The following is a 54,866-nucleotide window of genomic DNA, read 5'->3' on the forward strand; positions in this document are numbered from 1 at the left end:
ACCTCGGCGCGGGAGACGGCGGCCGGCCCGCCCCCACGGGCGCGCTGGCCACGGCCGACGTCGAACGCGCGGCCGCGGAACTGGGCCTGACGCACGGCCAGATCCGGGTCGGCTGGGACCGCGCCCGGCTCGCCGGACTCGTCGAGGTGCACGGCGGCCACGCCCGGCCCGGCTGGCGCCTGCGCGCCTGGGACCGCGACGACACCGCGGTGCTGCGCGGCTGGGTCGCCCTCTTCGACGCCTGGTCACTGGTCCACCCCGCCCCCGCGGACATCGCCCCCTCGGCCGTCGCCGAGGTCGTCGAGGCCATGCCCCAACTCCTCTCCCTGCTCCAGCTGTCGGCCGGCCCGGTGACCGTCCCCGACCTGCTGGACCTGCTCGGGCAGCGCGTCACCGAGCTGCGCGACGAGCGGTGCGAGATCCCCTACGAGACCGGGCCCGCGGTGGCGCTCACGTCCGCCGCCGGCTCCGCGGAGGCCCGCCCGGTCCCGCTCGCCCGGCTGCTGCGCTGGGCGCTCGGCGGACTCGCCGCCGTGGACGCCGTCACCCTCGGCCCCGCCCGGGCCACGCTCACCCCGCTCGGCAGCTGGGCCGTCTGGGTCAAGCTGGAGCAGATCTGCGTCGCGGCGCAGAGTCCCGCCGGGAACATCGAGCAGTCCGCCGCCGCCATGCTGCACGGCTGCGCGCGGCTCACCCCCGGCCCGGCCCGCGCCGAGTACCAGGCCTGGCTCGCCGCCCGGCCCGTCGGCCACGCCGTGGCCGAGCTGCTGCAGGCCGCCCGCGGGGAGGACGCCCTGCTGCGCGGCCTCGCCTTCGAGGCGCTGCGCGTGGTCGGCGCCCCCGCCGAGCCCGAGGTGCGTGCCGCCGTGCGCGAGCCCGCCCTGCGCCCCTACGCGCTGCTCTGGCTCGCCGTGCACGACGGGGTGGACCCCGACGAGGCGCAGGACGTCCTCACCGCCGAGGAGTCGACCTGGCTCTGGGTGGACACCGCGGCCGCCATCGCCGACCACGGCGAGGCCGAGCTGCTGGCCCGCCACCTGGACTCGGCCGTGCGGACCACCGTCCCCCGGCTGCTGGACGAGGTCCGTGCGGTGGGTCATCCGCGCACCGTGCAGGTGCTGGTCGCGCTGGCCGCGGCCCACCCCGACCCGACGCTGGCGAAGGCGGTCCGCCGGGCCGCCTTCCAGGTCCACACCGGCGGCGAGTGACTCCGTGGGAAGCGGGCGGGCGCGCCGCGGGCTTCAGACCTGCGGCGCGTACGTCCCGAAGCTCCAGACGTTGCCCTCGGCGTCGCGCGCCATGTAGTCGCGGGATCCGTAGTCCTGGTCGGTGGGTTCCATCACGATCTCCGCGCCGTGCTCGACCGCCCGCCGGTGGTGCGCGTCCACGTCGTCGACCACGACATAGACGCCCGAAGGGCCCGCGCCCTCCATGGCCTTGTCGAAGGCCCCGCCCCTCCCCGAGCTGCCCAGCATCACCATGCCGTTGCCGTACGACAGCTCGGCGTGCATCACCGAGCCGTCCTCACCCTCGTAGACGGCGACCTGGCTGAACCCGAAGGCCTCGGTCAGCAGCCGGATGGCCGCCTTCGCGTCGCGGTAGATCAGGGTGGGACAGATGGACGGAACGCCTGCCATGACGATCACTCCCTCTCGTGACGGTGACCCGCGTCACACCAGCATGGCAGGCGGCGCCGACACTCAGCGGAAGGTGTTGCACTGGGCCATGTCGCCGGTGCGGTAGCCCTGGTGGAACCACTGCTGCCGCTGCTCGGCCGAGCCGTGCGTCCAGGACTCCGGGTTCACCCGGCCCTGGAACTTCTCCTGGATCCGGTCGTCGCCGACCGCGGCCGCCGCGTCCAGCCCGTCCCTGATGTCGTCCTCGGTCAGGACCTTGATCAGCGGCCGCCCGGTGGACGGGTCGGCGACGTTCGTGGCGTTGCGGGCCCACACCCCGGCGTAGCAGTCGGCTTGCAGCTCGACCTTGACCGCGTTGCTGTTCGCGCCCTGCCGCCCGTCCTGGGCCCGCTGGAGCGTTCCGGTCAGGTTCTGGACGTGGTGCCCGTACTCGTGGGCGATGACGTACGCCTGCGCGAAGGGGCCGCCGGTCGCCCCGAACTTCGTCCGCAGGTCCTCGAAGAAGTCGAGGTCCAGATAGACCTTCCGGTCCGCGGGGCAATAGAAGGGGCCCACCGCCTCGGTGGCCATCCCGCACCCGGTGTTCGTCCGGTTCTCGAAGAACACCGTCGTCGACGGGCTGTACCGGCCGCCGCGCCTGGCGAACTCCTGGTTCCAGAAGGTCTGGGTGCTCCTGGTGACCGCCGCCAGCCGGCAGTCCTCCCGGGTGTTCGCGTCCCGCCCCGAGGTGCAGGCCTGCTGCATCTGTTCGACCGACGAGGAGGCCGGCGCCGGTTCCTCCCCGGGCGCCAGCCCCAGCTGATCCGGTCCCACCCCGAACAGCAGCCCCACGATCAGGGCGATGAGGCCGACGATGCCGCCGCCGACGGTGGCCTTCCCGCCCGGGATGCGGCTGCCGCCGCGCCTGTCCTCGACTTCGGAGCCGTCGAGTCTGGCGTCGTCGTCGAACTGCATCCCGCACCGCCCTCCACTCGTGAAACTGCCGCGGTCGCGTCTCCGCCCATGCGGCGAGTATCAACCCATTCATACTGGTACGCGCCTTGGCCGCCCCAAGGGGCCACTGGGCCGAACGGGGGGCGCGGGGCAGCGGCTCCGGACCGCCGCCCGGCCTGCCCCGTGCCCGGAAACCAGTTGCACACCCCCGGTAGAATGTCTCTCATGGCAAATCTCCTCGCGGATTAGCGGCGTCGAAGCTTCGCGTCCTGCCCCCCTTCCGCCGTCCCCACCCGCCCTGGAGTATTTCCGTGATCACCGCCACCGGCATCGAGCTGCGCGCCGGCGCCCGCGTCCTCATCGAGTCCGCCTCTTTCCGTGTCGCCAAGGGCGACCGCATCGGCCTGGTCGGCCGCAACGGAGCGGGCAAGACCACCCTCACCAAGTGCCTCGCGGGCGAGGGCCAGCCCGCCGCCGGCTCCATCACCCGCTCGGGCGAGGTCGGCTACCTCCCGCAGGACCCGCGCACCGGTGACCTCGACGTACTGGCCCGCGACCGGATCCTGTCCGCGCGCGGCCTCGACGTCCTGATCAAGAAGATGCGCGCCAACGAGGAGCGCATCGCCTCCGGCAGCGGGGGCACCCGCGACAAGGCGATGAAGCAGTACGAGCGCCAGGAGACGGAGTTCCTGACCAAGGGCGGGTACGCCGCCGAGGCGGAGGCCGCGACCATCTCGGCCGCCCTGGGCCTGCCGGACCGGGTGCTCGGCCAGCCGCTGCACACCCTCTCCGGTGGTCAGCGCCGACGCGTCGAGCTGGCCCGGATCCTCTTCTCGGACGCCGACACCCTGCTCCTCGACGAGCCCACCAACCACCTCGACGCCGACTCGATCGTCTGGCTGCGCGACTACCTGAAGACCTACCGCGGTGGCTTCATCGTGATCTCCCACGACGTCGACCTGGTCGAGACCGTCGTCAACAAGGTCTTCTACCTGGACGCCAACCGCTCCCAGATCGACGTCTACAACATGGGCTGGAAGCTCTACCAGCAGCAGCGCGAGGCCGACGAGAAGCGCCGCAAGCGCGAGCGCCAGAACGCCGAGAAGAAGGCCGCGGCCCTGAACTCGCAGGCCGACAAGATGCGCGCCAAGGCCACCAAGACCGTTGCCGCGCAGAACATGGCCAAGCGCGCCGACCGGCTGCTGGCCGGCCTGGAGGCCGTCCGCGTCTCCGACAAGGTCGCCAAGCTCCGCTTCCCGGACCCGGCGCCCTGCGGCAAGACCCCGCTGACCGCCGAGGGCCTGTCGAAGTCGTACGGCTCGCTGGAGATCTTCACCGACGTCGACCTGGCCATCGACAAGGGCTCCCGCGTCGTCATCCTCGGCCTCAACGGCGCCGGCAAGACCACCCTGCTGCGCCTGCTCTCGGGCACCGAGAAGCCGGACACCGGCACGGTCGTCCCGGGCCACGGCCTCAAGCTCGGCTACTACGCCCAGGAGCACGAGACCCTGGACCCGGAGCGCACGGTCCTGGAGAACATGCGCTCGTCCGCGCCCGACCTGGACCTGGTCGCCGTACGCAAGACGCTCGGCTCCTTCCTCTTCTCCGGCGACGACGTCGACAAGCCCGCCGGGGTGCTCTCCGGTGGCGAGAAGACCCGTCTGGCCCTGGCCACGCTGGTCGTCTCCTCGGCGAACGTGCTGCTCCTCGACGAGCCCACGAACAACCTCGACCCGGCCAGCCGCGAGGAGATCCTGGGCGCGCTGCGCACGTACAAGGGCGCGGTCATCCTCGTCACGCACGACGAGGGCGCCGTCGAGGCACTGGAGCCGGAGCGCATCATCCTGCTCCCGGACGGCGTCGAGGACCTGTGGGGACCGGACTACCGGGACCTGGTGGCCCTCGCCTGATCGGGTTCCGGTTCCCGTTCCGCTTCTGATCCAGTTCCTTATGGATCATTCGGCTCACGGGTGATCCATCATCTGAGTGAGACGGTCTCGTACCGTTGCGCGTCGTACGACGGCCCCGGCCGCACCCGCGAAGGTGCGCGACCGGGGCTCTTCGTTTTCCGCTTCCGCGCCCCTGACCTGGCGATTCCCGGCGCGGACAGCGGAGTGTGACGGAAGTCATGCGACGGAAGAGGAGATTCCGTTCTGCTCGGGTGTCCAGCCCTCGAGAAATGCCGTCGTACCGACCTTGCTGAATGGGTGGCCAGGAAGCCTGGGAGGGGTGATCATGAGAAGTCCAGAGCGCACTTCCCATGAGGAGGCACGGGTGGCCGAGACTCTGAAGAAGGGCAGCCGGGTAACCGGCGCCGCGCGCGACAAGCTCGCGGCAGACCTGAAGAAGAAGTACGACTCCGGTGCGAGTATCCGGGCGCTGGCCGAAGAGACCGGCCGGTCCTACGGATTCGTCCACCGGATGCTCAGTGAGTCCGGGGTCTCGCTACGTGGTCGCGGTGGCGCGACGCGCGGCAAGAAGGCAGCTACTGCCTGACCCTGGTCCCATCGGTTCCAAACGCTCCAACGGCTTCAAGGTTCATCATGATCCGACGAATCCTCCGGTGACCCCCCGGTCGGCCTTCCGGTCGACCGGGTGGTTACTGTGCAGTCACTTAGGCCGAGCTTGCGGCCGACTGCACACCGGAGGCATGAAAGATGGCTCTGCTCGACAAGGACGGCGTACGACTCACCGTCGACGACACGGTCGCCACGGTGACACTGACCAATCCGGCCAAGCGAAATGCCCAATCCCCCGCGCTCTGGCGGGCTTTGGCCGAGGCCGGGAGGTCGTTGCCGGGCACCGTCCGGGTCGTCGTGCTGCGCGGTGAGGGCAAGTCCTTCTCCGCCGGGCTCGACCGGCAGGCGTTCACCCCCGAAGGATTCGAGGGCGAGCCGTCCTTCCTCGATCTGGCACGCGGTTCGGACGAACTGCTCGACTCCACGATCGCCGAGTACCAGGAGGCATTCACCTGGTGGAGGCGTCACGACATCATCTCCGTCGCCGCCGTGCAGGGGCACGCGATCGGCGCCGGCTTCCAGCTCGCGCTCGCGTGCGACCTGCGCGTGGTCGCGGACGACGTGCAGTTCGCCATGCGCGAGACCAGCCTGGGCCTGGTCCCCGACCTGGCCGGTACCCAGCCCCTGACCTCCCTGGTCGGCTACGCCCGCGCGCTCGAGATCTGCGCGACGGGCCGCTTCGTGCATGCCGAGGAGGCGGAGCGGGTCGGCCTCGCCAACCTCGTGGTCCCCGTGGACGAGCTCGACGCAGCCGTCCAGGACCTCACCACGGCCCTGCTCGCCCCGGCGCGCGACGCCGTGATCGAGACGAAGGCGCTGTTGCGCGCCGCGCCGTCCCGCCCGTACGACGACCAGCGCGCCGCCGAGCGCGCCGCCCAGGCCCGCCGCCTGCGCGACCTGGCGGGTCTCTCCGACTGACGGCCGCGGCACGGCCGGAGTCCCGGGTGGGTCGGCCAGCCGACCGGCCTACTCCCGGGGCGCCGACGCCGCCGGGCGCCTAACGTGGTGCGGAGTGAGTCCGCTAGCCACGCGAAGGGACACGCGATGACCGAAACCGCATCAGGGGGCCACGCCAAGGACCCCGGGGAACGGGGACGCACGACCATCGCCGACGGGGTGGTCGAGAAGATCGCCGGCCTGGCCGCCCGCGAGGTGGTCGGCGTGCACGCCATGGGCAGTGGCAGCGGCCTCTCCCGCACCTTCGGCGCCGTCCGCGACCGGGTACCCGGCGGTCAGAAGGCCGGCGTCAGCCGCGGGGTCAAGGCCGAGGTCGGCGAGGTCCAGACGGCCCTCGACCTGGAGATCGTCGTGGACTACGGCGTGTCGATCCGCGCCGTGGCGCGTGCCGTCCGCGAGAACGTCATTTCGGCGGTCGAGCGGATGACGGGCCTGGAGGTCGTCGAGGTCAACATCGCGGTCAGCGACGTCAAGCTGCCCGATGAGCCCGACGAGGAGCCGGAATCCCGTCTCCAGTAGCCGAGAGGAGCCCGTATGAGCATGGCGATCGCCGGACTGTTCGCCGGCATGGCCCTGGCGTTCGCCGGTTACTTCGGCGGGTTCGGAGCCTTCCTGCTGGTGGCCGCCCTCGGCGCCGTCGGCTTCGTCGCGGGGCGTTTCCTCGACGGGGACCTGGACCCCGGGGATCTGTTCCGCCGCCGTGACGACCGGCGCGGGTGAGGCGCCGATGACCAGCCCACCCCGTTCCGCCCCGCCCCGGGCGGCCCCCGCCGACCGCGGTGCCACCCGGATCGCCGACCGGGTCGTCGCCAAGATCGCGGCCCAGGCCGCCCGGGAGGCGCTCACCGCGCCCTCCGGCGCGCCCCCGCACGCCACCGTCACCGTGCACCACGACATCGCACGGGTCCGGGTCAGCCTGGAGCTGGCCTACCCCGCCGACCTGGCCGCCCAGTGCGCGGCCGTACGCCGCCAGGTCGCCCAGCGCATCGAGGAGTGTGCGTCGATGTCCGTACCCGAGGTGGACATCGACATCGAGCACCTGCACTCCACCCACACCCGGACCGGCGCCGGGCGGGAACGGGGGCTGCGGTGACGGCCCCCGGCTCCGGCCCGGCCCGCCGGTTCCGCTCCGCCCGGCGGGTACCCGCCGGGCTCACCGCCCTGGTCGTGCTCGGGGTGGCCGTCCTGTTCCTGTACGACCTGGCCGCCGTACGGGCCGGCCGGCCCGCGATGAGCTGGCGCCGCGACCTCACCGAGCTGCTGGAGACGCACACCCCCGCCGACCTGGGCGTCCAGCTGGCCGCCGGGGCCGCGGCCCTGATCGGCCTGCTGCTCCTGCTGCTGGCCCTCGCGCCCGGGCTCCGCGGGATCCTGACGATGCGCACTCCGGACCCGGACCCGGGGGCGGCGGGCGTACGGGCCGGGCTCGGCCGCAAGGCCGCCGCGCAGATCCTGCGGGACCGGGCCATGGAGGTGTCCGGGGTGCGGGCGGTCCGGGTCAAGGTGGGCCGGTCCCGCGTCGGGGTGCGGGCCACCTCGCACTTCCGCGAGCTGGACGACGTACGGGCCGACCTGGACGAGGTCCTCGCCGTCGGCATCGACGAACTGGGCCTCGCGCACCCGCCGCAGCCGCGCGTACGGGTCAGGAGGTGAACGGCATGCTCGGGACGGTGAACCGGATCCTGCTGGCGGTGGCCGGAGCGCTCCTGCTGGCGGTCGGGGCGGTGGTGCTGACGGGCGCGTGGCCGCTGCACGGCCGCCACGCGCCGCTGCTGAGCGAGGCGACCAGGAGCCGGTACTGGCACGACGAGGGCTGGTGGTGGTGGGCGGTGCTCGGCGGGCTCGCGGTGGTCGTGCTGCTCGCGCTGTGGTGGCTGTTGTCCCAGCTGCGGAGCGCACGGCTGCAGGCGATGGTCGTGGACACCGGGGACGGGGCGTTCGCGATGCTGCGCGGGCGCGCGCTGGAGGAGGCGGTGGCCGCGGAGGCCGGAGCCCTGGACGGGGTCGCCGGCTGCCGGGTCTCCCTGCGCGGGCGGCGCGGGTCGCCGGCGCTGCGGGTCGCGCTGGAACTGGAACCCCACGCGGTCCCCGCCGACGCCCTGGCTGCGGTGGCCGGTCCGGTCATGACCCACGCCCGGACCTCGGCGGGCCTCCCGGAACTCCCGGCGGAGGCCCGCCTCAAGGTGACGTCCCACCGCGCCCAGCGGGTGACGTAGCCCCGGGGGTACGGCGGGTCAGAAGCCGTGCCGGGAGCCGCCGTCGACCGGGAGCATGACGCCCGTCAGGTACGACGCCGCCGGGGAGAGCAGGAAGGCCGCCGTGCGGCCGAACTCCTCCGGGGCGCCGTACCGCCGCAGCGGGATGCGGGACTCGTGCCCCGCCCGGGTGGCCTCGGCGTCGCCGGACAGTGCGTCGAGCTCGCGCACGCGGTCGGTGTCGATGCGCGCCGGAAGCAGGCCGACGACGCGGATCCCGCGCGGGCCGAGCTCCAGGGAAAGGGACTTGGCGAAGCCCGCCAGGCCCGGACGCAGACCGTTGGAGATGGTCAGGCCGGGGATCGGCTCGTGGACCGAGCCCGACAGGACGAAGCCGATGACCCCGCCCTCGCCCAGCTCGGCGGCCGCCGCCCGGGCGAGGCGGACCGCGCCCAGGAACACCGACTCGAAGGCCGCCGCCCACTGGGCGTCGGTGTTGTCCGCCGCGAAGCCCGGTGCCGGGCCGCCGACGCTGATGAGGATGCCGTCGAGGCGGCCGAAGCGCTCGCGCGCGGTGGCGACGAGCCGCGCGGCCACCTCCGGGTCGGAGTTGTCGGCCGCGACACCGGCCGCGTTCGGGCCGAGCTCGGCGGCGGCGTCGGACGCCCGCTTCTCGTCTCGGCCCGTCAGGAGGACCTTCGCGCCGTCGGCGGTCAGTTCCCGGGCGGAGGCGAAGCCGAGGCCGCGCGTGGCCCCGGTGACGATGTAGACACGGTCTTTCAGTCCAAGATCCATGCCGACACGCTACGCCGCCGCCGGCTCCTGAAGGGAGGCCTCGGCCCGGGCCGCCTCGGCCTCGCGCTCGCGCCTCTCCCGCCGTACGAGGATCACCCAGCCCACCGGAACCGCGCCGGCGAACAGCCACCACTGGACGGCGTACGCCATGTGCGGGCCGATCGAGTCGTGGTCGGGATCGGCGACCGTCTCCGGACTGCCGTCCGCCGGGGCCGGAGCGGTGAGTTCCAGGTATCCGCCGAGGACCGGCCGGCCCAGGTACTCCGCCTGCTGCGCGCTGTTGATCAGCATCACCTGGCGGTCCGGCAGGCCCTTGCGGTCCTTGATGCCGCTGCCGCCGCTCGTCTCGTCGGCCTTCAGCCGGCCGGTGACGGTGACCTCGCCCGCGGGCGCGGCCGGCACCGGCGGGTAGGCGCGGGGGTCGTCGCCCCCGGGCACCCAGCCCCGGTTGACCAGGACCACCCGTCCGTCGGGCAGGACCAGCGGGGTCACGACGTGGAAGCCGACCTTGTCGTCGTTGTCGGTGCGCATCCGTACGACGACCTCGTGCGCGGTGTCGTAGGTGCCGGTCGCGGTGACGGCACGCCAGAAGTCGGCGCGGGGAACCCGGTGACCGGGAGAGGTGACCTCGGTCACCGGGACCGGCTTCGCCCGCAGGTTCGCATCGATCAGCTGGTTCTGTGCGACGCGGTGCTCATGACGGTGGTACTGCCAGAACCCCAGCTTGATCATCGCGGGGATGAGGGCGAGGGCGATCAGGGTGAGGCACACCCACTGCCGGGTCAGCACAAAGCGGTACACGCCCACGACGGTACCCGCAGCGCGCACGACCCCGGCGGCCGGGTGGCCGTCCGGGGTCGTGGCGTACGGGAGGGGAGCCGGGACGGGATCCGGGACACGGGCCCCGGGCGGGGGAGTCAGACGCGGTCGACGATGCCCACCTTCCCCTCCGCGCGGGCGCAGTGGGCCCCGCAGAACCACTGGCCCTCGACCTCGACGCCCTGGCCGATGATCGAGACCCGGCAGTGCTCGCAGACGGGCGCCATGCGGTGGATGGCGCAGGAGAAGCAGTCGAAGACGTGCACGGCGCCCTGCGCGTGCACCTCGAAGGACATGCCGTAATCGTTTCCGCAGACCTCACAACGTGCCATGGGCGGAATGCTGCGCACGGGGACGGGGCGGAACAAGATCCAGCGGGGTGAGTCGCCGCGCCTGCACCCGCCCGGCGCAACGGCCCGCAGTCCGGGATGCGGGCGTCAGGACTCGGCCGGCGCCACGTCCCGCAGCAGCTGGGTGAAGGCCGCCTCGTCGACGACCGGGGTGCCGAAGCTCTTCGCCTTGACCGTCTTGGAGGTCGCCGAGTCGGGGTCGTTCGTCACCAGGAGGCTGGTGAGCCGCGACACACTCGTCGCGATGTGCAGGCCCGCCTCGACCGCACGGTCCTCCAGCAGCTCCCGCTCCACCGAGGTGTCACCGGAGAAGGCGATCCGCATGCCCTGCTTCAGCGGCTTGCCGTCCTCGAAGCGCCCCGGATTCGGGTGCGGGCACGGCGGCCGCTTGCGCGAGGGCCGCCAGCTGCCGCCCCGGTAGGAGGACTGGTACCCCACCCGCGGGGTGACGGCGGAGTCCGACCACTCCGTCAGCGGGCGGCATTCCAGCAGGGGCAGCCGTACGCCGCCCTGCGCGGCCGCGTGCAGCGAGGGGCGGAACGCCTCCGCGAGCACCCGGGCGTCGTCGAGCGCGTGGTGGGCGCGCTGCTGGACCACGCCGAAGTGCGCGGCCAGCGACTCCAGCTTGTGGTTGGGCAGCGGCAGGTTCAGTTCCTTCGACAGGGCGATGGTGCACAGCCGCTGACGGACCGGCGCGGTCGTGGCGGCCCGCGCGTACTCCCGGGCGATCATCTGCCAGTCGAAGATGGCGTTGTGCGCGACCAGTACCCGGTCCGACAGCCGGTCGGCGAACTCCTCGGCGATGTCCTCAAAGAGCGGTGCGTCGGAGAGCATCGCGCTCGTCAGCCCGTGGATCCACACCGGTCCCGGATCCCGCCGCGGATTGACCAGTGTGTACCAGTGGTCCTCCACATTGCCCTGGGCGTCGAGCCGGTAGACGGCGGCGGAGACTATCCGGTCGTCGCGAGCGAGCCCGGTGGTCTCCACGTCGACGACCGCGTACCCCTGTGGGTATGCGGTCGGCCACATCGTCTCTGCGGTCGTACGGTCGTCGAGCATGGTCACAGAGGATATCGGCCCCGACTGACAGCCGTGGCCGCCCCGGTGGTTCCGGGCCCCTCAGCCCAGGGCGGCGACGAGGTCGCCCGCCGCGAGCTGTTCGAGGCCGCAGCCGTCAACCCGCCCCGGCAGCAGCCGGTATACGGAGCCGCTCGCACCGGCGGGCGCGACCTCACCGTCCACCAGCGCGAGGAAGGCCGACCGCCCGGAGGCGGCGGTGCCCGCGAGGGCGTCGACCTCCGTCGAGCGCAGCACGTCGTCCGGATCGCGCAGGCCGAGGAGCCGGGCGGCGAAGGCCGCGGTGTCCTCGCCGGCGCCCCTGCGGTAGGTCCACAGTTCGTCGGGGTCGCTCGGCCGGGGCGTACGGCGCAGCACGGCCACCTCGCGGCAGCGCGCGGCCGCGTGCCAGCCGGCCAGCTCCCACAGGGTGGTGCGGCCCGTCGAAAAGTACTGGAACAGGTCGCGGCCGATCCGGGCCAGGTCCTCCTGGTGCGCCCACACGCTGTGGTAGCCCTCGTCGTCCGGCAGGTGGACGTCGGTCCACAGGAAGCCGCGCCGCTCCAGGTCGACGAGGAGCGGCACGTGGATCCGTGAGTTGCCGACCAGGTCGTAGCGTTGGCGCACGGTCCGCGGGTCGTAGCGGGCGGTACGTCCGGAGCGGGTGGGCAGGGCCATGAACCCGGCGAAGGCGTCGGGCAGCAGCTCGAAGGGGATGTTGTTGTAGCTGAAGACGACCGGCATGGCGAAGCGCACACCGGTGTCGGCGAGGGCGTCCAGGTCGATGTCCACGTACTCGCTCGCCCCGTGGGGCGCGGGTGCCGAGACGAGGTCCCCGGAGTGGACGACGGCCCGCCTGCCGTGGACGAGGTTCGTGAAGTCGCACAGGCCCGCGTAGTTCCAGTCGGCGTCGAACAGCACCACCGACAGGTCCAGGTCCACGCGCTTCCTCGGCGGCTCCATCCAGTGCAGGAACATGCGCAGCACCTCGCCGTCCGGCAGTGCCTGGAAGCTGCCCTTGGGGACGGTGACCAGGGCCTTGGCCGCCGCCCGCTCGGTGGACGGGACGTGCAGGTGGGCGAGGCGGGAGTCGAGGACGGCCACGTCGTACGGGTCTGCGGAGGCCAGTCGGCGCAGCACCTCGGCCTCGAACAGCTCGCACACCGAACGGGTCACCGCCGCAGCCAGCGGAGCCCGGTCGTCCGCCACGGTGAAGGAGTGCGCGACCTGCCCGCGGGGGAAGAACACCCGCCGGCTGCCGGGCAGATGACGGATCCGGAGCCGTCCGAGCGCGGACAGCACGGCCCCCGGGCCAGCCTTCGGCAGCCGCTCCGTCAGCACCTCGGCGACCTGCGGCGGGAGGGCGTCGGCCGCGTACAGCCGCAGCAGGTGGTCCAGACGGCGGACGAGTTCACCTGGCCGTTCGGCCAGTACGGCGAGGGCCCGGTCGGGATCCCCGCAGCGCAGGGCCCCCTCGGCGCGCCCCAGCCAGGTGGCCGCCCGCACGCGCGCGCCGTCGATCCGGACCGCCTGCGGGTACGCGGCGGCGGTGGCGAGCAGCGCGGCGCCGAGGGCGGTGCCGGTGGTGTCGGTGGCGCGCAGTACGGCGAAGGCGAGGGCGGCGCGCGGGTGGCGGGCGTGCTGCTCGAAGGGGTGCAGGATCTCGGCGGCCCGCTTCCACAGGTCCTCGTGGCGCAGTACGTCCTCGACGAGCAGCGCGGGATCGAGCCCGTCCAGGACGGCCAGCAGCTCGCGCCGCAGCGGGCGCGGCAGGGAGCGCATGCGCGGGGGTTCCAGGAGGTCGGCCTCGCCCCCGGACCACACGGCGAGCAGCCGCAGTACGTCGGTGGCGGTGGTGAGCCGCTCCGGCAGCAGGGCCCGTACGGTCTCCCGCGTGCGGCGCTCGCGCAGCAGGCCGCCCAGCACCAGGGCCTTGGTCTCGCGCACCGGCAGGGCGTCCGGGAGCCAGTCGAGGCCGGCCGGGGCGTGGGCGAGGAGGACCCGGGTCTCCTCCCTGTCCTGCGGGGAGAGCGGGGTGCGGCGGGCGAGTAGCTTCCCGAGGGCGGTGACCGAGTCGGCCGCGCGGTCCGTGCCGAAGGCCAGCAGCCGCAGCGGGCCGCCCCCGGGGGGAACGTCCCCCGGGGACGCGGGCGGGGACGGCCGGATGAACGGTTCGGCGGGGTCCACGCGCCGGTGGCAGATCGGGCAGCCGCTGTAGTCGGCGCCGTCCCAGCAGGTCCGGCAGACCAGGTGGGCGCACGGTGCGACGGGGTGGACGGCGCCGACGGTCGCGCACAGCACGCACGGCTGGTCCGGCCACTGCAGGAGCAGGGTCAGGACGCGGTCGATCCACAGCGCGTGGGTGTCGTCCGGCACCGAGGCCGGGAACGAGCGGAACAGCGGCATGTGGGTGCGGTCCGCCCCCAGCAGGATGTCGATGTCCCCGATCAGCTGCGCACCGGCGGCGGCGAGTCCGGTGGGTCCGAGCCAGGCGAGCGCCGAACGCAGCGGGACCGTCAGGGCGTAGCCCCGGTCGAGCAGTTCGGCTTCCAGGGCCGTCAGGCCCTCGGCCGTCGACGGGTCGCCCGGGCGCGGCCCGGCCTGGTCGACGTAGACGGTGTGCAGACGGCGCAACAGGACGGTCGACAGCTCGGGCAAAGGGGGGATTCCTCCGGAACCGGAAAGGGAAGAGTGGGCGGGGCGGAGAGGGGACGCGCTACGGATTTCAGGGAAGGTGAGAAGGAAGCACGTCGCGGAGCCGCCCCCGCGTCGCAGATACAACCACGGGCGCGGGAGCGCGCCAACCGAATTACCGCGGCGGGGCGGCGCCCGGCGCGAGCAGGGCGTGCACCAGGGCCCGTACGGACAGCAGGAACAGGCGGTCCGTATCCGCCGGGCGGGCCAGGGCACGGGCGAGGGCCGGGTCGTGGGGGGCCGCGGCCGGGTCCCAGAGCTCGCTCTCGGCAGGGGACTGCGCGGGGGCGCGTTCGCGGTTGCGCTCGACGAGCAGGTACCCGACGACCTGGAACTGGATCGCGCGCACCGCGTCCGCCGCCCGGGCGCCGCGCAGCCCCGCGGCGTGCACCTCGTGGACGAGCGCCTGCTGGGCGGGGAGGAACATCCGCTCGGTGAGCCCGCGTTCGTGGACCATCGCGATCAGGTGCGGACGTGTCCGCAGTTCGCGGCGCAGGACCCGGGCCACCGACAGGATCCGGTCGGCCGGGGTGCGGCCGGTGGGCCGGATCGCGCCCATCTCCTCCACGGTCCGCCGCACGAGGGCGTCGAGCAGCGATTCGCGGTTGCCGACGTGCCAGTAGATGGACGTCACGGCGGTGCCCAGCTCGGCGGCGAGTCTGCGCATGGTGAGGGCGGCCGGACCGTGCTGCATGACCAGGGAGGCGGCAGCCTCCAGTACCTCGTCGCGGGTGAGTGTGGTTCTGGCCACGGCGGTCCCACCACCAATCTGTCGGATCGTCAGTTCTTGTGCGTGCAGGGGTCTTTACCCTTCATCGTTGGCGGTGTAACTGTGTTACAGAACCGACTCCCCCCGAGACGAGGGATGGTGCGAGACATGGCACGAGTACGGTACGGAGCGCGCACCGAGGCCGAGATCGCGGCGTCGCGCGAGAAGAGTTCCAAGCTCCCCGACATCTGGTCCACAGGTGTCGTGGCCATCTGGGAGAGCGACCCCGACGTGGTGGCGGCGGTCCTGCCGCCACCGCTCAAGCCCGCCGGCCGGCCCCTCGTACGGGCCAACATCAGCAAGGTCGACCTGCCCGGCTATCCGCTGGGCGCCGGCTCGGTGGCCGTCGCCGCCCAGCACGGCGGCGTCGAGGGCTGGTACCCGCTGGTCATGCCGATGACCCACGAACGCGCCCTGACCGGCGGCCGCGAGGTCTTCGGCGAGCCGAAGAAGCTGGGCGAGGTCACCGTGGACCGCGACGGCCTCGTCGTACGGGCCGCCCTCGCCCGGCACGGGATCGCCTTCGTCGAGGTGCGCGGGGCGGTGGACCGCGCACTGCCGCTGCCCGAACCCACCCAGAAGACCGACTTCTACTTCAAGTTCCTGCCCGCCGTGGACGGTTCCGGCTTCGACGCCGACCCGGTCCTCGTGCACTGCACGCGCAACGAGAAGGTCCGCAAGCTGGAGCACATCACCGGGGACGTCGTGCTGCGGGAGTCGATGTTCGATCCCGTCGCCGACCTCCCCGTCCGCCGGATCGTGGAGATCACCATCGGCGAGAAGACCACCGACCAGAAGGGCCGGGTCGTGGAACGGGTCAGTGCCCAGGCCCTGCTCCCGTACATCCACCAGCGCTACGACGACCCCCAGCAGATCCTCGACGGACCGCCCGAGGGGAGCGTCTGACATGCGACTCGAAGCCGGACAGGTGGCCGTGGTCACCGGAGCCGCCGGCGGTATCGGCCTCGCGATGGCCCGCCGCTTCGCCGCCGAGGGACTGAAGGTGGTCCTCGCCGACGTGGAGGAGGGCGCCCTGCGCAAGGCGGCCGACGAGCTGGCCGCCGACGGGGCCCAGGTCCTCGCCCGGGTCGTCGACGTCAGCGACCGCGACTCCGTGATCGCGCTGGCCGACGCCGCCTACGAGACCTTCGGCGCCGTGCACGTCCTCTGCAACAACGCGGGCGTCGGCTCCGGCGCCGAGGGCCGGATGTGGGAGCACGAGCCCAACGACTGGAAATGGGCCTTCTCGGTCAACGTGTGGGGGGTCTTCCACGGCATCCAGGCCTTCGTCCCCCGCATGATCGCCACCGGCGGCCCAGGCCACGTCGTCAACACCTCCTCCGGCGACGGCGGCATCGCCCCGCTGCCCACCGCCTCCGTGTACGCCGTCACCAAGGCGGCCGTGGTCACCATGACCGAGTCGCTCTACGCCCACCTCAAGGCGGAGGGCGCCGCCGTCGGGGCCTCCGTCCTCTTCCCCGGACCGCACATGCTGCGCACCGGACTGTGGGAGTCGCACCGCAACCGACCCGAGCGGTACGCGAAGGAACGGCCGCGCAAGGCCCCGTACCGCACCCTCGACCAGTACGAGGCGGCGATGAAACAGGCCGGCCACGAGGTGCGGTTCACCCCGGTCGAGGAGGTCGCCGAGCACGTCGTCGACGGCATCCGCGCCGACCGCTTCTGGATGCTCCCGGCCGGCGAGCACAGCGACCGGCAGATACGCGCCCGGTCGCAGTCGATGCTCGACCGGTCCAACCCCGCCTACCTGGAAAGCTTCATCCTCGACTGAGGGGCGTCTGTGGTGAGTACGAACGAAGACCGGACCGAAAGCGCAACCGCGAACGGAACCGAAGACCGGTACCTGATCATCTCCTCCGACTGCCACGCGGGCCTGCCCACCGAGCAGTACCGGCCCTACCTGGACTCCCGCTTCCACCCCCAGTTCGACGAGTTCCTCGGCGAGCGCGACGCCCGCCGTGCGGAGGCCACCCGCCTCGGCGTCCGCAACGAGGCCTTCGCCGAGAAGTGGTTCCACGACCACGAGGAGGGCCTCAAGGGCGGTTGGGACACCGGCCGGCGGCTGAAGGAACTCGACGGCGACGGCGTGGCCGCCGAGGTCGTCTTCCCCGACGCGGACGCCGTCGACAGCCAGACCGCCGCCCCCTTCGGCGTCGGCCTCGGCCTCTCCGGCGACCAGGACCCCGAGCTCGGCATGGCGGGCGCGCAGGCGCACAACCGCTGGCTCGCGGAGTTCGTGGGGCAGACCCCGGAGCGTCACTGCGGAGTCGCCCTGCTCCCCATCACGGGCGAGCCGGCGAAGGTCGTCGCGGAGATCCACCGGGCCAAGGAGTCCGGGCTGGGCGCGCTGATGATCCCCGCCATGTGGGTGGACAAGGCGCCCTATCACGACCGCCGCTACGACCCCGTCTGGGCGGCGGCCGCCGAGACGCAGATGCCGATCGTCACCCACTCCGGGTCCTCGCCGCGCCACGAGTACGGCGACCACCTGGGCATCTTCGTCTCCGAGGTCACCTGGTGGCCGGCCCGCCCCCTGTGGTTCCTGCTCTGGTCCGGGGTCTTCGAGCGCCACCCCGGCCTGAAGTTCGGCGTCGCCGAGTCGGGCTGCTGGTGGCTGCCGAACCAGCTGTGGTTCATGGACCGGCTCTACCTCGGCGCGCACGGCGGAAAGAAGCTCTCGCCGTTCGAGGAGCTGAAGCGGCCGCCGAGCGAGTACCTGGACCGCCAGGTCTTCATCTGCGCGACGAACACCAAGCGCCGCGAGCTGGCGCAGCGGTACGAGATCGGCGTGGACAACATCCTGTGGGGCTCGGACTTCCCGCACCCCGAGGGCACCTGGCCGAACACCCGGTCCTGGCTGAAGAACACCTTCCACGACATCCCGGTCGCGGAGACCCGCCGGATGCTCGGCCTGGCGGCGGCCGAGGTGTTCGGCTTCGACACCGCGAAGCTGGCCCCGATCGCCCGCCGGATCGGCCCCACCCCTGCGGAGCTGGGCCAGTCCCCGGACCAGGCGGCGGTGGAGGCCTCCTGGGCCCGCTCCCGCGAGGTGGGCCGCCACTGGCTGAGCGGCGACGACTTCCCGGTGCTGGGGGTGAACCCGTGACCTCCGAGGACCGCTACACGGTGATCTCGGCGGACTGCCACGCCGGCGCCGACCTGCTGGACTACAGGCCGTACCTGGAGAAGCGCCACCACGAGGACTTCGACGCCTGGGCCGCCACGTACGTGAACCCGTACGAGGACCTCCTCGCGGACACCGCCGACCGCAACTGGAACTCGGCCCGGCGCCTCGCGGAGCTGGAGGCCGACGGCATCGTCGCCGAGGTGGTCTTCCCCAACACCATCCCGCCGTTCTTCCCCAAGGCCTCCCTGATGGCCCAGCCCCCGACGGCCGCCGAGTACGAGATGCGGTGGGCGGGGCTCCAGGCCCACAACCGCTGGCTGGCGGACTTCTGCGCGGATGCGCCGGGGCGCCGGGCGGGGGTGGCCCAGATCCTGCTGAACGACGTGGACGCGGCGGTGAGCGAGATCCGCCGGGTGCGGGCGGCCGGCCTGACGGGCGGCATCCTGCTGCCGGGCGTCCCGCCCGGCTCGACGGTGCCGGAGCTCTACTCCGCTGCCTACGACCCCATCTGGGCGGTGTGCGACGAGCTGGACGTCCCGGTCAACCACCACGGCGGCTCGGCGTCGCCGCCGCTCGGCGACGAACCGGCGGCCCGGGCCGTCTTCATGGTGGAGACCACGTGGTTCTCGCACCGCGCCCTGTGGCACCTCGTCTTCGGCGGGGCCTTCCGCCGCCATCCGGGCCTCAAGCTGGTCCTGACGGAGCAGGGATCGGGGTGGATCCCCGGCGTGCTGGAGATGCTGGACTACTACCACGGCCGCCTGGTCGCGGCCTCGGCCACGGCGGAGTCCAAGTTCGGGGCGGGCCTCGCGGAGTCGATGGGCCGGGGCCCGAGCGAGGTCTGGCGGGACAACTGCTTCGTGGGAGCGAGCTTCATGCGCCCCCACGAGGTCCCGCTGCGGGAGCGGATCGGCCTCGACAAGATCATGTGGGGCAGCGACTACCCCCACGACGAGGGCACCACCCCCTTCTCCCGCGAAGGCCTCCGCATCGCCTACGCGGGCCTCCCGCGCGAGGAGGTCGCCGCGATGGTCGGCGGCAACGCGGCCCGGGTCTACGGCTTCGACCTCGCCCTCCTGGACGCGGTGGCGGCCAAGCACGGCCCGCTGGTATCGGAGATCGCGCAACCCCTGACGGCGGTCCCCCCGCAGGCCACGAGCCCGGCCTTCGCCCGCGGCGGCTCGGTCCGGGTCTGGTAGCCCTGATCCCGCCCGGGGCGGCTCAGTTCACGTGGACGAGCCGCTCCGGCGGGATCCGCCCCCGGCCCCGTGCCAGGAGCGACCGGACCAGCGCCCCCGCAGCCGTACCCGCCACCCGGAGGGAACCGGCTCGGACATCATCTCGTGAACCGCCGGTAACCCCGATGGATACCGATCGGTAACAACCTCTAGCGGCATCCCGGAAGGCGCCTCTATGGTGCCCACATGCCGAACCTGCCCGATGTCGTGCTGTGGTCCATACCTGCCTTTGTGCTGCTCACCGTCATCGAGGTGGTGAGCTACCGGCTCCATCCCGACGAGGACGCCGCCGGCTACGACACGAAGGACGCCGTCACGAGCGTCACCATGGGGCTCGGCAGCATCGGCTTCGACCTGCTCTGGAAGATCCCGGTCGTCGCCGTCTTCACGGCGGTCTACGAACTGACCCCGCTGCGCGTGCCGTTCCTGTGGTGGACCGCCCTGCTGATGCTCCTCGCACAGGACTTCCTCTACTACTGGCAGCACCGGCTCCACCACGTCATCCGCATCCTGTGGGCCTGCCACGTGGTCCACCACAGCAGCAGGCGGTTCAACCTCACCACCGCCCTGCGTCAGCCCTGGACCAGCGCCACCACCTGGTGGTTCTACCTGCCGATGGTGGCCCTCGGCGTGCACCCGGCGGCGATCCCGTTCTGCTACGGACTCAACCTCCTCTACCAGTTCTGGGTCCACACCGAACGCATCGGGAAGCTGCCGCGGCCCTACGAGTACGTCTTCAACACCCCCTCCCACCACCGCGTCCACCACGCCTCGCAGGGTGGCTACCTGGACCGCAACTTCGGCGGCATCCTGATCATCTGGGACCGGATGTTCGGCTCCTGGGTGGGGGAGACCGACAGGCCCGTCTACGGCCTCACCAAGAACATCGGCACCCACAACCCGCTGCGCGTGGCCACCCACGAGTACGCCGCCATCGCCCGCGACGTGCGCGCCGCCGGGAGCTGGGGCGAGCGCGCCGGCCGGGTCTTCCGCGGCCCCGGCTGGCAGCCCAAGCCGGCCGACCGGCAGACCGCCGTCCCGGCCCCCGCCCCGGCCCCCGTCCCGACCGCCGTCCCGACCGCCGTCCCGGCCCCCGTCCCGACCGCCGGCCAGGAAGCCGTCGCCGAGACCCGGCCCTCCGTGCAGGAGAGCACCGCGTGAGCACCGCGGAGTCCGCGGGCCGCCCCGCCCCGTCCTGGGTGGCCGACCGCGAACCCACCGGCCGCCCGCGCCTCGGCCGACTCGCCCTGGTGGCCTTCGCCGTGGCCGCCGCCGTCGACCTCGGGTCGCTGCTGGCCGGCTGGCACCTCGGGCACGTCATCGCCAAGCCGCTGCTGATGCCGCTGCTGGTGACCCACATGGCCACCCGCGGCGCGCCCCGCCTGCTTCTCGCCGCGCTGCTCTTCGGCTGGGGCGGGGACCTGGCCCTGCTCTTCGACGCCGAGCCCGCCTTCCTCATCGGCATGGGCTCCTTCGCCGTCGGGCACGTCTGCTACCTCGTCCTCTTCGGCAAGCGCCCCGCGAACCCGCTGCTCGGGGGCGCGTACGCGCTCGCCCTCCTCGGCACCGTCGCCCTGCTCTGGTCCGATCTGCCGGCCGACCTGCGGATCCCCGTGGCCGGCTACAGCCTGCTGCTCACCGCCATGGCCTTCCGCTCCAGCGCCCTCGGGCTGCGGGCCGGGGTCGGCGGTGCGCTGTTCCTGCTCTCCGACACCCTCATCGCCACCGGCGTCGCCGAATGGCCCCAGCTGCCCCGCCCGGACTTCTGGATCATGGCCACCTACCTGGCCGCCCAGTACCTGCTGGCCACCGGCGCGACCACCCGCGAGGCAGGCGTACCGTAGGACGGTCGTCAGTCGTACAAGACTGAATTATCTCGAGCCGGAGGACTGCATCACCATGCGCGCCACCGTCATCCACGCCCCGCACGACATACGCGTGGAGGAGGTGCCCGACGCTGCGATCCAGCGCCCCGAGGACGCCGTCGTCCGCGTCCTGCGTGCCTGTATCTGCGGCAGCGACCTGTGGGCCTACCGCGGTGAGGCCGAGCGCCAGCCCGGCCAGCGCATCGGTCACGAGTTCCTGGGCATCGTCGAGGAGACCGGCTCCGCCGTCTCCGGCCTGCGCGCCGGCGACCTCGTCGTCGCGCCCTTCATGTGGTCGGACGGCACCTGCGAGTACTGCCTCGACGGTCTGTTCACCTCCTGCGACCACGGCGGCTTCTGGGGCTCGGTCGGTCACGACGGCGGCCAGGGCGAGGCCGTCCGCGTCCCGCACGCCGACGGCACCCTGGTGAAGCTGCCCGCCGAGGCCGTCTCCGACGACCACCTGCTGACCGGGCTGCTCGCGCTGTCCGACGTCATGGGAACCGGCCACCACGCGGCGCTGGGCGCGGGCGTGCGCAAGGGCTCCACGGTCGCCGTCGTCGGTGACGGCGCGGTCGGCCTGTGCGGCGTCCTCGCCGCCAAGCGCCTGGGCGCCGAGCGGATCATCGCGCTGGGCCGCCACACCGTCCGTACCGACATCGCCAAGCTCTTCGGGGCCACCGATGTCGTCGCCGAGCGCGGCGAGGCGGCCGAGGCGGCCGTACGCGAGCTCACCGGCGGCCGGGGCGCGCACGCGGTCATCGAGGCGGTCGGCACCGAGCAGTCCATGCGCACCGCCGTGAACATCACCCGCGACGGCGGGGCCGTCGGCTACGTCGGCGTCCCGCACGGCAGCGGCACCGGCCTCGACCTCGGCGTCATGTTCGACCGCAACATCACCCTGCGCGGTGGCGTGGCCCCGGTCCGCGCGTACATTCCGGAGCTGCTGGAGGACGTGCTCAGCGGCGCGATCGACCCGGCGCCCGTCTTCGACCGGGCCGTGTCCCTGGACGAGGTCCCGGACGGCTACCGGGCGATGGACGACCGCAGCGCGCTCAAGGTGATGATCAAGACCTGACCTGCCGGATGAACGAAAGGACGGGCCGGGCGGGTGATCCCGCCCGGCCCGTCCGCCTCGTTCCGACGGGGGTTACTTCACGGCCTTGAGCGCGTCGATCACGCCGTAGCCGTAGTAGCCCGTCTGCCCCCACTTGCTGCGGCAGGTGGTGGCGTCGATCAGGGTGCCCGCGGCGTCGTATATCTGCGTCGGGCAGGCCGCCTTCGTGGACTGGGCCTTCAGCATCGCCTGGAGCTGCGAGGGCGTGGCCGACGGGTGGGCGCTCTTGAGCAGCGCCGCGACGCCCGCGACGTGCGGGGCGGCCATCGACGTGCCCTGCTTGTAGCCGTAGAGCCCGCCCGGGACGGTCGACAGCACGCGCCCGTTGGCGTCCGGGGTGTTCGGGACCTGCCACTTGTCGCCGCCCGGGGCCGCGACGTCCACGACCCCGAGGCCGTAGCTGGAGTAGTACGAGCGCAGGCCCTTGTCGCCGGTCGCCGAGACCGTGACCACACCCGGCAGCTGCGTCGGCAGGTCCAGGCAGACCTTCGGGTCGACGGTCCGCGGAACCGGGGTGGTGTCGTTCGGGCTGCTCTCGTCGACGAGGGAGTCGGCCGCCAGGTCCTGGTCGGAGTTGCCGGCCGAGGCCACGTGCAGCGTGCCCTTGCGCTCGGCGTACGTGGTGGCCCGGCCGATGGCCTCCACCAGCGCCTTCTGGTCGTCGTCGGACTTGCAGTTGAAGAGCCAGGGGTCGACGTAGTAGCTGTTGTTGGTCACCTCGATCCCCTTCTCGGCGGCGAACATGAAGCCGCAGAGGACCGCCTCGGTGTAGAAGAGGCTGGTCCCGGGCTCGCTCACCTTGATCGCGGCGATCTTCACGCCCGGCGCGACACCGCTGACGCCGATGCCGTTGCGCGCGGCCCCGATGGTGCCGGCCACGTGCGTGCCGTGGTCGCTGCCGTCGGCGTACGGGCGCCAGGCGCCCTCCGTGGTGTCGGCGACGCCGCCCACGCAGTTGGCCGACTGGCTCTTGGAGAAGTTCGGGGCGAGATCGGGGTGGGTGTCGTCGACACCCGTGTCGATGATGCCCACCGTGACGTTCCGGCTGCCATCGTTGATCTTGTGAGCCTTGTCGGCCTTGATCGTCCGCAGGTCCCACTGGTTGGGCTCCAGCGGCTCCTGACCCTCCTGCGCCGCTGCCGCCGCCCTGGCGGCGTCCGCCGCGCTCAGCTGCTGGGTCTGGCCCTCCTCCGTGGTCTGCACCGCCGACATCGGGGCCGTCCGGGTGGCTCCGACCGACACGAACAGGCCGCGCTGGGCCCGCAGCTGCTTGGCGAAGTCCGGGTTCTGGGAGTGTGCGACGACCACCCCGATCTGTTCATAGGCCGTCACCACCGTTCCGCCGGCCCGCTCGACGGCCTTCTTCGCCGCCTTCACCGTGGCGTACGCGTTCAGGTTGGCCACGTACGACAGCTCGGGGCCGGAGGTGCCGGCCTTCGAGGCCGTCGCCGCGTCGGCCGTGCCGCCCAGCGCGGCGGCCGAGGCGGAGACCGCGGGCAGGAAGGCGAGCGAGGCGGTGAGCGCCAGGCCGACCGGTACGGCGAGAGCACGGCTGCGCTTCTTGGGCGCACGTGACCCCAGCTGATCCATGGGTTCTCCAGATCATCTTCGAAAAGCCGCCCGCACGCGGGCGCGTCGGACGGGTGCATGACAAGCGAACCTAGCGTCGCCGTTCGCCCCTACGCCATCAGTTCGAGAAATCGGTTTCCGAAGAATCAATGGGTGCTGAACCGTCCCGACACGCCGTCCGTGCCGTTGACAGGGGGGATCAGCACCGCCGTCCCCCCACACGGAGGTTGTTTTGTCCGTCGTCCCCACCGCACCCGCGTCACAAGGAGATTCCCCCGTGACCACCGAAGCAGCGCCGCCGCCGGGCAGCGCGGAAACGCCACTGGCGGGCCCCACGGCCGACGAGTACGCGAGCGTCCAGCAGAGCGCGGAGTTCGCAGAACTGCGCAGCTCCTACCGCTCCTTCGCCTTCCCGCTCACCGTGGCCTTCATTGCCTGGTACCTGCTCTACGTCCTGCTGTCCAACTACGCGGGCGGCTTCATGGGGACCAAGCTCTTCGGCAACATCAACGTCGCCCTCGTGCTCGGCCTCGCCCAGTTCGCGACGACCTTCCTGATCGCCTGGTTCTACGCGCGGCACGCCGCCGCGGAGCTCGACCCCAAGGCAGAGGCCATCAAGGCGCGGATGGAGGCCGCCGAATGAGCAGCACGCACCACCTGACGACGCTCGCCGCGGGCGCCTCCGAGCACCGGCCGCTGATCATCACCCTGTTCGGGCTGTTCGTCGTCGCCACCCTGATCATCACCGTCTGGGCCGGCCGCCAGACGAAGGGCGCCTCCGACTTCTACGCGGGCGGCCGCCAGTTCACCGGCTTCCAGAACGGCCTCGCGATCTCCGGCGACTACATGTCCGCCGCGTCCTTCCTCGGCATCGCCGGAGCCATCGCCCTCTTCGGCTACGACGGCTTCCTCTACTCCATCGGCTTCCTCGTCGCCTGGCTGGTCGCCCTGCTGCTCGTCGCCGAGCCGCTGCGCAACTCCGGCCGCTACACGATGGGCGACGTCCTCGCCTACCGGATGCGCCAGCGGCCCGTCCGCACCGCCGCAGGCACCTCCACCATCGTGGTCTCGATCTTCTACCTGCTCGCCCAGATGGCCGGCGCCGGCGTGCTCGTCTCGCTGCTGCTGGGCATCACCAGCGACGCCGGCAAGGTGGCCGTGGTCGCGCTGGTCGGCGTACTGATGATCGTCTACGTGACCATCGGCGGTATGAAGGGCACCACCTGGGTCCAGATGATCAAGGCGGTGCTGCTGATCGCGGGCACCCTGCTGATCACCTTCCTGGTGCTGGTGAAGTTCAACTTCAACATCTCCGACCTGCTGGGCAAGGCCGCCGAGAACAGCGGACAGGGGGCGAAGTTCCTCGAACCCGGCCTCAAGTACGGCAAGGACTCGACCTCCAAGCTGGACTTCCTCTCGCTCGGCATCGCCCTCGTCCTCGGCACCGCGGGGCTTCCGCACATCCTGATCCGCTTCTACACGGTGCCCACCGCCAAGGCCGCCCGTAAGTCCGTGATCTGGGCCATCGGCATCATCGGCGCCTTCTACCTGATGACGATCGCCCTCGGATTCGGGGCAGCGGCCCTGCTGGACCGCGCCGAAATCCTGAAGTCGAACAAGGCCGGCAACACCGCCGCGCCCCTGCTCGCGCAAGCCGTCGGCGGCGGCCCCGACTCCACCGGCGGCGCCGTCCTGCTCGCCGTGATCTCCGCGGTCGCCTTCGCCACCATCCTCGCCGTCGTCGCCGGCCTCACCCTCGCCTCCTCCTCGTCCTTCGCGCACGACCTGTACGTGAACGTGATCCGCAAGGGCAAGGCCACCGAGAAGGAGGAGATGCGCGCGGCCCGCTGGTCCACCGTCGTCATCGGAGCCGTCGCCATCGGCCTCGGCGCACTGGCCCGCGACCTGAACGTGGCCGGCCTGGTCGCGCTCGCCTTCGCGGTCGCCGCCTCCGCGAACCTGCCGACGATCCTCTACAGCCTCTTCTGGAAGCGCTTCACCACGCAGGGCGCGCTCTGGTCCATCTACGGCGGACTGGTCTCGGCGGTCGGCCTGGTGCTGTTCTCCCCGGTCGTCTCCGGCAAGCCCACCTCGATGTTCAAGGACGCCGACTTCTTCTGGTTCCCGCTGGAGAACCCGGGCATCATCTCGATCCCCCTCGGCTTCCTGCTCGGATGGCTGGGAACCGTCCTTTCTAAGGAGGAGGCCGACCCCCAGAAGTTCGCCGAGCTGGAGGTCCGCTCCCTCACCGGAACAGGGGCGCACTGACATCGTCCGAACACCCAGCGTGGCCGCGTCGTAGTTCCCTACGACGCGGTCACGTCACGTCTCGTTCGTTCGGGCACCCCTGGACGGCACGGGCGTCCCGTAGTCTCGAAATAGAACGCGTGAAGTAGATCCCATGTTGCGCGTACCTACTTCCGGACAGGGGAGGGGGCCCACAGTGCTTCTCGATACCTACGGCCGCGTGGCCACTGACCTGCGCGTCTCACTGACCGACCGGTGCAATCTGCGCTGCACCTACTGCATGCCCGAAGAGGGGCTGCAGTGGCTCGGCAAGTCGGACCTGCTCAGTGACGACGAGATCGTCCGGCTGATCCGCATCGCGGTCACCCGGCTCGGCATCACCGAGGTCCGGTTCACCGGCGGCGAGCCGCTGCTCCGTCCCGGCCTGGTCGGGATCGTCGAGCAGTGCGCGGCCCTGGAGCCCCGCCCGAGGATGTCGCTGACCACCAACGGCATCGGCCTCAAGCGCACCGCGCAGGCCCTGAAGGCCGCCGGCCTGGACCGGGTGAACGTCTCCCTGGACACCCTGCGGCCCGAGGTCTTCAAGACCCTCACCCGCCGCGACCGGCACAAGGACGTCATCGAGGGCATGGCCGCGGCCCGCGAGGCCGGCCTCACCCCCGTCAAGGTCAACGCCGTGCTCATGCCCGGCCTCAACGACGACGAGGCCCCCGACCTGCTGGCCTGGGCCGTGGAGAACGAGTACGAGCTCCGCTTCATCGAGCAGATGCCGCTCGACGCCCAGCACGGCTGGAAGCGCGACGGCATGATCACCGCGGGGGACATCCTGGAGTCCCTGCGCACCCGCTTCACGCTCACCGAGGAAGGCGCCGACGAGCGCGGCTCCGCCCCGGCCGAGCGCTGGGTGGTCGACGGCGGCCCGGCCACCGTCGGCGTCATCGCCTCGGTCACCCGCCCGTTCTGCGGAGCCTGCGACCGTACCCGGCTCACGGCCGACGGTCAGGTGCGTACGTGCCTGTTCGCGACCGAGGAGTCGGACCTGCGCGCCGCCCTGCGCTCGGGCGCCCCGGACGAGGAGATCGCCCGGCTCTGGAAGGTCGCCATGTGGGGCAAGAAGGCCGGGTCCGGTCTCGACGACCCATCCTTCCTGCAGCCCGACCGCCCGATGTCCGCGATCGGCGGCTGACCCGGCCCGGACAGGTCAGCGGAGGCGCTCCGAGCCCTCCGGCTGCACCCACTCGTCCAGCTTCACGACGTCCTTGAGGAATCCGCGGACCCCCAGGAACTGGGAGAGGTGTTCGCGGTGCTCCTCGCACGCCAGCCAGGTCTTGCGCCGCTCCGGCGTGTGCAGCGTCGGGTTGTTCCACGCCAGGACCCATACGGCCGCGTCGCGGCAGCCCTTGGCGGAGCAGGTGGGGGTCTCGTCGGGGCCGGAGGCGCTGGAGGAAGTCACGGCCCCACATTAGAACGGAATGGCGACGCCGAGCAGCCACGGGGGGAGCTGCCCGGCGTCGGTCCGTCGCTCCGACGGGGGATGCGGAGCGCGTGAGCAGTATGTCACGCAGGACCCGGTGGAGTGCACCGGAACTTCATGATTGATCTGAGCTTTTCTTGAGGTTTCCCGCGTCGAGCGCCGGTCGATCAGGGGCCGGGACGAAGTGCGAAGGCAGCGAGGGCGTCGACTCGCGCCCCGCGTTGGCGATGACCACGGCCACGTAGGGGAGCAGGGCGCCCGCGACGAGCGTCACGATGGCGATGGGGCGCTGCACGTTCCAGAGCAGCACGGTCGCGATGACCGACAGGGTCCTGACGGTCATCGAGATCACGTACCGGCGCTGACGGCCCCGCACGTCCTCGGCGAGCCCCATCCGCGCGCCGGTGATCCGGAAGACCTCGGCCCCGTGCTGCTTCTGCCGCTTCGTCCGCTCCACGCTCCACCACCCGATCGCCCGCCGGGCACTCCCGGCCCGGACGCTCCCACGGTACGCCCGCCCCCGGGCCGCGGGGAGAGGGGGGACCCCCTGACGGCGCCGTCCGAAATGCGCAGTACGCCGGGCGGGCCGAGACTGGGCCCACGTGCGCACAACGCGCCAGGAGGAGGCTCGACATGCATTGGTTGTGGGCGATCATCGTCGGTTTCGTGCTGGGGCTGATAGCCAAGGCCATCCTGCCGGGCAAACAGCACCAGCCCCTTTGGCTGACCACCCTCTTCGGCATCGCCGGTTCCGTCCTCGGCAATGCCGTGGCCACCTGGATCGGCGTCGGTGAGACCAAGGGCATCGACTGGACGCGGCACCTGCTGCAGCTCATCGGAGCCGTGGTCGTGGTCGGCCTCGGCGAGATGATGTACGGAGCGATCAAGGGCAAACGGCGGATGACGTGACGCACCGCGGGTCATGACGGAGGGGCCGGCCGGACAAACGTCCGAACCGGCCCCTCCGCCGCGCTCCGCGGCGTCCTACGACGCGTCAGGCGCCGGTGACCTCCACCGCGGCGAGGTTCTTCTTGCCCCGGCGCAGTACCAGCCAGCGCCCGTGCAGCAGCTCCTCCGCCGCGGGGACCGCGTCCTCGGCGGTGACCTTCGCGTTGTTCACGTAGGCGCCGCCCTCCTTCACGGTCCGGCGGCCGGCCGACTTGCTCGCGACCAGGCCGGTCTCCGCGAGCATGTCCACCACGAGACCGAGCTCCGTCACCCGGGCGTGCGGCAGCTCGGACAGGGCCGCGGCCAGCGTGGCCTCGTCCAGCTCCGCCAGGTCGCCCTGACCGAACAGCGCCTTCGACGCGGCGATCACGGCGGCGCACTGGTCGGCGCCGTGCACCAGCGTGGTCAGCTCCTCCGCCAGCGCCCGCTGGGCGGCACGCGCCTGCGGCCGCTCGGCTGTCTGCGCCTCCAGTGCCTCAAGGTCCTCCCGGGACTTGAAGGACAGGATCCGCATGTAGGTGGAGATGTCCCGGTCGTCCACGTTCAGCCAGAACTGGTAGAACGCGTACGGCGTGGTCATCTCCGGGTCGAGCCACACGGCCCCGCTCTCGGACTTGCCGAACTTGGTGCCGTCGGCCTTGACCATCAGCGGCGTCGCCAGCGCGTGCACGACCGCACCCGGCTCGACCCGGTGGATCAGGTCGAGTCCGGCCGTCAGGTTGCCCCACTGGTCGGAGCCGCCCTGCTGGAGCACGCAGCCGTAGCGCCGGTACAGCTCCAGGAAGTCCATGCCCTGGAGCAGCTGGTAGCTGAACTCCGTGTAGCTGATGCCCTGGTCGGAGTCGAGCCGCTTGGCGACCGAGTCCTTCGTCAGCATCTTGTTGACCCGGAAGTGCTTGCCGATGTCCCGCAGGAACTCGATGGCGGACATGCCCGCCGTCCAGTCCAGGTTGTTCACCATGAGCGCCGCGTTCTCGCCCTCGAAGGACAGGAACGGCTCGATCTGGGTGCGCAGCCGGGTCACCCAGTTCGCGATGGTCTCCGGGTCGTTCAGAGTCCGCTCGGCCGTCGGTCGCGGGTCGCCGATCTGCCCGGTGGCCCCGCCGACCAGCGCTAGCGGCCGGTTGCCGGCCTGCTGGAGCCGGCGCACGGTGAGCACCTGGACCAGGTGCCCCACGTGCAGCGAGGCCGCGGTCGGGTCGAAGCCGCAATAGAAGGTGACCGGACCGTCCGCGAAGGCCTTGCGCAGCGCTTCTTCGTCGGTGGACTGGGCGAAGAGCCCGCGCCACTTCAGTTCGTCGACGATGTCAGTCACGGTCGTGACTCTCCTTGAGATGGAGTGAGTAGGGACGTGGATGAGGGGTTACGCGCACATTCTAGGTGGTCAGACGCCCTTGCTTACCGAACTCATGTTGAAATCCGGGATACGCAGCGCGGGCATCGCCGCACGCGTGAACCAGTCGCTCCACTCGCGCGGCAGGGTCTTCTCGGTCCGGCCGGCCTCCGAGGCCCGCGACAGCAGGTCCACGGGGGACTCGTTGAACCGGAAGTTGTTGACCTCGCCGACCACCTGGCCGTTCTCCACCAGGTAGACGCCGTCCCGGGTCAGGCCCGTCAGCAGCAGCGTCGCCGGGTCCACCTCGCGGATGTACCAGAGGCAGGTCAGCAGCAGGCCCCGCTCGGTGGCCGCGACCATCTCCTCCAGCGACTTCTCGCCGCCCGCGTCCAGGATCAGGTTCCCGAAGCCGGGGGAGAGCTGCATCCCGGTCAGGCCCGCGGTGTGCCGGGTCGTGCTCAGCCGGTTCAGCTGCCCGCCCCGGATCCACTCGGTCGCCGGGACCGGCAGGCCGTTGTCGAACACCGAGGCGTCGTCACCGGAGCTGTGCGCGATCACGAACGGCGCGGACTCCAGGCCCGGCGCGTTCGGGTCGCTGCGCAGGGTCAGCGGCAGCTCGGACAGCTTCTCGCCGAGCCGGGTGCCTCCGCCGGGCTTGGAGAAGACCGTACGGCCCTCCACCGCGTCGCGGGCCGCCGCCGACCACATCTGGTAGATCAGCAGGTCCGCCACGGCGGTCGGCGGCAGCAGCGTCTCGTACCGGCCCGCGGGCAGGTCGATCTTCCGCTCCGCCCAGCCGAGGCGCACGGCCAGCTCCGCGTCCAGCACGGTCGGGTCCACGTCCTTGAAGTCCCGGGTCGAGCGGCCCGCCCAGGCGGAGCGCTGCCGGTCCGGGGACTTCGCGTTGAGCTCGAGGGTGCCGTTCGGCTGGTCGTGCCGCAGCCGCAGGCCCGTCGAGGTGCCGACGTAGGTGGAGACCAGCTCGTGGTTGGCGAAGCCGTACAGCTCCCGGCCGCCCTCGCGGGCGCGGGCGAAGGCCTCGCCGAGGGCCGGGGCGAAGTCCGCGAACACCGCGGAGGTGGTTTCGGCCGGGGCGTCGGTGAAGGCCGGCGAGGCCGGGGTCCCGGTGACCAGCGACTGGGCGTCCTCGGCCGGGCCCGCCCCGCGGGCGGCCGCCTCGGCGGCCCGGACCAGCGGCTCCAGGTCGTCCGCGGTCACGGCGGAGCGCGAGACGACCCCCGAGGCCGTGCCCTCCTTGCCGTCGACCGTGGCGATGACCGTCAGGGTCCGGCCACGGGTCACGCCGTTCGTCGTCAGGGCGTTGCCCGCCCAGCGCAGATTGGCGCTCGACTCCTCGTCGGCGATGACGACGCAGCCGTCGGAGGTGGACAGCTCCAGCGCCCGCTCGACGATCTCGTGGGGCTTGGTGATGCGGTTCGACGAGCTCATCGCCCGGCCTCCTGCGTGGTGTTCAGGATGTTCACGTCGCGGAACAGCGCGGACGGGCAGCCGTGCGAGACCGCCGCGACCTGGCCCGGCTGGGCCTTGCCGCAGTTGAAGGCGCCGCCCAGGACGTAGGTCTGCGGGCCGCCGACCTTCTCCATCGAGCCCCAGAAGTCGGTGGTGGTGGCCTGGTACGCGACGTCGCGCAGCTGCCCCGCCAGCCTGCCGTTCTCGATCCGGAAGAACCGCTGCCCGGTGAACTGGAAGTTGTAGCGCTGCATGTCGATCGACCAGGAGCGGTCGCCGACCACGTAGATCCCGCGCTCCACCCCGCCGATCAGGTCCTCGGTCGACAGCCCGCCCGGATCCGGCCGGAGGGACACGTTCGCCATCCGCTGTACGGGCACGTGCCCGGGGGAGTCGGCGAAGGCGCAGCCGTTGGAGCGCCCGAGGCCGGTCAGCTTCGCGATCCGCCGGTCCAGCTGGTAGCCGACCAGGGTGCCGTCCTTGACCAGGTCCCAGCTCTGCGCCTGGACGCCCTCGTCGTCGAAGCCGACGGTGGCCAGCCCGTGCTCGGCGGTGCGGTCACCCGTCACGTTCATGATCGGGGAGCCGTACTTGAGCTTGCCCAGCTGGTCGAAGGTGGCGAAGGAGGTCCCCGCGTACGCCGCCTCGTAGCCCAGCGCCCGGTCCAGCTCGGTGGCGTGGCCGATGGACTCGTGGATGGTCAGCCACAGGTTGGACGGGTCCACCACCAGGTCGTAGCGCCCGGCCTCGACGCTCGGCGCCCGCATCTTCTCGGCGAGCAGGCCGGGGATCTGCTCCAGCTCGGAGTTCCAGTCCCAGCCGGTGCCGGTCAGGTACTCCCAGCCGCGGCCGGCGGGCGGGGCGATGGTGCGCATCGAGTCGAACTCGCCGGTCGTGCCGTCCACGGCGACCGCGGTGAGCTGCGGGTGGATCCGGACCCGCTGCTGCGTGGTCGAGGTGCCCGCGGTGTCGGCGTAGAACTTGTTCTCGTGCACGGCGAGGAGCGAGGCGTCGACGTGGGCGACCCCGTCCGCCGCCAGCAGCCGCGAGCTCCAGTCGGCGAGCAGCGCCGCCTTCTCCGCGTCCGGTACCTCGAAGGGGTTCACGTCGTACGCGGAGATCCACGTCCGGTCGGTGTGCACCGGCTCGTCGGCGAGCTCCACCCGCTCGTCGGAACCGGCGGCCTTGATCACCTGGGCGGACAGCTTCGCCATGGCCACGGCCTGCGAGGCCACCTTGGCGGCGGCGTCCATGGTCAGGTCCACACCGGAGGCGAATCCCCAACTGCCCCCGTGCACCACCCGGACCGCGTACCCGAGGTCGGTGGTGTCGGACCCACCCGAGGGCTTGGCGTCCCGCAGGCGCCAGGAGGCGCTGCGGATCCGCTCCAGCCGGAAGTCGGCATGCTCGGCGCCCAGCGCGCGGGCCCGGGCGAGCGCCGCGTCGGCGAGCGCCCGCAGGGGCAGCGCGGTGAAGGCCGCGTCGATGGAATGGGGCACGGAAGTCCTCCCGTGGTCGGAGCCGGTCGCCCCGATCATGTCGCGATCGGAGCCCTTGTGCCTACATCTTTCTGTAGGGATTCGACAGAGCCCGTCGCAAGGCCCTGTCGGGGGTCGATTCTCCGTACGAGCGATGCGACCTATAGGTTTTTGGTATTCAAGACCGCTAGCGAAAGGGTGATCCGTTGAGCCGCTCGGTTCTCGTCACCGGAGGAAACCGGGGCATCGGCCTCGCCATCGCCCGAGCCTTCGCGGAGGCGGGCGACAAGGTCGCGATCACGTACCGGTCGGGTGAGCCGCCGGAGGCGCTCACCTCGCTCGGTGTTCTGGCGGTGCGGTGCGACATCACCGACTCCGAGCAGGTGGAGCAGGCCTACAAGGAGATCGAGGACAAGCACGGCGCGGTCGAGGTGCTGGTGGCCAACGCCGGAATCACCAAGGACACGCTGCTGATGCGCATGTCCGAGGAGGACTTCACCTCGGTCCTCGACACCAACCTCACCGGCACGTTCCGGGTGGTCAAGCGCGCGAACCGTGGCATGCTCCGTGCCAAGAAGGGCCGCGTCGTCCTGATCTCCTCGGTCGTCGGGCTCATGGGCTCGGCGGGCCAGGCCAACTACGCCGCCTCCAAGGCCGCGCTGGTCGGCTTCGCCCGCTCCCTCGCCCGCGAGCTGGGTTCGCGCAACATCACCTTCAACGTGGTCGCCCCCGGTTTCGTGGACACCGACATGACGAAGGTGCTCACCGACGAGCAGCGCGCGGGCATCGTGGGCCAGGTGCCGCTCGGCCGTTACGCGCAGCCCGAGGAGATCGCGGCAGCCGTGAGCTTCCTGGCGTCCGACGACGCCGCGTACATCACAGGAGCCGTCATTCCCGTTGACGGCGGATTGGGCATGGGTCACTGATCACCATGAGCGGAATTCTCGACGGCAAGCGCATCCTCATCACCGGGGTGCTGATGGAGTCGTCCATCGCCTTCCACGCCGCCAAGCTGGCCCAGGAGCAGGGCGCCGAGGTCATCCTCACCGCGTGGCCGCGCCCGAGCCTGACCGAGCGCATCGCCAAGAAGCTGCCCAAGCCGGTCAAGGTGATCGAGCTCGACGTCACCAACGACGAGCACCTCGCCCGCCTGGAGGGCCTCGTCCGCGACGAGCTCGGCGGCCTCGACGGCGTCCTCCACTCGATCGGCTTCGCGCCGCAGGACGCCCTCGGCGGCAACTTCCTGAACACCCCGTTCGAGTCGGTCGCCACCGCCATGCACGTCTCGGCGTTCTCGCTGAAGTCGCTGGCCATGGCCTGCAAGCCGCTGTTCCCGGCGGAGGGCGCGGCCATCGTCGGCCTCACCTTCGACGCGCAGTTCGCCTGGCCGCAGTACGACTGGATGGGCCCGGCCAAGGCGGCCCTGGAGGCCACCAGCCGCTACCTCGCCCGTGACCTGGGCAAGGAGAACATCCGCTGCAACCTGGTCTCGGCCGGTCCGCTCGGCTCGATGGCCGCGAAGTCCATCCCGGGCTTCTCGGACCTCGCGGAGGTCTGGAACACCCGCTCCATGCTGGAGTGGGACATGAGCGACCCGGAGCCGACGGGCAAGGCCATCGTGGCCCTGCTGTCCGACTGGTTCCCGAAGACCACCGGCGAGATCGTCCACGTGGACGGCGGCCTGCACGCGATGGGTGCCTGATCTCCGATCGGTCTCCCGCGTCCGTACGGCGGCGGCCGCGCTTCCCCTCCGGGAGGCGCGGCCGCCGCCGTTTGCGTTCCGCGGCGGCGCGCTCGATCGCATGTTCACCGGCCGACTGGATCTTCCCGAGTCGAAAAGCGGGACAGATGCCTGCAAACTGACCAAGCCGGGATCTTCTCGGTTCCTGCGGGGAGGAGGTAGGAGTGCGTGCGAGACCGAGCCGAGCGGTATCCGTGCTGGTCACGTCGGTGATCCTGACCGGCCTCCTGGTCCCCGGAGCGGCCGCGCAACCCGCGGACGGCGCGGGCGATCCCGCACCCGGACCCGAGTCGGTTGCCCCGGCCCTCGTGGAGCTCGCCGAGATCCCCGCCGAGATCCCCGCCGAACCTCCCGCGCAGCCGGCCAGGCCCGCCGGGCGTGAACTCTTCGGGGCCGCATGCGACACCGTGATCGAGGGCTCGCAGGTGACGGCCTACTGCCACAACGGCTACCCGGAGACCGACCTCGTACGGCTGCACGTCGAGTGCGACCGCTGGTGGGACGTGGACGGCGACGGGCTCGCCGTGACCGTCGGCCCCGCCGGCCGGGTCGAGCTCGTCGGCCGCTGCTGGAAGGAGGTCCGCTCGGCCTGGGTCAGCCACCGGCGCCCGTGAGCGGTTCCTCCTGTGCGGTGCGGCCGAGGCAGGCGAACGGGTAGCCCGCCGCCTCCGAGGCGGCCGCACCCCCGTCCCCCCGCCGGATCGCCTCGATCAGCCGGGCGTGGTCCAGATGGGCGGAAGGGTGCAGCTCGGTGCCCACGTCCGCCCGCAGCCAGTCGGCCACCAGGTCGCCGAGGTCCGCGTAGAGCTCGATCAGCACGTCGTTGTGCGAGGCCGTCACCACCGCCATGTGCAGACTCACGTCCGCCGCCACGAAGACCTCCGCGTCCCCGCCCGCCCAGGCCTCCTCGCGGCGCGCCAGCAGGGCGTCCAGCTGTACGAGGTCCCGCTCGGTGCGCCGCTCCGCCGCCAGCCGGGCCGCCGAGGACTCCAGCGTCGAACGCAGCTCGGCGATGTGCCGCGGCTCGGCCCCGGCGAAGCGCTGGTGCATGACACCGGCCAGCTCGCTGGTGGCGATGACGTACGTGCCCGAGCCCTGCCGGATGTCGAGGAGACCGTTGTGCGCCAGCGCCCGGACGGCCTCGCGCACCGTGTTGCGGGCGACGCCGAGCAGCTCGACGAGTTCCGGTTCCGTCGGAATGCGGGCGCCGACCGGCCACTCTCCGGAAGTGATCTGATTCCGCAGCTGGGCGATCACCTGATCGACGAGTGCGGAGCGCCGGGGCGAGGTCAGCGGCATGGGTTCCTCTCAAGAGCGACTGGACAACCAATCATCCCATGATTCTATGATGGTTCAATGTTCGACGAAGAAATCCAGACCATGCACCGACCGCCGGTCGTGCGCACCACCCCTGACCGGCACCTTCCCGCCCCCGCCCAGGTCGCCCCGACCTGGCTCGGTCCGGTGCTCATCGTCGGAATCGTGCTGGCCGCCCTCAATCTGCGGCCTGCCATCACCAGCCTCGGCGCCCTCTTCGAGGAAACCCGCACGGGCCTCGGCATGAGCGGCACCGTCGCCGGACTGATCACCTCCGTCCCCGCGCTCTGCTTCGCCGTCTTCGGCGTGACCGCGCCCCGGCTCTCCCGCCGCTTCGGCCCGGCCGCCGTCGTCTGCGCCGGCATGGCCGCCGTCGCCACCGGCCTGCTGATCCGTCCCTTCGCGACCGGAGCCGTCGGCTTCCTCGCCGCCAGCGCCCTGTCCCTGGCCGGCATAGCCCTCACCAACGTGCTGCTCCCGGTGATCGTCAAGCGCTACTTCCCGGACCGGGCCGGCACCATGACCGGCCTCTACTCCATGTCCCTGGCCGCCGGCACCTCGCTCGCCGCCGCCGCGACCGTCCCGCTGACCGGCGCCCTCGGCGGCAGCTGGCGCACCGGCCTGCTGGTCTGGGCCGTGCTCGCGCTGCTCGCCGTACTGCCCTGGCTGCCCGTCGCCCGCGCCTCCCGGCGCGCCGACCGGGCCGCTGCCGCCGCTGCCGCCGCTGCCGCCGCTGCCGCCGCTGCCGCCGCTGCCGCCGCTGCCGCCGGGTCCGGCGCGCGGGCCGCCGCGGGCGCCGACGCCGGCCCGCGGATCGTCCGCAGCCGTACCGCCTGGGCCCTGGCCTGCTACTTCGGCCTCCAGGCCACCGGCGCGTACATCACCATGGGCTGGCTCCCGCAGATCTTCCGCGACGCCGGGGTCTCCGCCTCCACCGCCGGAGTGCTCCTCGCCGTCACCATGGTCATGGGCGTCCCGCTCGCCTTCGTCATCCCGGGCCTGGCCGCCCGGATGAAGAACCAGGGCGCCATCGCCGTCACCCTCGGTGCCTTCGGCCTGATCGGCTACCTCGGGCTCTACCTCGCCCCCGTCGCCGGAGCCTGGGCCTGGGCGCTCCTGCTCGGCGTCTCCAACTGCGCCTTCCCCCTCGTCATCACCCTCATCGGGCTGCGCGCCAAGTCCCCGGCCGGCGTGGTCAAGCTCTCCGCCTTCGCCCAGAGCACCGGCTACCTCATCTCGATCCCCGGCCCCCTGGTCATCGGCACCGTCTACCAGCACAGCGGCGGCTGGGACCTGCCGCTCGCCCTGATGGCCGGACTCCTCGTACCGCAGATCGTGCTGGGCGTCCTGGCCGGACGGGACCGCACGATCGAGGACGAATGCGGCATGCGAGACTGACGGGCATGTCGCCCGTACTTGAACCGAACCCGCAGGACGGCCGCAAGAAGCTCGGCCTCGTGCTCGGCGCGATCCTCGCCGTGACCGTGATCATCTCCGTCATCGCCACGATCGCCTCCCCGTGACGGCGTGACCCCGTGACTGCGCCCTCCCCCGGAGGGTGGGGCTAACCCCACCACCCCTAGGGGGTAGGGCTCAGGGTGAAGTGGGGTGTGCCCCGGATGGGAACCGCTGCCCCGGATCCATAGATTCGAAGGCAGCGAATCAGTCCGGTCCACACCCTGGGAGGCGGCCATGTCGGCCCCCACGCACATCAAGCCCCTCCCGTCGGGCCCGTCCGCCCGCCGGGCCCGCGCCGTCACCGCCGCCGGCACCCGGCTGCACTGGTGGGCGCTGGCCCTGCCCGCCCTCGCCTTCGGGCTCCTGCTGCTGCTCCTCGCCGGGTCCGGTGAGGCCCACGCGGCCACCGGTGAGGTCACCGGCCTGGTCCAGGTCGCCGAGCAGCTCCTGCGCGCCGTCGGCTGACCCTCCGCGCACCCGCCGCCTCCCGGGGTGAGCCCCCCCAACACCCTGCGCCCCGTGGCTCGTTTCATGCGAAGCTGGGAGCCATGAGCGCCGACACACCCCGCAGGATCACCCTCCTCCGGCACGCCAAGGCCGACTGGCCCGAGGTGTCCGACCACGAACGCCCGCTCGCGGAACGAGGCCGCAAGGACGCGCCGGCCGTCGGTCTGAAGCTCGCCGAAACAGGCATCGTCTTCGACCTGGCCCTGTGCTCCACCGCCGCTCGCACCCGCGAGACCTGGAAGCTCGCCGTCCAGGAGATGCCGCACCGCCCGAAGACGCACTACGAGGAGAGGCTCTACGACGCCTCGCTGGGCGAGCTCATCGCCCTGCTCAACGAGACCTCCGACGAGGTCTCGGACCTCCTCGTCATCGGGCACAACCCCGGCATGCACGCCCTCGCCGACGCCCTCTCCGGGCGCGCGGAGGGCGACACCCTGGCGCGTATGACCCGTACGGGATTCCCGACCGCGGCCCTCGCCGTGATCTCCTTCACCGGATCGTGGAAGTCCGTGGAGCACGGGGTCGGCACGTTGCTCGACTACTGGACCCCCAAGGGCCTCTGACCGCCGCCCCCGAGCACGAACGGGCCCCGGCAGCCGATGCGGCTGCCGGGGCCCGTTCGCATCGCAGGGGGTCAGGCCAGGTCGGCGGCCTCGATCTCCTCGCGGGTGATCCCGAGCAGGTACAGCACCGCGTCGAGGAAGGGCACGTTCACCGCGGTGTGGGCGGCCTCGCGGACCACCGGCTTGGCGTTGAACGCCACGCCCAGCCCGGCCGCGTTCAGCATGTCCAGGTCGTTCGCGCCGTCACCGATGGCCACGGTCTGGGACAGCGGTACGTCGGCCTCCGCGGCGAAGCGGCGCAGCAGCCGGGCCTTGCCCGCCCGGTCCACGATCTCGCCGGTGACCTTGCCCGTCAGCTTCCCGTCGACGATCTCCAGCGTGTTGGCGGAGGCGAAGTCCAGCCCCAGCCGCTCCCGCAGATCGTCCGTCACCTGGGTGAAGCCGCCGGAGACCACACCCACCTGGTAGCCGAGCCGCTTGAGCGTACGGATCAGGGTCCGCGCGCCCGGGGTCAGCTGCACCTCGGCCCGGACCTTGTCCACGACGGACGCGTCCAGGCCCGCGAGCAGCGCCACCCGGGCGTGCAGCGACTGCTCGAAGTCCAGCTCGCCGCGCATGGCCCGCTCGGTGACCTCGGCGACCTCGGCCTCGCACCCGGCGTGCGCGGCGAACAGCTCGATGACCTCGTCCTGGATGAGGGTCGAGTCCACGTCCATGACGACCAGGCGCTGGGCCCGGCGGTGCAGCCCGGCCGAGACCACGGCCACGTCCACGCCGATGTGCGCGGAGGCGGTGGCCAGCGCGGTGCGCAGCGGCTCGGTCTCGACGCCGGAGACGGCGAACTCCACCGCCGTCACCGGGTACTTGGCGAGCCGGAAGATACGGTCGATGTTGCCGCCGGTCGCGGTGATCCGTGCGGCGATGGCGGCGGTGGACTCGGCGGTGAGCGGGTGCCCGAGCACGGTGACGTGCGAGCGGCCACTGCCGCGCGGGCGGTTGTCACCGGTACCGGAGAGGATCTCGGCCTGCATCTTGAGGGACTCGGCCCAGCTGTGGACGGTGGCCCGCAGGTCGCCTTCGGCGCCGCCGGCGGGCTTGGTGACGAGGGCGCACAGGACGATGCGGCCACGGGTGACGACCTGCTCGATGTCGACGACGTCGACGGAGTAGGCGGCGAGGGTGTCGAACAGCCCGGCGGTGATCCCGGGACGGTCCTTGCCGAAGATCTTGACGAGGAGGGTGGGGACGTCGGAGGTCTGCGATGCGCTCATGGTGCCCTCACCGTATCTTCCCGGCCCACATGACAGGACCCCCGTCCCACTTCCTGAACGCGCCGGTCGCCCGGCCGGACGGGTGGTCCCGCGCTCACCTCGCCCCCGGCGGCTTCGGCGGACGCGGCGGTCCGGGTGGCCTCGGGGGCGGCGGCGGGGCGCCCGGCGGCGGGGGCGGGGTGAAGGGCGGCCGGTGGGCGGGCCGCGCCGGCCTCGGCGGGCGTGGCGGGATACCGGTGACGGTCACGTCCCAGGAGACGTCCGGATCCAGGTACGGGTGCGCCCACGCGGGCGGCGAAGCCGGGCCGACCGGGCTGCTCGGGTCGGCCGGGCCTCCCCATCCGACCGGCCCGGCGGCACCGCTCGCGTACGGGGCCGCCGGCGCATCCGGGTCGGGAGGGCCGCCCCGCCCCGAGCGAGCCTCCCGCGGCGTCCGCGCCCAGCAGGTGCAGCCCCAGCCCGGCCACTCCCGCCATCACGATCAGGGCCCAGCCCGCGGCGGCGACCGCGGACAGCAGCACGTCTCCCCAACGGATGCGGCGCATACGGTGGCCCCCGATGCCTACCGAGCGGTACGCGACGGGACCACCGGGCGAGAAGTCCCGTATCTCACCCTCCGGGTGACTTTCGACCCCGTCAACGGGCTGTCGTGGACGCCCCGGCAAGGCCCGGATTCCACATACGGCTGTGGGCCTGAAATAGTTCCCCCGGATGTTCGCCATCCCTAGACTCCCTGACGTCATGGGGGATTCTCGGGGGACTTAAGTGGGGCTGGAGTGCCGGAACTCGTACTGGAATTGAATGGAAGGACCTGGACGCTCGATCCGTCCAGGTCGTACTCGCTGGGGCGTGACCCCCAGGGAGACGTGGTGATCGACGATGCCCGGGTGTCGTGGCGGCATGCCACCATCACCTGGAACGGCCGGGGTTGGGGCATCGAGGACCACGGCAGCACCAACGGCACCTACGTGCACGGGGCCAGGGTCCAGCAGACCGAGCTCGTGCCCGGCACGCCGGTCCACCTGGGCAACGCGACGGACGGCCCGCGGCTGAACCTGAGCGCCGCCGCGGCGCCGCAGCCCGCCGTGGCGCAGCACGCACCGCAGGCCCCGGCGCAGGCGTACGCCCAGCCGCAGGCCCCGGCCTACCAGGCCCCGCCGCAGCAGCAGCCCCAGCACCAGGCCTGGGAACAGCAGCAGCACGCGCAGCACCAGCAGGCGCAGCAGCCGCAGGCCCACCTCCCGCACCAGCAGGGCGGCGGCGCCTCCCGCCCGCCGCAGGGGGGCGCGCCGGCCTACGGCGACCGCAGCCCGACGACGTTCCACCAGCTCTCGCTGGGCCACGTCATGCGGATCGGCCGTGCGCTGGAGAACGAGCTGGTGGTCTCCGACCTCCAGGTCTCCCGCCATCACGCCGAGTTCCGCTCGATGCCCGGCGGCCGCTTCGAGATCCACGACCTCGACAGCCACAACGGCACCTACGTCAACGGCCAGCCGCTGGCGAAGTCCGGTACCGCGCTGCTCGGCCCGAACGACATCGTCGGCGTCGGTCACTCGACGTTCCGTATCGTCGGCGACCGCCTCGAGGAGTTCGTCGACACCGGCGAGGTCTCCTTCTCGGCCCGCCACCTCACGGTCACGGTCGACGGCGGCAAGCAGATCCTCAAGGACGTCACCTTCGGCGTCCCGGAGAAGTCGCTGATCGGTGTCATCGGACCGTCGGGCTCCGGCAAGTCCACCCTGCTCAAGGCGCTGACCGGCTACCGGCCCGCCGACCATGGCGACGTCCTCTACGACAACCGCAACCTGTACAAGCAGTTCGCGGAGCTCCGCCAGCGCATCGGCCTGGTCCCGCAGGACGACATCCTGCACAAGGAACTGCGCGTCCGTACGGCCCTCAAGTACGCGGCCAAGCTGCGCTTCCCCGGCGACACCGCCGAGTCCGAGCGCGCCGCCCGCGTCGACGAGGTACTGCGCGAGCTCAAGCTCGACATCCACAAGGACAAGAAGATCACCGCGCTCTCGGGTGGTCAGCGCAAGCGCGTGTCCGTCGCCCTCGAGCTGCTGACCAAGCCGTCGCTGATCTTCCTGGACGAGCCGACCTCGGGCCTCGACCCGGGCATGGACCGCGACGTCATGCAGCTGCTGCGCGGCCTCGCCGACGACGGCCGCACGGTCCTCGTCGTCACCCACTCGGTCGCCGAGCTGGCCATCTGCGACAAGCTGCTGGTCATGGCCCCGGGCGGGTCGGTCGCGTACTTCGGCCCGCCGGACGAGGCGCTGAACTTCTTCGGCTACACCACGTGGGCGGACGTGTTCTCGGCCTTCGAGAACTACCGCGACTACGACTGGGCCGGCCGCTGGAAGGGCTCCCAGCACTATCAGCTCTACGCCGCCGACATCGACGCGGTCGCCCCGCAGTCCGTCGCGATGCCCTCGGCCCAGCACATGCGCCCGACCAAGCCGCAGGGCTGGGGCTCGCAGCTGTGGACGCTGATGCGCCGCTACGTCTCGGTGATCGCGTCGGACGTGGGCTTCCTGGCCCTGATGGTGCTCCTGCCCGCCGTCCTGGGCGTGGTCTCCACGGTGATCCCCGCGAAGTTCGGCCTCGCGCCGCCCGTCGCGCCGTCCCGCTTCAACGGCGACGCCGGCACGATCATGCTGATCCTCGCGGTCGGCATGTGCTTCTCGGGCGCCGCCAACTCGGTCCGTGAGTTGATCAAGGAACGGGTCATCTACGAGCGAGAACGCGCGACGGGTCTGTACCGGTCCGCGTACCTGATGTCGAAGGTGATCGTCCTCGGTGTCATCACGGCCATCCAGGGCGTGATCATCTGCGCGATCGGCTTCTTCCCGCGCGACCTGCCCGCCGAGGGCCTGCTCATGCCGCCGGCCGTCGAGATCTGCCTGTCGGTCATCGCGCTCGGCTTCACCTCGATGATGTTCGGCCTGGTGATCTCCTCGCTGGTGAAGACCGCCGAGAAGACCATGCCGCTGCTGGTCATGTTCGCGATCGTCCAGGTCGTCTTCACCGGCATCCTCTTCCAGGTCTACGACTCCCCGGGCCTGGAGCAGTTCGCCTGGCTGATGCCGTCCCGCTGGGCCATCGCCGCCGCCGGCACCACGCTGAACCTCGGCAAGCTCATGCCGCCGTGGGACGCGGAGAACCCGACCAACACCGACCCGCTCTGGGACGCCACGATCGGGCAGTGGAGCCTGAACATCACCATCCTGCTGCTCATCGGCGTCGCCTGCGGCTTCGCGGTGCAGCGCCTGCTGCGCCGCCACGAGCCCGAGGTCATGCGCGCGGGCAAGTAGGACGCGGGCGTGCGGGCGGCACGACCACCCGCACGCACGACAAACGCCTCAGGGCGGCATCCGGAAGTCCGGGTGCCGCCCTGAGGCGCATGGGGGCTGTGGGGGTACGCCCAGGGCCTAGTAGGCGCTGTTGACGTTGTCCATGGAGCCGTAGCGGTCGGCCGCGTAGTTGCAGGCGGCGACGATGTTGGCGACCGGGTCGTACTGGTCGAACTTGGTGCCCTTGACGTGGTACGTCTTGAAGGTCGGGTAGATGACCTGGAGCAGACCCTTGCTCGGGATGCCGTTCTGGGCGTTGATGTCCCAGTTGTTGATCGCCATCGGGTTACCGCTGGACTCGCGCATCACGTTCTTGTGGATGCCGGCGTAGGTGCCCGGAATGCCCTCCTTCTTCATGATGAAGAGGGCTTCCTTGATCCAGCCGTCCAGGTTGTTCGCGAAGACGGGGGTGCGGGCGGCGGAACGGCTCGCGGCCGCCTTCAGCTCGCGGTCCTTCTTCGCGGCGGCCTCGGCCTTGGCCTTCGCGGCGGCCTTGGCCTTCGCGTCGGCGTCGGCCTTCACCTTGGCGGCGGCCTTCGCGTTCGCCTCGGCGATCACGTGCTGTGCGGAGAGGTGGCCCTGCAGCGTCTTGGTCTGCGCGCCGTTGACGGCCTGGGTCCAGGCGACGGGGGCGGCGGTGACCGTCTCGGCCTCGGCGGCGTCGGCCGGCACGAGGGAGAAGGCGACGGCGGCGGCGCTCAGCGTGGCGACACCGGCAAGGGACAGCTTGTGTGCCTTCGTCAGACGACTGTGACCGGGGGTGCGGGAAGCAGACATGGCGGGGCAACCTCTTCGAATAGCGGGAGTCGCAGGAAGGCGCTTTGTGGATCCGGGGGGATCCGCGGTGCTGTGCGACGGGAGCAATTCTTAGCGGCGGCAAAATGCTGTGGCAAAGGTGTGACGTACGAAGCCGCTTAGTGGATCACGCACGGGCGCCGAGGCCCGATTTCGGGCCTCGGCGCTAGGTGGGACAGTGCTGACAGGCTCTTTATGCGTCCACTAGGGAGCTTCGTAAGTGATGTGGGTCCTATGTGCGGGGTCACATCGGGCACGTAACGGTTTCACCGTGCGTTGCTCCAGCAATGCGGTTGGTTACGGTTGTCATCCTTGAGTAGCAGATGGACGTCCCCGAACTCGTGCCAGAGGCAGAGCCGGGCCCGCGCCTCGGCATACCCGAGCCGTACGGCGGCCCGTCCCGCGACCGCCTCCAGCATCAGCAGATGGGACGCTCGGGGCTCGTGCAGCCCGGTCAGCAACCCGTCCACCGCCCTTACCCCGCGCTCCGGGGTCACCACCAGATCGGTCCACCCGGCGGCCGGGCGCACCCGCCCCCGTGCGTCCGCGGCCGACTCCAGGGCCCGTACCGCCGTGGTCCCCACCGCGATCACCCGCCCCCCGGCGGCCCGCGCGGCGTTCACCAGCCCCGCCGTCGTGGCGGACACCTCGTACCGCTCCGGGTACGGCGGCTCGTGTGCCTCCTGCGAGGCCACCCCCGCGTGCAGGACCAGCGGGGCGAACTGCACCCCCCGGCTCACCAGCCGCGCCACCAGCTCCGCCGTGAAGGGCCGGCCCGCGCTCGGCATCTCCGCCGAGCCCGTCCCGTCGGCCGCCGGCACCGCGAACACCGTCTGGTACGCCGAGAGCGGCTGGTCCCGCTCCGTGTACGCGTACCGGATCGGCCGCCCGTGCGCCCGCAGCAGGGCCGGAACCCCGTACGGCTCGGGGAGGGCCCGCGCCCACCACAGCCGGTCCGCGCCCGCCGCCAGGGGTTCCTCCAGGACCAGACGGCCGCCGTCCGGCAGCTCCACCACGGCTCCGGCCGGGCCCCCGGCGCGCGGCCGGGTCGTCCCCCCGCCGGCCGGGCCGCGCAGCTCCACCGACCAGCGGCCGTCGTCGCCCCGGGTCGAGAAGTGCACCACCAGCTCCTCGCCGCCCAGCCGGGCGCCCACCGCGGCCGCGAGCGTGGCCGAGGTGTTCACCACCAGGACGTCCCCGGCCCGCAGAAGCCGCGGCAGCTCCCGGAAGGCGTGCAGCGACACCTGCTCGGCGCCCCGGGACACCAGCAGCCGCACGGCGTCCCGCCCCAGCCCCGGACCCCGCTGCTCGGCCGGAACCCGGGCCATGAGGTGCAGTGGAATGTCTGTTATATGCAGTCCCCCTTCCTCCCGGGCTCGATGCCTGCTCACCGCCCGGCTCCCGAGACCGCCCCCACCGCCCCCGGTACCGCCCCCGCGTCCGCCCCCCAGCCGGCCTGCGCCGCCAGCTCCCGCGCCGTGTACCGCCCGCTCGGCAGCGCCCGCTCCACCAGCCGCAGCAGCGCCGGAGCCACCTCCTCCGGGGCCGGCAGTCCCGCCAGGTCCTCGCCGGGTTCGGCCGCCGCCATCATCCGCGTCCGCATCGAACCCGGATCCGCCCACCACACCCGCAGCCCCGGCTCCTCCACCGCCAGCACCGCCGAGATCAGATCCCCCGCCGCCTTGGTCGCCCCGTACGCCCCCCACGTCGCGTACGCCTCCACCGCCGCGTCCGAGCTGATGTTCAGCACCGCCCCGGCGCCCATGTCCGCCCGTGTGGTCCGCAACAGCGGCAGCGCCTCCTGGACCAGTCCCAGCGGCCCCACCACATTGACCTCGAAGGCCGCGCGCAGCCCGCCCAGCGGATGCTCCGCCAGCGGCACCAACGGCTCCGCCCCCAGCACGCCCGCGTTGTTCACCAGCAGGTCCAGCCCACCCAGCTCCCGCGCCGTCGCCACCAGCCCCGCCCGGTGGGCCGCCGAGGACACGTCCCCGGCCACCGCCACCACCTTCCCGCCGGCCGCCCGCCCCAGCCCGGCAGCGGTCTCCTCCAGGGCCGCCGCACCCCGTGCGCTCAGCACCAGGTCCCAGCCCCGCGCCGCCAGCTCCCCGGCCAGTGCCCGGCCGAGCCCCCTGGACGCCCCCGTCACGATCGCCACCGACATGGCTGCACCCTCGCCTTCCGTCTCCCGATCAGCAGATGCCTCCAACCTAGGAACGCCCCACCCCCTGCCGCGTCGGCCACCAGCCCCACCCCCGCACGTCCGTTGGACCTACGTCCGAGGCCCGATCCCGCAGGTCACGGCCCCGGGTACGGTGAGCCCATGACCGGTAGCCCCCCGCACGGCGGGCCCCCCAGCGGCCTGGCCGCCGTGAGCACCGCACTGCTCGCCATGAGCCGCCGCCTGGAGGTCCGCGACGTCCTGCGCACGATCGTCGTGTCCGCCCGCGAGCTCCTGGACGCCGAGTACGCGGCCCTGGGCGTCCCGGACGACCACGGCGGCTTCGCCCAGTTCGTCGTGGACGGCATCAGCGCCGAGCAGTGGCGCCACATCGGCCCGCTGCCCCGCCAGCACGGCATCCTCGCCGCGATGCTCCACGAGGGGGGCCCCGAGCGCCTGGCCGACGTACGCGAGGACCCGCGCTTCGAGGGCTGGCCGTCCGCCCACCCGGAGATGTCCGACTTCCTCGGCATGCCCATCCGCGACGGCGAGGAGACCCTCGGCGCCCTCTTCCTCGCCAACAAGCAGAGCGGCGCCCCGGGCGGCCGGCAGGGCTTCACCGACGAGGACCAGGAACTCCTCTCCCTCCTCGCCCAGCACGCGGCGATCGCCCTCACCAACGCCCGGCTCTACGAGCGCAGCCGGGAGCTCACCATCGCCGAGGAACGCTCCCGGCTCGCCCACGAGCTGCACGACGCCGTCAGCCAGAAGCTCTTCTCGCTCCGCCTCACCGCCCAGGCCGCCGCCGCTCTCGTCGACCGCGACCCGGCCCGGGCCAAGGGCGAGCTCCAGCAGGTGGCCGCGCTGGCGGCGGAGGCCGCCGACGAACTGCGCGCCGCCGTGACCGAGCTGCGCCCCGCCGCCCTGGACGAGGACGGACTCGTCGCCACCCTGCGGACGCACGTCCATGTACTCGACCGCGCCCACACCGCGCACGTCACCTTCACCTGCGAGGGCGTACGGGCCCTGCCCGCGACCCAGGAGGAAGCGCTGCTCCGCGTCGCGCAGGAGGCCCTCCACAACGCCCTGCGGCACTCCGAGGGCGACCGCGTCGAGGTCACCCTGGCCCGGACGCCCACCGGGGGAGCGCTCCTCAGGGTCCTGGACACCGGCAAGGGCTTCGACCCCCGGACCGTCCGCCGGGCGGGCCGGCACCTCGGCCTGGTCTCCATGCGGGACCGCGCCAGCGGCGTCGGCGGCCTGCTCACCGTGCACTCGGAGCCCGGTCGGGGCACCACGATCGAGATGGAGGTCCCCGGTGGCTGACGGCACCGGCCGAAGCGGCAACGGCATTCGCGTACTGCTGGTCGACGACCACCAGGTGGTCCGGCGGGGCCTGCGCACCTTCCTGGAGGTCCAGGAGGACATCGAGGTGGTCGGCGAGGCCTCCGACGGCGAGGAGGGCATCGCCCGCGCCGAGGAGCTGCGGCCCGACGTGATCCTGATGGACATCAAGATGCCGGGCACGGGCGGCATCGAGGCGCTGCGCAGGCTGCGCGAGCTGGCGAACCCGGCCCGGGTGCTGATCGTCACCAGTTTCACGGAGCAGCGGACCGTGGTCCCCGCCCTGCGGGCCGGCGCGGCGGGATACGTCTACAAGGACATCGACCCCGAGGCACTGGCCGGTGCGATCCGCTCGGTCCACGCGGGCCACGTCCTCCTCCAGCCGGAGGTGGCGGTGGCGCTGCTCTCCCAGGACGACCAGGGCGCCCCGGCGGGCCGGCCCGGCTCGCTGACCGACCGGGAACGCGAGGTCCTGGGCCTGATCGCCGACGGCCGCTCCAACCGCGAGATCGCCCGCGCCCTCGTCCTCTCGGAGAAGACGGTCAAGACCCACGTCTCGAACATCCTGATGAAGTTGGACCTTTCCGACCGGACCCAGGCCGCATTGTGGGCGGTCAGGCACGGAATCGCCGAGTAATCGGAGGTAAATCGGATCGTCTCGTTCCGGACTGAGATTCATACGGTCGGGTGTATGTAGCCCACATGGCGTATCCCGATCCCGGGCCGGCCGTTCTCCATGGCGTGCCGCGGCGGCTGGCCGCGGCAGACGTACTGGAGGACGAGAACGTGAAGAACTTCAAGAAGGCCGCAGCCGTCACCATGATCGCGGGCGGCCTCCTCGCCGCCGGCGCCGGTGTCTCCTCGGCGCACGGCGGTGCGTCCGCGGAGGGCGAGGCCCTGAACTCGCCCGGCGTGGCCTCCGGGAACCAGGTCCAGGTCCCCGTGCACATCCCCGTGAACGTGGTCGGCAACACCGTGAACGTGATCGGCCTGCTCAACGGCGCCTTCGGCAACACGGGCCTCAACGTCTGACGCGCCCCACCCCACGGCCCCGCTTCCTCCCCTCTCCCCAGGAAGCGGGGCCGCTTTACGCCCGCGGCCCCGCCGGGCCACTTTCAGCCTCGCCGGCGTTTGAGGCGCGGGGTCCGGGGCGGAGCCCGGAAAGCCCGGCGCAGCCGGGTCCGCTCGCGCGACGGCGCCGCACCCGGAGCAACCCGGAGCAACCCGGCCGGCCCGGCCTCACCCCCGCTCGCGCGCCTCAACGGCCGAGTTGTACGCCGCGACGAGCGCCCGCCGAGCCACCCGCTCCACCGGCCTCAGCGCCTCCGCCCGCGCCGCCATCTCCGAGGCGGCCACCGCACCCCCGTGCCCGTTCTCGTACGCCAGCGACACCATCAGGTCCACCCGCTGCGCCAGCGCCAGCACCCGCACCGCCCGCGGCGGATATCCCGGCGCCAGCGCGTCCCGCCCGGCCTCCGCCCGCGCCCGGTACGCCGACAGCGCGGCTTCCGCGACCGGCCCCGACCCCGCCACGTCCAGCCGGGTCAGTACCTCCGTCGCCTCGCGCAGCGCCTCCGCCAGCTCCCGCTCCGCCTCGCTCAGCGAAGGCACGTCCGCCGGCGGAGCCTCCCGTACCGGCAGCACGTGCCAGGCCACCGACACGTGGACGTCCCCGGCCGGCCCGACCTCGGACACCTCCGGCACCAGACCCAGCGCCGCACCCACCGCGACGACCGCCTCCTCCGCCTCCAGCGCCCGCGCATTGAACTCCGGCGGTCCGCTCAGCCCCAGCGGATGCCCCGGGGCCGGCAGCGCCACCCGCAGCCCCGACACCCCCAGCGCCCGCAGCCGGCCGAGCGCCAGGGTGAGCCCCACCGGACCCGTCTCGCCCGGCAGCCCCTCCACCCGGTGCACGGCGTCCTCGCCCACGATCGACAACACGGCCTCGTCGGGCGAGACAAGACCGGCCAGCAGCGCGTTCCCCCAGGCGGCCAACCGCCCTGAACGTGGTTCGAAAAGCATCCCCCTACTTTACGGATCGGTCCCGGCACCGGGCCCCGGCCCCGGAGCCCTCGCCGAGTGGCGTAGGTTTTCCCCAGGGGCTGCGTCTACCGGCGCACAGAGAACCGTGACTGCAAGGGGTGACAACACGCTCATGAGCGATGTTCTGGAGCTGGTGGACGTATCCGTGGTCCGCGAGGGCCGGGCTCTGGTGGACCAGGTCTCCTGGTCGGTGAAGGAGGGGGAGCGCTGGGTGATCCTCGGCCCCAACGGCGCCGGCAAGACCACACTGCTGAACCTCGCCTCCAGCTACCTCTTCCCCACCAAGGGCAGCGCCACCATCCTCGGCAGCACCCTCGGCAAGGTGGACGTCTTCGAGCTGCGCCCCCGCATCGGTGTCGCCGGCATCGCGATGGCCGACAAGCTGCCCAAGCGGCAGACCGTCCTGCAGACCGTCCTCACCGCCGCCTACGGCATGACGGCGACCTGGCAGGAGGAGTACGAGGACGTCGACGAGCAGCGCGCCCGCGCCTTCCTCGACCGCCTCGGCATGACCGACTACCTCGACCGCAAGTTCGGCACCCTCTCCGAGGGCGAGCGCAAGCGCACGCTGATCGCCCGCGCGCTGATGACCGACCCCGAGCTGCTGCTCCTCGACGAGCCGGCCGCCGGTCTGGACCTCGGCGGCCGCGAGGACCTCGTACGCCGCCTCGGCCGCCTGGCCCGCGACCCGCTCGCCCCGTCGATGGTCATGGTCACGCACCACGTCGAGGAGATCGCCCCCGGATTCACCCACGTCCTGATGATCCGTCAGGGCAAGGTCGTCACCGCGGGCCCGATCGACCTCGAACTGACCTCCCGCAACCTCTCCCTGTGCTTCGGCCTCCCGCTGGTCGTCGAGCGCAACGGGAGCGACCGCTGGACCGCCCAGGGCCTGCCGCTCGGTTAGGCCGCCTCTTTCCGGACCTTGCCGGGCCGGCCCGAACCGAAAGAGACGGCCCAGGCCCGCTCTTACGGTGCCCCGCACCCTGTCCCGACCGCGCCCGCCCGACCTACCATGACCATGTGGACATCGACGCGTGGCTGTGGTGGCTCATCGGCGCGGTCGGACTGGGCATCCCCCTCGTCCTGACCGCCATGCCGGAGTTCGGCATGTTCGCCGTCGGCGCGGTCGCGGCCGCCGTCACGGCGGCGCTCGGCGGGGGAGTGGTGGCGCAGGTCCTGGTCTTCGTGATCGTGTCGGTCGCGCTCATCGCCGTCGTCCGGCCGATCGCCAACCGCCACCGCGACCAGCGCCCCCAACACCGAAGCGGCATCGACGCGTTGCGGGGCAGAAGCGCCGTCGTCCTGGAACGCGTGGACGGCAGCGGCGGCCGCATCAAGCTCGCCGGCGAGGTCTGGTCCGCCCGCACCCTCGACGCGGACAGCAGCTTCGAACCCGGCCAGTCGGTCGACGTCGTGGAGATCGACGGGGCGACCGCCGTCGTCATGTGACAAGCAGCCTGCTCGCGGCCCCCGGGTCTGCGAGACTCCGTTCAACGGGGCAGCACAGACAGCCGGAAGGGCACGGGGAACCGCATGCAACCGATCATCATCGTCCTGATCATTCTGGTGGTTCTGGTCTTCATCGCACTGGTCAAGACGATCCAGGTGATCCCGCAGGCCAGCGCCGCCATCGTCGAGCGGTTCGGCCGCTACACCCGCACCCTCAACGCGGGCCTCAACATCGTCGTCCCGTTCATCGACTCGATCCGCAACCGGATCGACCTCCGCGAGCAGGTCGTCCCCTTCCCGCCGCAGCCCGTCATTACCCAGGACAACCTGGTCGTCAACATCGACACCGTCATCTACTACCAGGTGACCGACGCGCGGGCCGCGACCTACGAAGTGGCCAGCTACATCCAGGCCATCGAGCAGCTCACCGTCACCACGCTCCGCAACATCATCGGCGGCATGGACCTCGAGCGGACCCTCACCTCCCGCGAGGAGATCAACGCGGCCCTGCGCGGCGTCCTCGACGAGGCCACCGGCAAGTGGGGCATCCGCGTCAACCGCGTCGAGCTCAAGGCCATCGAGCCGCCGACCTCCATCCAGGACTCGATGGAGAAGCAGATGCGCGCCGACCGCGACAAGCGCGCCGCGATCCTCCAGGCCGAGGGTGTCCGCCAGTCCGAGATCCTGCGCGCCGAGGGTGAGAAGCAGTCCTCCATCCTGCGCGCCGAAGGTGACGCCAAGGCCGCCGCACTGCGCGCCGAGGGTGAAGCACAGGCCATCCGTACGGTCTTCGAGTCCATCCACGCCGGCGACGCGGACCAGAAGCTCCTCGCCTACCAGTACCTCCAGATGCTCCCGAAGATCGCCGAAGGCGACGCCAACAAGCTCTGGATCGTGCCGAGCGAGATCGGCGACGCCCTCAAGGGACTCTCCGGCGCCATGGGCAACTTCGGCCCGATGGGCGGCGGTTCGGGCTTCAACCCGGGGAACTCCGGCAAGGACGGCGGCGGCATCCCGGCCGCGCGGGACAAGGACGGCGCGGACCGCCGGGAACAGCCCCCCATCGACTGACCCGCCGCCCGGTCCTGCATGATCGGTGAGGCCCCTCGACCTTCATGGCGGGGAGGCGACCCACTCATGCAAAGGGGATGGCACCGTCCATGTCCATCTGGGAATCACTCGCAGTCTTCGCCGCCGGCGTCGGCGCGGGCACGATCAACACCATCGTCGGCTCCGGCACCCTGATCACCTTCCCGGTGCTCCTGGCCACCGGCCTGCCCCCGGTCACCGCCAATGTGTCCAACACCCTCGGCCTGGTCCCCGGTTCGATCAGCGGAGCCATCGGCTACCGCAAGGAGCTCCAGGGCCAGCGCGCCCGGCTGATCCGGCTCGGCTCCGTGTCCCTCGTCGGCGGACTCGCGGGCGCGGTCCTGCTCCTCACCCTGCCGTCCGACGCCTTCGACACGATCGTGCCCGTCCTCATCGGTCTGGCCCTCGTCCTCGTCGTCCTCCAGCCCCGGCTCGCCGCCGCGCTGCGCCGACGCCAGGAAGCCGCCGGAGGCGGCACCGGCCACCCCGACGGCGGACCGGCCCTGCTCGGCGGCATGCTGCTCTCGAGCGCGTACGGAGGCTACTTCGGCGCGGCCCAGGGAGTGCTCTACCTCGGTCTGATGGGCCTGCTGCTCCGCGAGGACCTGCAACGCATCAACGCCGTCAAGAACGTCATCGCCGCCCTGGTGAACGGCATCGCGGCCGTCCTCTTCCTCTTCGTCGCCGAGTTCGACTGGACGGCCGTCCTCCTCATCGCCGTCGGCTCCACCATCGGCGGCCAGATCGGCGCCAAGGTCGGCCGACGCCTCTCACCGACCGTCCTGCGCGCGATCATCGTGACGGTCGGCATCCTCGCCATCGTCCAGCTGCTCGTCAGCTGAGCGACGTAGCAGAACTACGTCGCCCAGCGCGGACGACTCCACCGAACAGGGGGTATGCGCCTAGGCGGAGCGCTCCAGCCACTCCGGGAGCGCCTCCCGCCCGGCCACCCCCAGGGCCAGCAGCATCGCGTCCGCCGGCGACGGCACGAACGGCCTGCGCAGCAGAGGCATCCCCGCCTCTTCCGGAGTCCGCGCCGCCTTGCGGTGGTTGTCCTCGGCGCAGGAGGCCACCGTGTTCAGCCAGGTGTCCCCACCCCCCTGGGCCCGCGGCAGTACGTGGTCCACGGTCGTCGCGCGCTTCCCGCAGTACGCGCAACGGTGTTGGTCCCGGACCAGCACCCCCCTCCGCGACCAGGGAGCATGTCTTCGGAACGGCACCCGGACGTACCTGCAGAGCCTGATCACCCGGGGCATCGGAAGATCCATGGTGGCCGCGCGCACACGCAGCTCGGGGTGCGACTGTTCGACCACGGCCTTGTCCTGGAGCACCAGGACCACAGCCCGGTTCAGGGTCACCGTCGACAGCGGCTCGAAGCTCGCATTCAGCACCAGCGTGTCCCGCATCTCGCCCACCTCCCGTGTGCAGGCCCGCGACCACCATGGCGGCAGGGCCCGCGACCACTCTGGCCGCGCGCGCCACGCGGGACAACGCAATAAAAATGCCCGGTCCAGGCCTTCTTTAGACCAGGACCGGGCAAACGCTCGGAGAACGATCAGCCGACGGGCGCCTCGTACTCACCGATCAGCTGGGCACGCCCGAGCGTGTGGAAACGCAGATTGAACCCGACGGCGGCCGGCGAGGCATCCGCCCCCGGTCCGAGCTTCGGCTGGTCCACCGCGTACACGGTGAACACGTACCGGTGCCGTTCCCCGGCCGGAGGCGCCGCCCCGCCGAAGTCACCGGACCCGTAGTCGTTCCGCACGTGCACCGCTCCGGCGGGCAGCCCCTCGAACTTCCCGCTCCCCGCACCGGCCGGCAGCTCGGTCACCGAGGCCGGCAGATCGAAGAGCACCCAGTGCCAGAACCCGCTGCCCGTCGGTGCGTCCGGGTCGAAGCACGTCACGGCGAAGCTCTCCGTACCCTCTGGGAACCCCTCCCACCGCAACTGCGGCGAGACGTTCCCACCCGAGTACACCTGCGCCTCACCCAGATCGGCACCGGGTTCGAGGTCCTCACTCGTCACGGTGAAGGCGTGCACCTCGGGGTGGAAGTCGTGCGGAAGAGGCGGCCTGTTCTGCTCGGTCACTGCTGACCCTCCTGATCGCTCGCGGATACGGGTCCGAGCCTAGGACCGGCTACAACCAGTTGCGCTGCGAACCCACCGAGGCGATCCACTGGTTCAGGTACGCCGTCCAGTCGGTCTCCTGGTACGACTGGAGACCCACCTGGAAGCAGCGGTAGGTGTCGCTGCCCTCGGTGAACAGACCGGGCTTCTTGTCCATCTCCAGAACGACGTCCATCTCCCGGCCGTCGGAGATGAAGGTGAGCTCGACCTGGTGCAGCCCGCGGTACTGCGACGGCGGCAGGAACTCGATCTCCTGGTAGAAGGGCAGCGACTGCCGCGTCCCACGGATGTGCCCGCGCTCCATGTCCGCACTGCGGAAGGTGAAGCCGAGCTGCCGGAAGGCATCGAGGATCGCCTGCTGCGCCGGCACCGGGTGCACGTTGATCGCGTCGAGGTCGCCCGCGTCCACCGCACGCGCGATCTCCAGCTCGGTGCTGACCCCGATGTTCATCCCGTGCAGGTGCTGACCCCCGAAGTGGGTGATCGGCGTCTCCCAGGGGATCTCCAGCCCGAACGGCACCACGTGCAGCGCACCGGCCTGCACCTTGAAGGCACCACCCAGACGCTGCTTGGTGAAGACGATGTCCTGCTTGTACTCCTGCTCACCGCCCTCGACCTCGACCCGCGCCTGCAGCCCGACGGACAGCCCCTCGATCTGCTGCTCCACGGAGCCGCCCTGGATCCGTACCTCGCCCTGGACGATCCCGCCCGGCACGACGTTCGGCTCGGTGATGACGGTGTCCACCGAAGCACCACCGGCGCCCAGGCTCGCGAACAGCTTCTTGAAGCCCATGCTCAAACTCCCCTTGAAGGATCTGGCGACTACGCCGCTACTACCCCATATCAACGCGGAACCTCAGGCCCCGGTTGCAGGAGTACACGTTCCGCTACGCTCGACCGGATGAGCGCGCGACCTGACCGTACGCCCCTGCCCCGGTCCTTCTTCGACCGCCCGGTCCTCAGCGTGGCCCCGGACCTCCTGGGCCGCACCCTCGTCCGCCGCACCCCGGACGGCCCCCTCGAACTG

At 71.8% G+C, this 54,866-nt stretch carries 59 protein-coding genes (2 of these 59 only partly in view); 36 read left to right on the plus strand and 23 right to left on the minus strand.

The genetic code is table 11. The features are described from left to right. Positions 1–1,208: the 3' portion of a hypothetical protein gene (locus tag ACGFZK_RS25535; protein ID WP_393851179.1), read on the plus strand. It extends 217 nt beyond the left edge of the window; only the last 1,208 of its 1,425 coding nucleotides appear in the window; its start codon lies off the left edge, out of view; the stop codon is at positions 1,206–1,208. A gap of 33 nt (positions 1,209–1,241) precedes the next feature. Here the strand turns inward: ACGFZK_RS25535 and ACGFZK_RS25540 are convergent, their stop codons facing one another. Together ACGFZK_RS25540 and ACGFZK_RS25545 are read right to left on the minus strand one after the other, a co-directional pair. After that, positions 1,242–1,637, minus strand: a complete 396-nt coding sequence (locus tag ACGFZK_RS25540; protein ID WP_393851180.1) for a VOC family protein — start codon at positions 1,635–1,637, stop codon at positions 1,242–1,244. Positions 1,638–1,700: 63 nt separating this feature from the next. Next, on the minus strand, positions 1,701–2,591 hold the full coding sequence (locus ACGFZK_RS25545; protein ID WP_393851181.1) for a neutral zinc metallopeptidase: 891 nt from the start codon (positions 2,589–2,591) through the stop codon (positions 1,701–1,703). A gap of 290 nt (positions 2,592–2,881) precedes the next feature. Between ACGFZK_RS25545 and ACGFZK_RS25550 the strand changes: the two genes are divergently transcribed. From ACGFZK_RS25550 to amaP, 8 genes are all read left to right on the plus strand, one after another. Further along, positions 2,882–4,480 (plus strand): ABC-F family ATP-binding cassette domain-containing protein, encoded by a 1,599-nt coding sequence (locus ACGFZK_RS25550; protein ID WP_393851182.1) that lies wholly within the window; start codon positions 2,882–2,884, stop codon positions 4,478–4,480. 364 nt (positions 4,481–4,844) lie between these two features. After that, positions 4,845–5,066 carry a helix-turn-helix domain-containing protein gene (locus ACGFZK_RS25555; protein ID WP_030010789.1) on the plus strand — a complete coding sequence of 74 codons (222 nt, stop codon included), beginning with the start codon at positions 4,845–4,847 and terminating at the stop codon, positions 5,064–5,066. A gap of 161 nt (positions 5,067–5,227) precedes the next feature. Then, on the plus strand, positions 5,228–6,007 hold the full coding sequence (locus ACGFZK_RS25560; RefSeq protein WP_393851183.1) for an enoyl-CoA hydratase/isomerase family protein: 780 nt from the start codon (positions 5,228–5,230) through the stop codon (positions 6,005–6,007). A gap of 126 nt (positions 6,008–6,133) precedes the next feature. Then, the gene (locus ACGFZK_RS25565) at positions 6,134–6,565 is read left to right on the plus strand and encodes an Asp23/Gls24 family envelope stress response protein (protein WP_393851184.1); all 432 of its coding nucleotides are present in this window, start codon (positions 6,134–6,136) and stop codon (positions 6,563–6,565) included. Between the two features lie 15 nt (positions 6,566–6,580). Then, positions 6,581–6,766 carry a hypothetical protein gene (locus ACGFZK_RS25570; RefSeq protein WP_393851185.1) on the plus strand — a complete coding sequence of 62 codons (186 nt, stop codon included), beginning with the start codon at positions 6,581–6,583 and terminating at the stop codon, positions 6,764–6,766. A 7-nt stretch (positions 6,767–6,773) separates the two neighbouring features. Further along, entirely contained in the window at positions 6,774–7,139 is a 366-nt protein-coding gene (locus tag ACGFZK_RS25575; RefSeq protein ID WP_393851186.1) for a hypothetical protein, read from the plus strand. Then, positions 7,040–7,699, plus strand: a complete 660-nt coding sequence (locus ACGFZK_RS25580; RefSeq protein WP_393851187.1) for a DUF6286 domain-containing protein — start codon at positions 7,040–7,042, stop codon at positions 7,697–7,699. The genes ACGFZK_RS25575 and ACGFZK_RS25580 overlap by 100 nt, the downstream gene beginning before the upstream one ends. Before the next feature lie 5 nt (positions 7,700–7,704). Next, a complete protein-coding gene (amaP, locus tag ACGFZK_RS25585) occupies positions 7,705–8,262 on the plus strand; it encodes an alkaline shock response membrane anchor protein AmaP (protein WP_393851188.1) in 558 nt (185 codons plus the stop codon). An 18-nt stretch (positions 8,263–8,280) separates the two neighbouring features. On the opposite strand, the gene ACGFZK_RS25590 is transcribed toward amaP, so the two are convergent. From ACGFZK_RS25590 to ACGFZK_RS25615, 6 genes are all read right to left on the minus strand, one after another. Then, positions 8,281–9,036, minus strand: a complete 756-nt coding sequence (locus tag ACGFZK_RS25590) for an SDR family oxidoreductase (RefSeq protein WP_393851189.1) — start codon at positions 9,034–9,036, stop codon at positions 8,281–8,283. Positions 9,037–9,045: 9 nt separating this feature from the next. Beyond that, complete coding sequence (locus ACGFZK_RS25595) at positions 9,046–9,837, minus strand: SURF1 family protein (protein ID WP_393851190.1); 792 nt, start codon at positions 9,835–9,837, stop codon at positions 9,046–9,048. Positions 9,838–9,953: 116 nt separating this feature from the next. Then, complete coding sequence (locus ACGFZK_RS25600) at positions 9,954–10,187, minus strand: hypothetical protein (protein ID WP_078938101.1); 234 nt, start codon at positions 10,185–10,187, stop codon at positions 9,954–9,956. A gap of 105 nt (positions 10,188–10,292) precedes the next feature. Further along, positions 10,293–11,270: a DEDDh family exonuclease gene (locus tag ACGFZK_RS25605; RefSeq protein ID WP_393851191.1), complete on the minus strand. Its 978-nt coding sequence runs from the start codon at positions 11,268–11,270 to the stop codon at positions 10,293–10,295. 54 nt (positions 11,271–11,324) lie between these two features. Continuing rightward, a complete protein-coding gene (locus ACGFZK_RS25610) occupies positions 11,325–13,919 on the minus strand; it encodes an MXAN_6230/SCO0854 family RING domain-containing protein (RefSeq protein WP_393851192.1) in 2,595 nt (864 codons plus the stop codon). Between the two features lie 151 nt (positions 13,920–14,070). Further along, complete coding sequence (locus tag ACGFZK_RS25615) at positions 14,071–14,706, minus strand: TetR/AcrR family transcriptional regulator (protein ID WP_393851193.1); 636 nt, start codon at positions 14,704–14,706, stop codon at positions 14,071–14,073. Positions 14,707–14,832: 126 nt separating this feature from the next. On the opposite strand from ACGFZK_RS25615, the gene ACGFZK_RS25620 reads away from it, so the two are divergent. The 7 genes from ACGFZK_RS25620 (at position 14,833) to ACGFZK_RS25650 (ending at position 22,053) form a co-directional block, all read left to right on the plus strand. Continuing rightward, on the plus strand, positions 14,833–15,630 hold the full coding sequence (locus ACGFZK_RS25620; RefSeq protein WP_393851194.1) for an acetoacetate decarboxylase family protein: 798 nt from the start codon (positions 14,833–14,835) through the stop codon (positions 15,628–15,630). 1 nt (position 15,631) lies between these two features. Further along, the gene (locus ACGFZK_RS25625) at positions 15,632–16,516 is read left to right on the plus strand and encodes an SDR family NAD(P)-dependent oxidoreductase (RefSeq protein ID WP_393851195.1); all 885 of its coding nucleotides are present in this window, start codon (positions 15,632–15,634) and stop codon (positions 16,514–16,516) included. A 12-nt stretch (positions 16,517–16,528) separates the two neighbouring features. Further along, positions 16,529–17,851: an amidohydrolase family protein gene (locus ACGFZK_RS25630; protein WP_393851196.1), complete on the plus strand. Its 1,323-nt coding sequence runs from the start codon at positions 16,529–16,531 to the stop codon at positions 17,849–17,851. Further along, the gene (locus tag ACGFZK_RS25635) at positions 17,848–19,071 is read left to right on the plus strand and encodes an amidohydrolase family protein (RefSeq protein ID WP_393851197.1); all 1,224 of its coding nucleotides are present in this window, start codon (positions 17,848–17,850) and stop codon (positions 19,069–19,071) included. Before ACGFZK_RS25630 ends, ACGFZK_RS25635 begins: the two co-directional genes overlap by 4 nt. A gap of 225 nt (positions 19,072–19,296) precedes the next feature. Further along, entirely contained in the window at positions 19,297–20,271 is a 975-nt protein-coding gene (locus ACGFZK_RS25640) for a sterol desaturase family protein (protein ID WP_393851198.1), read from the plus strand. Positions 20,272–20,309: 38 nt separating this feature from the next. After that, the gene (locus ACGFZK_RS25645; RefSeq protein WP_393851236.1) at positions 20,310–20,954 is read left to right on the plus strand and encodes a lysoplasmalogenase; all 645 of its coding nucleotides are present in this window, start codon (positions 20,310–20,312) and stop codon (positions 20,952–20,954) included. 55 nt (positions 20,955–21,009) lie between these two features. Then, complete coding sequence (locus tag ACGFZK_RS25650) at positions 21,010–22,053, plus strand: zinc-dependent alcohol dehydrogenase family protein (RefSeq protein ID WP_393851199.1); 1,044 nt, start codon at positions 21,010–21,012, stop codon at positions 22,051–22,053. Between the two features lie 72 nt (positions 22,054–22,125). Here ACGFZK_RS25650 and ACGFZK_RS25655 read toward each other — a convergent pair whose 3' ends face one another. Next, positions 22,126–23,682, minus strand: a complete 1,557-nt coding sequence (locus tag ACGFZK_RS25655) for a S8 family serine peptidase (protein ID WP_393851200.1) — start codon at positions 23,680–23,682, stop codon at positions 22,126–22,128. Positions 23,683–23,938: 256 nt separating this feature from the next. Here ACGFZK_RS25655 and ACGFZK_RS25660 point away from each other — a divergent pair, with 256 nt between their 5' ends. The 3 genes from ACGFZK_RS25660 to moaA all read left to right on the plus strand — a co-directional run bounded on the left by ACGFZK_RS25660 (position 23,939) and on the right by moaA (position 27,094). After that, the gene (locus ACGFZK_RS25660; RefSeq protein ID WP_393851201.1) at positions 23,939–24,304 is read left to right on the plus strand and encodes a DUF485 domain-containing protein; all 366 of its coding nucleotides are present in this window, start codon (positions 23,939–23,941) and stop codon (positions 24,302–24,304) included. Further along, positions 24,301–25,929 carry a cation acetate symporter gene (locus ACGFZK_RS25665; RefSeq protein ID WP_393851202.1) on the plus strand — a complete coding sequence of 543 codons (1,629 nt, stop codon included), beginning with the start codon at positions 24,301–24,303 and terminating at the stop codon, positions 25,927–25,929. Before ACGFZK_RS25660 ends, ACGFZK_RS25665 begins: the two co-directional genes overlap by 4 nt. 175 nt (positions 25,930–26,104) lie before the next feature. After that, positions 26,105–27,094, plus strand: coding sequence for a GTP 3',8-cyclase MoaA (gene moaA, locus ACGFZK_RS25670; protein WP_393851203.1), 990 nt, complete (start codon positions 26,105–26,107; stop codon positions 27,092–27,094). 15 nt (positions 27,095–27,109) lie between these two features. Here moaA and ACGFZK_RS25675 read toward each other — a convergent pair whose 3' ends face one another. Together ACGFZK_RS25675 and ACGFZK_RS25680 are read right to left on the minus strand one after the other, a co-directional pair. Continuing rightward, positions 27,110–27,361, minus strand: coding sequence for a hypothetical protein (locus tag ACGFZK_RS25675; RefSeq protein ID WP_393851204.1), 252 nt, complete (start codon positions 27,359–27,361; stop codon positions 27,110–27,112). Between the two features lie 136 nt (positions 27,362–27,497). Beyond that, on the minus strand, positions 27,498–27,776 hold the full coding sequence (locus tag ACGFZK_RS25680; RefSeq protein ID WP_393851237.1) for a DUF3099 domain-containing protein: 279 nt from the start codon (positions 27,774–27,776) through the stop codon (positions 27,498–27,500). A 239-nt stretch (positions 27,777–28,015) separates the two neighbouring features. Between ACGFZK_RS25680 and ACGFZK_RS25685 the strand changes: the two genes are divergently transcribed. Then, positions 28,016–28,291 (plus strand): GlsB/YeaQ/YmgE family stress response membrane protein, encoded by a 276-nt coding sequence (locus ACGFZK_RS25685; protein WP_393851205.1) that lies wholly within the window; start codon positions 28,016–28,018, stop codon positions 28,289–28,291. Between the two features lie 85 nt (positions 28,292–28,376). Here ACGFZK_RS25685 and tyrS read toward each other — a convergent pair whose 3' ends face one another. The 3 genes from tyrS to ACGFZK_RS25700 all read right to left on the minus strand — a co-directional run bounded on the left by tyrS (position 28,377) and on the right by ACGFZK_RS25700 (position 32,635). Then, complete coding sequence (gene tyrS / locus ACGFZK_RS25690; protein ID WP_393851206.1) at positions 28,377–29,645, minus strand: tyrosine--tRNA ligase; 1,269 nt, start codon at positions 29,643–29,645, stop codon at positions 28,377–28,379. A gap of 69 nt (positions 29,646–29,714) precedes the next feature. Further along, entirely contained in the window at positions 29,715–31,115 is a 1,401-nt protein-coding gene (locus tag ACGFZK_RS25695) for a metallopeptidase TldD-related protein (protein ID WP_393851207.1), read from the minus strand. Further along, complete coding sequence (locus ACGFZK_RS25700; protein WP_393851208.1) at positions 31,112–32,635, minus strand: TldD/PmbA family protein; 1,524 nt, start codon at positions 32,633–32,635, stop codon at positions 31,112–31,114. The genes ACGFZK_RS25695 and ACGFZK_RS25700 overlap by 4 nt, the downstream gene beginning before the upstream one ends. 185 nt (positions 32,636–32,820) lie before the next feature. Between ACGFZK_RS25700 and fabG the strand changes: the two genes are divergently transcribed. The 3 genes from fabG (at position 32,821) to ACGFZK_RS25715 (ending at position 34,969) form a co-directional block, all read left to right on the plus strand. Continuing rightward, a complete protein-coding gene (gene fabG / locus ACGFZK_RS25705) occupies positions 32,821–33,540 on the plus strand; it encodes a 3-oxoacyl-[acyl-carrier-protein] reductase (RefSeq protein WP_030386476.1) in 720 nt (239 codons plus the stop codon). A 5-nt stretch (positions 33,541–33,545) separates the two neighbouring features. Further along, a complete protein-coding gene (fabI, locus tag ACGFZK_RS25710) occupies positions 33,546–34,316 on the plus strand; it encodes an enoyl-ACP reductase FabI (protein ID WP_393851209.1) in 771 nt (256 codons plus the stop codon). Positions 34,317–34,519: 203 nt separating this feature from the next. Then, positions 34,520–34,969 (plus strand): hypothetical protein, encoded by a 450-nt coding sequence (locus ACGFZK_RS25715; RefSeq protein WP_393851210.1) that lies wholly within the window; start codon positions 34,520–34,522, stop codon positions 34,967–34,969. On the opposite strand, the gene ACGFZK_RS25720 is transcribed toward ACGFZK_RS25715, so the two are convergent. Beyond that, on the minus strand, positions 34,950–35,654 hold the full coding sequence (locus tag ACGFZK_RS25720; RefSeq protein WP_393851211.1) for a FadR/GntR family transcriptional regulator: 705 nt from the start codon (positions 35,652–35,654) through the stop codon (positions 34,950–34,952). The two genes, ACGFZK_RS25715 and ACGFZK_RS25720, sit on opposite strands and share 20 nt — an antisense overlap. 57 nt (positions 35,655–35,711) lie before the next feature. On the opposite strand from ACGFZK_RS25720, the gene ACGFZK_RS25725 reads away from it, so the two are divergent. The 4 genes from ACGFZK_RS25725 to ACGFZK_RS25740 all read left to right on the plus strand — a co-directional run bounded on the left by ACGFZK_RS25725 (position 35,712) and on the right by ACGFZK_RS25740 (position 38,200). Further along, the gene (locus ACGFZK_RS25725; protein WP_393851212.1) at positions 35,712–37,070 is read left to right on the plus strand and encodes a CynX/NimT family MFS transporter; all 1,359 of its coding nucleotides are present in this window, start codon (positions 35,712–35,714) and stop codon (positions 37,068–37,070) included. 5 nt (positions 37,071–37,075) lie between these two features. Beyond that, positions 37,076–37,195 carry an SGM_5486 family transporter-associated protein gene (locus ACGFZK_RS25730; RefSeq protein ID WP_327261826.1) on the plus strand — a complete coding sequence of 40 codons (120 nt, stop codon included), beginning with the start codon at positions 37,076–37,078 and terminating at the stop codon, positions 37,193–37,195. Positions 37,196–37,364: 169 nt separating this feature from the next. Continuing rightward, positions 37,365–37,595, plus strand: coding sequence for a hypothetical protein (locus tag ACGFZK_RS25735; protein ID WP_393851213.1), 231 nt, complete (start codon positions 37,365–37,367; stop codon positions 37,593–37,595). A gap of 83 nt (positions 37,596–37,678) precedes the next feature. Beyond that, positions 37,679–38,200, plus strand: coding sequence for a SixA phosphatase family protein (locus tag ACGFZK_RS25740; RefSeq protein WP_393851214.1), 522 nt, complete (start codon positions 37,679–37,681; stop codon positions 38,198–38,200). Positions 38,201–38,271: 71 nt separating this feature from the next. Here the strand turns inward: ACGFZK_RS25740 and serB are convergent, their stop codons facing one another. Then, entirely contained in the window at positions 38,272–39,471 is a 1,200-nt protein-coding gene (gene serB / locus ACGFZK_RS25745; protein WP_030012237.1) for a phosphoserine phosphatase SerB, read from the minus strand. A gap of 797 nt (positions 39,472–40,268) precedes the next feature. Here serB and ACGFZK_RS25750 point away from each other — a divergent pair. After that, positions 40,269–42,788: an FHA domain-containing protein gene (locus ACGFZK_RS25750; RefSeq protein WP_393851238.1), complete on the plus strand. Its 2,520-nt coding sequence runs from the start codon at positions 40,269–40,271 to the stop codon at positions 42,786–42,788. Positions 42,789–42,905: 117 nt separating this feature from the next. On the opposite strand, the gene ACGFZK_RS25755 is transcribed toward ACGFZK_RS25750, so the two are convergent. The 3 genes from ACGFZK_RS25755 to ACGFZK_RS25765 form a co-directional block, all read right to left on the minus strand. After that, on the minus strand, positions 42,906–43,604 hold the full coding sequence (locus ACGFZK_RS25755) for a transglycosylase SLT domain-containing protein (protein ID WP_393851215.1): 699 nt from the start codon (positions 43,602–43,604) through the stop codon (positions 42,906–42,908). 284 nt (positions 43,605–43,888) lie between these two features. Next, on the minus strand, positions 43,889–44,950 hold the full coding sequence (locus tag ACGFZK_RS25760) for an S-adenosylmethionine:tRNA ribosyltransferase-isomerase (RefSeq protein ID WP_393851216.1): 1,062 nt from the start codon (positions 44,948–44,950) through the stop codon (positions 43,889–43,891). A gap of 59 nt (positions 44,951–45,009) precedes the next feature. Then, positions 45,010–45,786 (minus strand): SDR family NAD(P)-dependent oxidoreductase, encoded by a 777-nt coding sequence (locus ACGFZK_RS25765; protein ID WP_393851217.1) that lies wholly within the window; start codon positions 45,784–45,786, stop codon positions 45,010–45,012. A 159-nt stretch (positions 45,787–45,945) separates the two neighbouring features. Here ACGFZK_RS25765 and ACGFZK_RS25770 point away from each other — a divergent pair, with 159 nt between their 5' ends. The 3 genes from ACGFZK_RS25770 to ACGFZK_RS25780 all read left to right on the plus strand — a co-directional run bounded on the left by ACGFZK_RS25770 (position 45,946) and on the right by ACGFZK_RS25780 (position 48,159). Beyond that, positions 45,946–47,109, plus strand: a complete 1,164-nt coding sequence (locus ACGFZK_RS25770; protein ID WP_393851218.1) for a GAF domain-containing sensor histidine kinase — start codon at positions 45,946–45,948, stop codon at positions 47,107–47,109. Further along, positions 47,102–47,764 carry a response regulator gene (locus ACGFZK_RS25775; protein WP_393851219.1) on the plus strand — a complete coding sequence of 221 codons (663 nt, stop codon included), beginning with the start codon at positions 47,102–47,104 and terminating at the stop codon, positions 47,762–47,764. The genes ACGFZK_RS25770 and ACGFZK_RS25775 overlap by 8 nt, the downstream gene beginning before the upstream one ends. 149 nt (positions 47,765–47,913) lie before the next feature. Continuing rightward, positions 47,914–48,159 (plus strand): chaplin, encoded by a 246-nt coding sequence (locus ACGFZK_RS25780; protein ID WP_393851239.1) that lies wholly within the window; start codon positions 47,914–47,916, stop codon positions 48,157–48,159. A 207-nt stretch (positions 48,160–48,366) separates the two neighbouring features. On the opposite strand, the gene ACGFZK_RS25785 is transcribed toward ACGFZK_RS25780, so the two are convergent. Beyond that, positions 48,367–49,149 carry a hypothetical protein gene (locus ACGFZK_RS25785; RefSeq protein ID WP_393851220.1) on the minus strand — a complete coding sequence of 261 codons (783 nt, stop codon included), beginning with the start codon at positions 49,147–49,149 and terminating at the stop codon, positions 48,367–48,369. A gap of 133 nt (positions 49,150–49,282) precedes the next feature. Here ACGFZK_RS25785 and ACGFZK_RS25790 point away from each other — a divergent pair, with 133 nt between their 5' ends. From ACGFZK_RS25790 to ACGFZK_RS25805, 4 genes are all read left to right on the plus strand, one after another. Beyond that, a complete protein-coding gene (locus ACGFZK_RS25790) occupies positions 49,283–50,077 on the plus strand; it encodes an ABC transporter ATP-binding protein (RefSeq protein ID WP_393851221.1) in 795 nt (264 codons plus the stop codon). A gap of 116 nt (positions 50,078–50,193) precedes the next feature. Then, positions 50,194–50,622 carry an NfeD family protein gene (locus ACGFZK_RS25795; RefSeq protein WP_393851222.1) on the plus strand — a complete coding sequence of 143 codons (429 nt, stop codon included), beginning with the start codon at positions 50,194–50,196 and terminating at the stop codon, positions 50,620–50,622. An 84-nt stretch (positions 50,623–50,706) separates the two neighbouring features. Continuing rightward, positions 50,707–51,693 carry an SPFH domain-containing protein gene (locus ACGFZK_RS25800; RefSeq protein WP_393851223.1) on the plus strand — a complete coding sequence of 329 codons (987 nt, stop codon included), beginning with the start codon at positions 50,707–50,709 and terminating at the stop codon, positions 51,691–51,693. A gap of 89 nt (positions 51,694–51,782) precedes the next feature. Continuing rightward, a complete protein-coding gene (locus tag ACGFZK_RS25805; RefSeq protein ID WP_393851224.1) occupies positions 51,783–52,553 on the plus strand; it encodes a sulfite exporter TauE/SafE family protein in 771 nt (256 codons plus the stop codon). Positions 52,554–52,613: 60 nt separating this feature from the next. On the opposite strand, the gene ACGFZK_RS25810 is transcribed toward ACGFZK_RS25805, so the two are convergent. From ACGFZK_RS25810 to ACGFZK_RS25820, 3 genes are all read right to left on the minus strand, one after another. Beyond that, on the minus strand, positions 52,614–53,117 hold the full coding sequence (locus ACGFZK_RS25810; protein WP_301372004.1) for an HNH endonuclease: 504 nt from the start codon (positions 53,115–53,117) through the stop codon (positions 52,614–52,616). Between the two features lie 149 nt (positions 53,118–53,266). Continuing rightward, positions 53,267–53,800, minus strand: a complete 534-nt coding sequence (locus ACGFZK_RS25815; RefSeq protein WP_393851225.1) for a YbhB/YbcL family Raf kinase inhibitor-like protein — start codon at positions 53,798–53,800, stop codon at positions 53,267–53,269. Positions 53,801–53,849: 49 nt separating this feature from the next. After that, on the minus strand, positions 53,850–54,632 hold the full coding sequence (locus tag ACGFZK_RS25820) for a sporulation protein (RefSeq protein ID WP_393851226.1): 783 nt from the start codon (positions 54,630–54,632) through the stop codon (positions 53,850–53,852). A 108-nt stretch (positions 54,633–54,740) separates the two neighbouring features. Here ACGFZK_RS25820 and ACGFZK_RS25825 point away from each other — a divergent pair, with 108 nt between their 5' ends. Continuing rightward, a protein-coding gene (locus tag ACGFZK_RS25825) for a DNA-3-methyladenine glycosylase (protein WP_393851227.1) crosses the window boundary here: on the plus strand, positions 54,741–54,866 show its 5' end (the start). It continues 516 nt past the right edge of the window; only the first 126 of its 642 coding nucleotides appear in the window; the start codon lies at positions 54,741–54,743; the stop codon falls past the right edge of the window.

This window comes from Streptomyces sp. NPDC048257 (assembly GCF_043201855.1).
Lineage (GTDB): Bacteria > Actinomycetota > Actinomycetes > Streptomycetales > Streptomycetaceae > Streptomyces.

What these genes read in the sequence shown, in the direction of transcription:
- ACGFZK_RS25540 (WP_393851180.1), bottom strand. Translation starts at nt 1,637, where the DNA reads ATGGCAGGCGTTCCGTCCATCTGTCCCACCCTGATCTACCGCGACGCG.
- ACGFZK_RS25545 (WP_393851181.1), bottom strand. Translation starts at nt 2,591, where the DNA reads ATGCAGTTCGACGACGACGCCAGACTCGACGGCTCCGAAGTCGAGGAC.
- ACGFZK_RS25560 (WP_393851183.1), top strand. Translation starts at nt 5,228, where the DNA reads ATGGCTCTGCTCGACAAGGACGGCGTACGACTCACCGTCGACGACACG.
- ACGFZK_RS25565 (WP_393851184.1), top strand. Translation starts at nt 6,134, where the DNA reads ATGACCGAAACCGCATCAGGGGGCCACGCCAAGGACCCCGGGGAACGG.
- ACGFZK_RS25570 (WP_393851185.1), top strand. Translation starts at nt 6,581, where the DNA reads ATGAGCATGGCGATCGCCGGACTGTTCGCCGGCATGGCCCTGGCGTTC.
- ACGFZK_RS25575 (WP_393851186.1), top strand. Translation starts at nt 6,774, where the DNA reads ATGACCAGCCCACCCCGTTCCGCCCCGCCCCGGGCGGCCCCCGCCGAC.
- amaP (WP_393851188.1), top strand. Translation starts at nt 7,705, where the DNA reads ATGCTCGGGACGGTGAACCGGATCCTGCTGGCGGTGGCCGGAGCGCTC.
- ACGFZK_RS25590 (WP_393851189.1), bottom strand. Translation starts at nt 9,036, where the DNA reads ATGGATCTTGGACTGAAAGACCGTGTCTACATCGTCACCGGGGCCACG.
- ACGFZK_RS25600 (WP_078938101.1), bottom strand. Translation starts at nt 10,187, where the DNA reads ATGGCACGTTGTGAGGTCTGCGGAAACGATTACGGCATGTCCTTCGAG.
- ACGFZK_RS25620 (WP_393851194.1), top strand. Translation starts at nt 14,833, where the DNA reads ATGGCACGAGTACGGTACGGAGCGCGCACCGAGGCCGAGATCGCGGCG.
- ACGFZK_RS25625 (WP_393851195.1), top strand. Translation starts at nt 15,632, where the DNA reads ATGCGACTCGAAGCCGGACAGGTGGCCGTGGTCACCGGAGCCGCCGGC.
- ACGFZK_RS25640 (WP_393851198.1), top strand. Translation starts at nt 19,297, where the DNA reads ATGCCGAACCTGCCCGATGTCGTGCTGTGGTCCATACCTGCCTTTGTG.
- ACGFZK_RS25650 (WP_393851199.1), top strand. Translation starts at nt 21,010, where the DNA reads ATGCGCGCCACCGTCATCCACGCCCCGCACGACATACGCGTGGAGGAG.
- ACGFZK_RS25655 (WP_393851200.1), bottom strand. Translation starts at nt 23,682, where the DNA reads ATGGATCAGCTGGGGTCACGTGCGCCCAAGAAGCGCAGCCGTGCTCTC.
- ACGFZK_RS25665 (WP_393851202.1), top strand. Translation starts at nt 24,301, where the DNA reads ATGAGCAGCACGCACCACCTGACGACGCTCGCCGCGGGCGCCTCCGAG.
- ACGFZK_RS25680 (WP_393851237.1), bottom strand. Translation starts at nt 27,776, where the DNA reads ATGGGGCTCGCCGAGGACGTGCGGGGCCGTCAGCGCCGGTACGTGATC.
- ACGFZK_RS25685 (WP_393851205.1), top strand. Translation starts at nt 28,016, where the DNA reads ATGCATTGGTTGTGGGCGATCATCGTCGGTTTCGTGCTGGGGCTGATA.
- ACGFZK_RS25695 (WP_393851207.1), bottom strand. Translation starts at nt 31,115, where the DNA reads ATGAGCTCGTCGAACCGCATCACCAAGCCCCACGAGATCGTCGAGCGG.
- fabI (WP_393851209.1), top strand. Translation starts at nt 33,546, where the DNA reads ATGAGCGGAATTCTCGACGGCAAGCGCATCCTCATCACCGGGGTGCTG.
- ACGFZK_RS25720 (WP_393851211.1), bottom strand. Translation starts at nt 35,654, where the DNA reads ATGCCGCTGACCTCGCCCCGGCGCTCCGCACTCGTCGATCAGGTGATC.
- ACGFZK_RS25725 (WP_393851212.1), top strand. Translation starts at nt 35,712, where the DNA reads ATGTTCGACGAAGAAATCCAGACCATGCACCGACCGCCGGTCGTGCGC.
- ACGFZK_RS25730 (WP_327261826.1), top strand. Translation starts at nt 37,076, where the DNA reads ATGTCGCCCGTACTTGAACCGAACCCGCAGGACGGCCGCAAGAAGCTC.
- ACGFZK_RS25735 (WP_393851213.1), top strand. Translation starts at nt 37,365, where the DNA reads ATGTCGGCCCCCACGCACATCAAGCCCCTCCCGTCGGGCCCGTCCGCC.
- ACGFZK_RS25740 (WP_393851214.1), top strand. Translation starts at nt 37,679, where the DNA reads ATGAGCGCCGACACACCCCGCAGGATCACCCTCCTCCGGCACGCCAAG.
- serB (WP_030012237.1), bottom strand. Translation starts at nt 39,471, where the DNA reads ATGAGCGCATCGCAGACCTCCGACGTCCCCACCCTCCTCGTCAAGATC.
- ACGFZK_RS25755 (WP_393851215.1), bottom strand. Translation starts at nt 43,604, where the DNA reads ATGTCTGCTTCCCGCACCCCCGGTCACAGTCGTCTGACGAAGGCACAC.
- ACGFZK_RS25760 (WP_393851216.1), bottom strand. Translation starts at nt 44,950, where the DNA reads ATGGCCCGGGTTCCGGCCGAGCAGCGGGGTCCGGGGCTGGGGCGGGAC.
- ACGFZK_RS25765 (WP_393851217.1), bottom strand. Translation starts at nt 45,786, where the DNA reads ATGTCGGTGGCGATCGTGACGGGGGCGTCCAGGGGGCTCGGCCGGGCA.
- ACGFZK_RS25770 (WP_393851218.1), top strand. Translation starts at nt 45,946, where the DNA reads ATGACCGGTAGCCCCCCGCACGGCGGGCCCCCCAGCGGCCTGGCCGCC.
- ACGFZK_RS25785 (WP_393851220.1), bottom strand. Translation starts at nt 49,149, where the DNA reads ATGCTTTTCGAACCACGTTCAGGGCGGTTGGCCGCCTGGGGGAACGCG.
- ACGFZK_RS25790 (WP_393851221.1), top strand. Translation starts at nt 49,283, where the DNA reads ATGAGCGATGTTCTGGAGCTGGTGGACGTATCCGTGGTCCGCGAGGGC.
- ACGFZK_RS25800 (WP_393851223.1), top strand. Translation starts at nt 50,707, where the DNA reads ATGCAACCGATCATCATCGTCCTGATCATTCTGGTGGTTCTGGTCTTC.
- ACGFZK_RS25805 (WP_393851224.1), top strand. Translation starts at nt 51,783, where the DNA reads ATGTCCATCTGGGAATCACTCGCAGTCTTCGCCGCCGGCGTCGGCGCG.
- ACGFZK_RS25810 (WP_301372004.1), bottom strand. Translation starts at nt 53,117, where the DNA reads ATGCGGGACACGCTGGTGCTGAATGCGAGCTTCGAGCCGCTGTCGACG.
- ACGFZK_RS25820 (WP_393851226.1), bottom strand. Translation starts at nt 54,632, where the DNA reads ATGGGCTTCAAGAAGCTGTTCGCGAGCCTGGGCGCCGGTGGTGCTTCG.